Origin of the sequence: Corynebacterium sp. KPL1824, assembly GCF_000478095.1 — a bacterium.
Lineage (GTDB): Bacteria > Actinomycetota > Actinomycetes > Mycobacteriales > Mycobacteriaceae > Corynebacterium > Corynebacterium accolens.
The window spans coordinates 1,076,970-1,132,655 of sequence record NZ_KI515750.1; the positions used below are offsets into that span (position 1 = coordinate 1,076,970).

The 55,686-nt window shown below is 58.8% G+C and carries 56 protein-coding genes and 1 tRNA gene (1 of these 57 cut by a window edge); 16 read left to right on the plus strand and 41 right to left on the minus strand.

Annotated elements, in window-relative coordinates:
* Positions 1-1,388: the 3' portion of an ABC transporter ATP-binding protein gene (locus tag HMPREF1267_RS11240; RefSeq protein WP_023029327.1), read on the plus strand. Its footprint begins 355 nt before the window's first position; only the last 1,388 of its 1,743 coding nucleotides appear in the window; its start codon lies off the left edge, out of view; it ends in the stop codon at positions 1,386-1,388.
* Positions 1,388-3,352 (plus strand): ABC transporter ATP-binding protein, encoded by a 1,965-nt coding sequence (locus HMPREF1267_RS11245; RefSeq protein WP_023029328.1) that lies wholly within the window; start codon positions 1,388-1,390, stop codon positions 3,350-3,352. Before HMPREF1267_RS11240 ends, HMPREF1267_RS11245 begins: the two co-directional genes overlap by 1 nt.
* A gap of 18 nt (positions 3,353-3,370) precedes the next feature.
* On the opposite strand, the gene HMPREF1267_RS11250 is transcribed toward HMPREF1267_RS11245, so the two are convergent.
* Genes HMPREF1267_RS11250 through HMPREF1267_RS11260 form a run of 3 tightly spaced genes read right to left on the minus strand, consistent with a single transcriptional unit; the run spans position 3,371 to position 5,209 of the window.
* Positions 3,371-4,000 carry a hypothetical protein gene (locus HMPREF1267_RS11250; RefSeq protein ID WP_023029329.1) on the minus strand — a complete coding sequence of 210 codons (630 nt, stop codon included), beginning with the start codon at positions 3,998-4,000 and terminating at the stop codon, positions 3,371-3,373.
* Entirely contained in the window at positions 3,997-4,641 is a 645-nt protein-coding gene (locus HMPREF1267_RS11255; RefSeq protein ID WP_023029330.1) for a DUF6114 domain-containing protein, read from the minus strand. The genes HMPREF1267_RS11250 and HMPREF1267_RS11255 overlap by 4 nt, the downstream gene beginning before the upstream one ends.
* Positions 4,631-5,209, minus strand: a complete 579-nt coding sequence (locus tag HMPREF1267_RS11260) for a DUF6230 family protein (protein ID WP_005279354.1) — start codon at positions 5,207-5,209, stop codon at positions 4,631-4,633. Before HMPREF1267_RS11260 ends, HMPREF1267_RS11255 begins: the two co-directional genes overlap by 11 nt.
* 400 nt (positions 5,210-5,609) lie before the next feature.
* Between HMPREF1267_RS11260 and HMPREF1267_RS11265 the strand changes: the two genes are divergently transcribed.
* From HMPREF1267_RS11265 to HMPREF1267_RS11305, 9 genes are all read left to right on the plus strand, one after another.
* On the plus strand, positions 5,610-6,665 hold the full coding sequence (locus HMPREF1267_RS11265) for an oxygenase MpaB family protein (protein ID WP_023018073.1): 1,056 nt from the start codon (positions 5,610-5,612) through the stop codon (positions 6,663-6,665).
* A 77-nt stretch (positions 6,666-6,742) separates the two neighbouring features.
* Positions 6,743-8,329: a succinic semialdehyde dehydrogenase gene (locus tag HMPREF1267_RS11270; RefSeq protein ID WP_023029331.1), complete on the plus strand. Its 1,587-nt coding sequence runs from the start codon at positions 6,743-6,745 to the stop codon at positions 8,327-8,329.
* Positions 8,330-8,497: 168 nt separating this feature from the next.
* Positions 8,498-9,304, plus strand: coding sequence for an FAD-dependent oxidoreductase (locus HMPREF1267_RS11275; protein ID WP_023029332.1), 807 nt, complete (start codon positions 8,498-8,500; stop codon positions 9,302-9,304).
* Positions 9,301-10,203: an oxygenase MpaB family protein gene (locus HMPREF1267_RS11280; RefSeq protein ID WP_034654502.1), complete on the plus strand. Its 903-nt coding sequence runs from the start codon at positions 9,301-9,303 to the stop codon at positions 10,201-10,203. The genes HMPREF1267_RS11275 and HMPREF1267_RS11280 overlap by 4 nt, the downstream gene beginning before the upstream one ends.
* Positions 10,204-10,308: 105 nt before the next feature.
* Positions 10,309-13,263, plus strand: coding sequence for a (Fe-S)-binding protein (locus HMPREF1267_RS11285; protein WP_023029333.1), 2,955 nt, complete (start codon positions 10,309-10,311; stop codon positions 13,261-13,263).
* A 34-nt stretch (positions 13,264-13,297) separates the two neighbouring features.
* Positions 13,298-14,605 carry a cation:proton antiporter gene (locus HMPREF1267_RS11290; RefSeq protein WP_023029334.1) on the plus strand — a complete coding sequence of 436 codons (1,308 nt, stop codon included), beginning with the start codon at positions 13,298-13,300 and terminating at the stop codon, positions 14,603-14,605.
* Between the two features lie 75 nt (positions 14,606-14,680).
* Positions 14,681-15,331 (plus strand): DUF1707 domain-containing protein, encoded by a 651-nt coding sequence (locus tag HMPREF1267_RS11295; RefSeq protein WP_023029335.1) that lies wholly within the window; start codon positions 14,681-14,683, stop codon positions 15,329-15,331.
* Positions 15,332-15,380: 49 nt separating this feature from the next.
* The gene (locus HMPREF1267_RS11300) at positions 15,381-16,616 is read left to right on the plus strand and encodes a pyridoxal phosphate-dependent aminotransferase (protein WP_023018080.1); all 1,236 of its coding nucleotides are present in this window, start codon (positions 15,381-15,383) and stop codon (positions 16,614-16,616) included.
* Positions 16,617-16,872: 256 nt separating this feature from the next.
* The gene (locus HMPREF1267_RS11305) at positions 16,873-18,000 is read left to right on the plus strand and encodes a YibE/F family protein (RefSeq protein WP_232215158.1); all 1,128 of its coding nucleotides are present in this window, start codon (positions 16,873-16,875) and stop codon (positions 17,998-18,000) included.
* Here the strand turns inward: HMPREF1267_RS11305 and HMPREF1267_RS11310 are convergent.
* A complete protein-coding gene (locus tag HMPREF1267_RS11310; protein ID WP_023029337.1) occupies positions 17,997-19,319 on the minus strand; it encodes a UDP-glucose/GDP-mannose dehydrogenase family protein in 1,323 nt (440 codons plus the stop codon). The genes HMPREF1267_RS11305 and HMPREF1267_RS11310 overlap by 4 nt on opposite strands.
* A 36-nt stretch (positions 19,320-19,355) precedes the next feature.
* Positions 19,356-19,925 carry a dCTP deaminase gene (dcd, locus tag HMPREF1267_RS11315; protein WP_023029338.1) on the minus strand — a complete coding sequence of 190 codons (570 nt, stop codon included), beginning with the start codon at positions 19,923-19,925 and terminating at the stop codon, positions 19,356-19,358.
* Positions 19,926-19,988: 63 nt separating this feature from the next.
* Between dcd and HMPREF1267_RS11320 the strand changes: the two genes are divergently transcribed.
* A tRNA-Gly gene (locus HMPREF1267_RS11320) sits at positions 19,989-20,062 on the plus strand.
* Positions 20,063-20,162: 100 nt separating this feature from the next.
* Here the strand turns inward: HMPREF1267_RS11320 and HMPREF1267_RS11325 are convergent.
* Positions 20,163-20,510, minus strand: a complete 348-nt coding sequence (locus HMPREF1267_RS11325) for a hypothetical protein (protein ID WP_034667276.1) — start codon at positions 20,508-20,510, stop codon at positions 20,163-20,165.
* Between the two features lie 146 nt (positions 20,511-20,656).
* Between HMPREF1267_RS11325 and HMPREF1267_RS11330 the strand changes: the two genes are divergently transcribed.
* The 3 genes from HMPREF1267_RS11330 to HMPREF1267_RS11340 all read left to right on the plus strand — a co-directional run bounded on the left by HMPREF1267_RS11330 (position 20,657) and on the right by HMPREF1267_RS11340 (position 22,248).
* Positions 20,657-20,851: a hypothetical protein gene (locus tag HMPREF1267_RS11330; RefSeq protein ID WP_023029340.1), complete on the plus strand. Its 195-nt coding sequence runs from the start codon at positions 20,657-20,659 to the stop codon at positions 20,849-20,851.
* A gap of 138 nt (positions 20,852-20,989) precedes the next feature.
* A complete protein-coding gene (locus tag HMPREF1267_RS11335; RefSeq protein ID WP_023029341.1) occupies positions 20,990-21,655 on the plus strand; it encodes a hypothetical protein in 666 nt (221 codons plus the stop codon).
* Entirely contained in the window at positions 21,655-22,248 is a 594-nt protein-coding gene (locus HMPREF1267_RS11340; protein WP_023029342.1) for a MucR family transcriptional regulator, read from the plus strand. The genes HMPREF1267_RS11335 and HMPREF1267_RS11340 overlap by 1 nt, the downstream gene beginning before the upstream one ends.
* Before the next feature lie 36 nt (positions 22,249-22,284).
* Here HMPREF1267_RS11340 and HMPREF1267_RS11345 read toward each other — a convergent pair whose 3' ends face one another.
* From HMPREF1267_RS11345 to HMPREF1267_RS11460, 23 genes are all read right to left on the minus strand, one after another.
* Positions 22,285-22,659 (minus strand): hypothetical protein, encoded by a 375-nt coding sequence (locus tag HMPREF1267_RS11345; protein WP_023029343.1) that lies wholly within the window; start codon positions 22,657-22,659, stop codon positions 22,285-22,287.
* Positions 22,656-23,069 (minus strand): hypothetical protein, encoded by a 414-nt coding sequence (locus tag HMPREF1267_RS12380; protein ID WP_023029344.1) that lies wholly within the window; start codon positions 23,067-23,069, stop codon positions 22,656-22,658. Before HMPREF1267_RS12380 ends, HMPREF1267_RS11345 begins: the two co-directional genes overlap by 4 nt.
* A gap of 5 nt (positions 23,070-23,074) precedes the next feature.
* Entirely contained in the window at positions 23,075-23,440 is a 366-nt protein-coding gene (locus HMPREF1267_RS11355; RefSeq protein WP_023029345.1) for a hypothetical protein, read from the minus strand.
* Positions 23,440-24,837 (minus strand): GH25 family lysozyme, encoded by a 1,398-nt coding sequence (locus tag HMPREF1267_RS11360; protein WP_023029346.1) that lies wholly within the window; start codon positions 24,835-24,837, stop codon positions 23,440-23,442. Before HMPREF1267_RS11360 ends, HMPREF1267_RS11355 begins: the two co-directional genes overlap by 1 nt.
* Positions 24,838-24,902: 65 nt before the next feature.
* A complete protein-coding gene (locus HMPREF1267_RS11365) occupies positions 24,903-25,487 on the minus strand; it encodes a hypothetical protein (RefSeq protein ID WP_023029347.1) in 585 nt (194 codons plus the stop codon).
* A gap of 9 nt (positions 25,488-25,496) precedes the next feature.
* Positions 25,497-25,730, minus strand: a complete 234-nt coding sequence (locus HMPREF1267_RS11370) for a hypothetical protein (RefSeq protein ID WP_023029348.1) — start codon at positions 25,728-25,730, stop codon at positions 25,497-25,499.
* Position 25,731: 1 nt separating this feature from the next.
* Entirely contained in the window at positions 25,732-26,424 is a 693-nt protein-coding gene (locus tag HMPREF1267_RS11375) for a glycine-rich domain-containing protein (protein WP_023029349.1), read from the minus strand.
* Between the two features lie 4 nt (positions 26,425-26,428).
* Positions 26,429-27,946, minus strand: a complete 1,518-nt coding sequence (locus HMPREF1267_RS11380) for a hypothetical protein (RefSeq protein WP_034667279.1) — start codon at positions 27,944-27,946, stop codon at positions 26,429-26,431.
* Positions 27,947-28,003: 57 nt separating this feature from the next.
* Positions 28,004-30,607 (minus strand): hypothetical protein, encoded by a 2,604-nt coding sequence (locus HMPREF1267_RS11385; protein ID WP_023029351.1) that lies wholly within the window; start codon positions 30,605-30,607, stop codon positions 28,004-28,006.
* Positions 30,601-31,419: a hypothetical protein gene (locus HMPREF1267_RS12385; protein WP_023029352.1), complete on the minus strand. Its 819-nt coding sequence runs from the start codon at positions 31,417-31,419 to the stop codon at positions 30,601-30,603. The genes HMPREF1267_RS11385 and HMPREF1267_RS12385 overlap by 7 nt, the downstream gene beginning before the upstream one ends.
* A gap of 15 nt (positions 31,420-31,434) precedes the next feature.
* Positions 31,435-38,202 (minus strand): tape measure protein, encoded by a 6,768-nt coding sequence (locus HMPREF1267_RS11400; RefSeq protein WP_023029353.1) that lies wholly within the window; start codon positions 38,200-38,202, stop codon positions 31,435-31,437.
* A 441-nt stretch (positions 38,203-38,643) separates the two neighbouring features.
* On the minus strand, positions 38,644-39,165 hold the full coding sequence (locus HMPREF1267_RS11405) for a hypothetical protein (protein WP_232215146.1): 522 nt from the start codon (positions 39,163-39,165) through the stop codon (positions 38,644-38,646).
* A gap of 51 nt (positions 39,166-39,216) precedes the next feature.
* Positions 39,217-39,897 (minus strand): phage tail tube protein, encoded by a 681-nt coding sequence (locus HMPREF1267_RS11410; RefSeq protein WP_023029355.1) that lies wholly within the window; start codon positions 39,895-39,897, stop codon positions 39,217-39,219.
* Positions 39,898-39,909: 12 nt separating this feature from the next.
* On the minus strand, positions 39,910-40,383 hold the full coding sequence (locus tag HMPREF1267_RS11415) for a minor capsid protein (protein WP_023029356.1): 474 nt from the start codon (positions 40,381-40,383) through the stop codon (positions 39,910-39,912).
* Positions 40,384-40,388: 5 nt separating this feature from the next.
* Positions 40,389-40,712, minus strand: coding sequence for a hypothetical protein (locus tag HMPREF1267_RS11420; protein WP_232215147.1), 324 nt, complete (start codon positions 40,710-40,712; stop codon positions 40,389-40,391).
* Positions 40,713-40,735: 23 nt separating this feature from the next.
* On the minus strand, positions 40,736-41,089 hold the full coding sequence (locus HMPREF1267_RS11425; RefSeq protein ID WP_034667286.1) for a hypothetical protein: 354 nt from the start codon (positions 41,087-41,089) through the stop codon (positions 40,736-40,738).
* Positions 41,090-41,095: 6 nt separating this feature from the next.
* Entirely contained in the window at positions 41,096-41,533 is a 438-nt protein-coding gene (locus HMPREF1267_RS11430; protein ID WP_232215148.1) for a hypothetical protein, read from the minus strand.
* A gap of 241 nt (positions 41,534-41,774) precedes the next feature.
* A complete protein-coding gene (locus HMPREF1267_RS11435; protein WP_023029360.1) occupies positions 41,775-42,692 on the minus strand; it encodes a phage capsid protein in 918 nt (305 codons plus the stop codon).
* Positions 42,693-42,702: 10 nt separating this feature from the next.
* Complete coding sequence (locus HMPREF1267_RS11440; protein WP_023029361.1) at positions 42,703-43,434, minus strand: hypothetical protein; 732 nt, start codon at positions 43,432-43,434, stop codon at positions 42,703-42,705.
* A 94-nt stretch (positions 43,435-43,528) separates the two neighbouring features.
* The gene (locus HMPREF1267_RS11445; RefSeq protein WP_034667425.1) at positions 43,529-44,614 is read right to left on the minus strand and encodes a phage minor capsid protein; all 1,086 of its coding nucleotides are present in this window, start codon (positions 44,612-44,614) and stop codon (positions 43,529-43,531) included.
* On the minus strand, positions 44,607-46,196 hold the full coding sequence (locus HMPREF1267_RS11450) for a phage portal protein (RefSeq protein ID WP_023029363.1): 1,590 nt from the start codon (positions 46,194-46,196) through the stop codon (positions 44,607-44,609). Before HMPREF1267_RS11450 ends, HMPREF1267_RS11445 begins: the two co-directional genes overlap by 8 nt.
* Positions 46,197-46,675: 479 nt before the next feature.
* Positions 46,676-47,959: a PBSX family phage terminase large subunit gene (locus HMPREF1267_RS11455; protein WP_023029364.1), complete on the minus strand. Its 1,284-nt coding sequence runs from the start codon at positions 47,957-47,959 to the stop codon at positions 46,676-46,678.
* Entirely contained in the window at positions 47,937-48,377 is a 441-nt protein-coding gene (locus HMPREF1267_RS11460) for a hypothetical protein (protein WP_023029365.1), read from the minus strand. The genes HMPREF1267_RS11455 and HMPREF1267_RS11460 overlap by 23 nt, the downstream gene beginning before the upstream one ends.
* Positions 48,378-48,755: 378 nt before the next feature.
* Between HMPREF1267_RS11460 and HMPREF1267_RS11470 the strand changes: the two genes are divergently transcribed.
* Complete coding sequence (locus tag HMPREF1267_RS11470; protein WP_156906128.1) at positions 48,756-49,019, plus strand: hypothetical protein; 264 nt, start codon at positions 48,756-48,758, stop codon at positions 49,017-49,019.
* A gap of 5 nt (positions 49,020-49,024) precedes the next feature.
* Here HMPREF1267_RS11470 and thyX read toward each other — a convergent pair whose 3' ends face one another.
* From thyX to HMPREF1267_RS11535, 12 genes are all read right to left on the minus strand, one after another.
* Complete coding sequence (thyX, locus tag HMPREF1267_RS11475; RefSeq protein WP_023029368.1) at positions 49,025-49,699, minus strand: FAD-dependent thymidylate synthase; 675 nt, start codon at positions 49,697-49,699, stop codon at positions 49,025-49,027.
* On the minus strand, positions 49,692-50,063 hold the full coding sequence (locus HMPREF1267_RS11480) for a hypothetical protein (RefSeq protein WP_023029369.1): 372 nt from the start codon (positions 50,061-50,063) through the stop codon (positions 49,692-49,694). The genes thyX and HMPREF1267_RS11480 overlap by 8 nt, the downstream gene beginning before the upstream one ends.
* Entirely contained in the window at positions 50,060-50,266 is a 207-nt protein-coding gene (locus HMPREF1267_RS11485) for a DUF3310 domain-containing protein (RefSeq protein WP_023029370.1), read from the minus strand. Before HMPREF1267_RS11485 ends, HMPREF1267_RS11480 begins: the two co-directional genes overlap by 4 nt.
* 2 nt (positions 50,267-50,268) lie before the next feature.
* Complete coding sequence (gene nrdF, locus HMPREF1267_RS11490; RefSeq protein WP_023029371.1) at positions 50,269-51,255, minus strand: class 1b ribonucleoside-diphosphate reductase subunit beta; 987 nt, start codon at positions 51,253-51,255, stop codon at positions 50,269-50,271.
* 28 nt (positions 51,256-51,283) lie between these two features.
* Positions 51,284-51,913 carry a ParB N-terminal domain-containing protein gene (locus HMPREF1267_RS11495; protein WP_023029372.1) on the minus strand — a complete coding sequence of 210 codons (630 nt, stop codon included), beginning with the start codon at positions 51,911-51,913 and terminating at the stop codon, positions 51,284-51,286.
* Between the two features lie 42 nt (positions 51,914-51,955).
* Positions 51,956-53,473, minus strand: coding sequence for a ParB N-terminal domain-containing protein (locus HMPREF1267_RS13430; protein WP_023029373.1), 1,518 nt, complete (start codon positions 53,471-53,473; stop codon positions 51,956-51,958).
* Positions 53,474-53,505: 32 nt separating this feature from the next.
* Positions 53,506-54,012 carry a hypothetical protein gene (locus HMPREF1267_RS11510; RefSeq protein WP_023029374.1) on the minus strand — a complete coding sequence of 169 codons (507 nt, stop codon included), beginning with the start codon at positions 54,010-54,012 and terminating at the stop codon, positions 53,506-53,508.
* 38 nt (positions 54,013-54,050) lie between these two features.
* Complete coding sequence (locus tag HMPREF1267_RS11515) at positions 54,051-54,482, minus strand: hypothetical protein (protein WP_023029375.1); 432 nt, start codon at positions 54,480-54,482, stop codon at positions 54,051-54,053.
* Complete coding sequence (locus HMPREF1267_RS11520) at positions 54,475-54,864, minus strand: hypothetical protein (RefSeq protein WP_023029376.1); 390 nt, start codon at positions 54,862-54,864, stop codon at positions 54,475-54,477. The genes HMPREF1267_RS11515 and HMPREF1267_RS11520 overlap by 8 nt, the downstream gene beginning before the upstream one ends.
* The gene (locus tag HMPREF1267_RS11525; protein WP_023029377.1) at positions 54,861-55,124 is read right to left on the minus strand and encodes a hypothetical protein; all 264 of its coding nucleotides are present in this window, start codon (positions 55,122-55,124) and stop codon (positions 54,861-54,863) included. The genes HMPREF1267_RS11520 and HMPREF1267_RS11525 overlap by 4 nt, the downstream gene beginning before the upstream one ends.
* A gap of 95 nt (positions 55,125-55,219) precedes the next feature.
* Complete coding sequence (locus HMPREF1267_RS11530; RefSeq protein ID WP_023029378.1) at positions 55,220-55,474, minus strand: hypothetical protein; 255 nt, start codon at positions 55,472-55,474, stop codon at positions 55,220-55,222.
* 25 nt (positions 55,475-55,499) lie between these two features.
* Positions 55,500-55,679 (minus strand): hypothetical protein, encoded by a 180-nt coding sequence (locus HMPREF1267_RS11535; protein ID WP_023029379.1) that lies wholly within the window; start codon positions 55,677-55,679, stop codon positions 55,500-55,502.
* Positions 55,680-55,686: the final 7 nt, after the last annotated feature.

The following is a 55,686-nucleotide window of genomic DNA, read 5'->3' on the forward strand; positions in this document are numbered from 1 at the left end:
GCACGAATGACGTGCAGCAGGTGCAGATGGTCTACATGATGATGCTGAACTTCATGGTCACAGCACCCATTATGTCCATCGGCGGCATCATCATGGCCATCCGGGAGGACGCCGGACTGTCCTGGTTGGTGTGGGTTTCTGTCGCGGTATTGCTGGGCACCATCTCCGTCCTCAGCGCGCGGCTTATGCCGCTTTTTCGTGCCATGCAGGACAAGCTGGATACCATCAACGGCACCCTGCGCGAGCAGATCACCGGCATCCGCGTCGTGCGAGCCTTTGTGCGCGAGGCCTATGAAACTGAACGCTTTACCAAGGCCAATAAGGACATTACCCAGCTTTCGCTGAAAATCGGCCAGCTTTTTGTGCTCATGTTCCCGCTTATCACCGTCATCTTGAACGTGGCCACGGGCGCCGTGCTGTGGTTTGGCGGCCAGCGCGTGGATGCCGGGCTTGTCGATGTCGGCGGGCTCACCGCCTTCCTGCAATACCTGTTGCAAATCCTCGCCGCCGTCATGATGGGCACGTTTATGGCGATGATGCTCCCGCGCGCCCTCGTGTGCGCCCGCCGCATCACCGGGGTCTTAAGCCACGAGCCGTCCATTACCCCGCCGAAGGATACCGTCACCCCGGCGACCAATTCCGGCACCGTGGAGTTTCGCAATGTCAGCTTCTCCTATGCCGGCGCGGATGCCCCGGTGCTAGAGGATATTTCCTTTACCGCCACTCCCGGCACCACCACCGCGATCATCGGTTCTACCGGCGCGGGCAAAACCACGCTGCTTTCCCTCATCCCGCGCCTGTACGTTCCGAGCGAGGGCGAGGTGCTTATCGATGCCACCCCCACAACCTCCCTCTCCCGCCCCGACATCGTCAGCCGCGTCTCGCTGGTGCCACAAAAGGCCTACCTGTTTAGCGGCACGGTGGCCTCCAACCTGCGGTTGGGCCGCCCCGAGGCCACCGACGATGAGCTATGGGAGGCGCTGCGCGTGGCGCAGGCGGACTTCGTCGATGACTTAGACATGCCCATCGCACAGGGCGGTACCAATGTATCGGGCGGGCAGCGCCAGCGCCTCTCCATTGCCCGCATGCTCGTAGCCCAGCCGCGCATCTATCTCTTCGATGATTCCTTTTCCGCGCTGGATGTGGTCACAGATGCCAATGTGCGCGCCGCCATGCACCAGTCCTTTGCCCAGCGCGGCGAGGACGTTACTACCATCATCGTGGCCCAGCGCGTGGCCTCCATCCAGGATGCCGATCAGATTTTGGTCATCGATAAAGGACGGATTGTCGCCTGCGGCACCCACGCCGAGCTACTGAAATCCTCGGGCGTGTACCAAGAAATCGTTGCATCCCAAGAAACCGCTGGAGTAACTGGAGGAGAGCACTAATGGCCAAGGACACCACACGAGACTCCTCCGCTGAGGACGCCGAGCTCCAGGAGCTTGAGGCAAAGCTCGCCGCCGATGAATGGTCCGGTTCCGCACCGCGTCAGGCCAAGAATTTCTGGCCTTCTGCCAAGCGCTTGCTGCTCCTACTCATGCCCTATAAGCGCATGCTGGCGGTAGTGGCGGCGATGAACATAGTCTGCGTCTTCCTTGCGGTCTTTGCCCCTAAGATCTTGGGCGATGCCATGGACGTCATCTTCTCCGGTGTTGTCTCCCGCGAGCTGCCATCTGGCATTTCGGCGCAACAGGCCATCGACGGCATGCGCGCCCAAGGCCAAGATCAGGTGGCCGATATGGCCTCTGGCATGGACTTCACTCCCGGCGAGGGCATCGACTTTACCCGCTTGGGCACGCTTATCATCGCGGTGATCGCGATGTACATCGTCTCTGCCGCCTTCGAGCTCTGGCAAGGGCTCATCTTAAACCGCTTGACTGTCGACACGGTCTACGAGCTGCGCCAGCGCGTGGAAGCCAAGGTGCATGCCCTGCCGTTAAATTACTTCGATTCCCGCCAGCGCGGCGATATCCTCTCGCGCACCACCAATGACATCGACAATGTGCAACAAGCCCTCCAACAGGCGCTGTCCCAGCTGTTCTATAACATCCTGATGATCCTCGGCATCACCGTGATGATGTTAAGCATCTCTTGGCAGCTCGCCCTAGTGGCGCTCTTGGCGCTGCCGCTGACCGCACTCATCATCGGAGTCATCGGCGGACGCTCGCAGCGCCAATTCAAAACCCAGTGGCGCGCTACGGGCCAGCTCAATGGCCAAGTGGAAGAGTCCTTCTCCGGCCACGATCTGGGCATCGTCTTTGGACGCACGGAGGATATGACGCGCCAATTTGATGAGCGCAATGACGAGCTCTTCCGCTCCTCCGCGCTGGCGCAATTCCTCTCCGGCATCATGATGCCCATCATGCAGTTCGTGTCCTACCTGTCTTATGTGGCCATCGCCGTGCTTGGCGGCCTGCGCGTGGCCAACGGGCAGATGACCCTGGGCCAGGCCACCGCCTTTATCCAGTACTCCCGCGAATTTAACCAGCCACTGGGCCAATTGGGCGGCATGATGCAACAGGTGCAATCCGGTGTGGCCTCTGCCGAGCGCGTCTTCGAATTCCTCGATGCGGAAGAACAATCGCTGGAGGTAACCAGCGATGAGCTGGCCGGCCGTGCCCGCGGCCGCGTGGAGTTCCAGGACGTTGCCTTTTCCTATTCGCCGGAGAAGGAGCTTATTACCGGGCTCAACCTGCGCGTAGAGCCGGGGCAAACCGCGGCGATCGTCGGCCCCACCGGCGCCGGAAAGACCACCATGGTCAATCTGCTCATGCGCTTTTATGACATCGATTCAGGCCGCATTCTTATCGATGGCCACGATACCGCCCACATGCCTCGCACCGCCCTGCGCTCCCAAGTGGGCATGGTGCTACAAGATGCCGTCCTCTTTGAAGGCACCATCATGGACAATATCCGCTACGGCCGGCTTGATGCCACGGACGATGAGGTCATCGCCGCGGCCAAGGCCACCTACGTGGATCGCTTCGTGCACTCCCTACCGGAGGGCTATGACACCGTCATCGACCAAGATGGCGGCGCCATCTCCGCCGGCGAGCGCCAGCTGATTACCATCGCACGCGCCTTTTTGGCCCAGCCCGCACTACTCATCTTGGATGAGGCGACCTCGTCCGTGGATACCCGCACCGAGGTGCTCGTCCAAGAGGCTATGAATGCCCTGCGCGCCGAGCGCACTTCCTTCGTCATCGCCCACCGCTTGTCCACCATCCGGGACGCTGATTTGATCTTGGTGATGGAAAACGGGGGCATCGTCGAGCAAGGCTCCCACGAAGAGCTGCTGCGCGCCCAAGGCGCTTATTGGCGCCTGCACCAATCGCAGTTCAACGATTCTTAAGGGAGCGCCGCTGCATGATTACCTCACTGTGAGTTGGACTTGCGGGGCGTGCAGATTCGCGCCTTGCAGGTTAACCAGCTCCATGGTGACGTCTTGTAGCGAAATGCGCTCCATCAGGGGATTGGGAATAGGAGCATCGGGGACTGCGTGCGGAGCAGGAACGCCCAACTGATCAAGTACGGCATTGATATCCTCGTTGTCCAAATCCACGTTCACCGGAATGGTGGGATGGTCTACCACCGCGGGGGTTGTCTGCAGCCCGGTCGCCAGCACGGTTACCGGCCCATCAGTAACGGTGGTTTCCACATCCCCGGTAGTCAGTTTTCCCTGTCCCACAACACTAGGAAGGGTAAGGGCGAGATTTCGCGCAGCAAGTTTATCACCCACCAGCTTGAGCGCTCGCTGCTCGCCCTGTGCCGTTTGCACCGTAACAAGCGAGGCTGTCACGTTTCCGGTCAGCGTGACATTATCAGCGGTGACAGTACTAAGTTCAGACTGTGCCAAGGCCAAATCTTCCTGCGCGCGGGTTTTCTCAGGATGGTTGACCACGCACACTGCCATAAAAACGCAGAGCACCGCGAGCGCACTTGCTTTTAACGCGCGAGGGGAAGGGCCTTGCGATAGCGAGACTAGTCTGAATAGCCTCATGCGGAAACCGCCACCTCTTTCGCCTCGGACTTTTCCTTATTCGACACCTTCTGCCGATCCTGCGGCTGCCAAGCAAAGGCGAGTGCACCGCCGATAATGCCCAACAGGCTACCGATGAGAAAGCCGCCAAGGTTTGAGGTGGGCAGCGCAATAATGGCTACAAGTATGCTCAAAACACCCAAGTAAGTCGAGGTCTCTTGCCTAAACCAGGAGCCTAAACCAAACATGATAAGTGCCGCGCCAATGAGCAACGTCGAAACACCAGAAACCGTAGAAACCATCACCAAAAGATCAGAAATACGCACAGTAATATAGGCGGGCGCGGCGATGGCGATTCCAGACAGGATAAGTAGCAGTCCACCGGCAAAGGGGCGGCGCTTGCGCCAGTGCTTAAACCGCTTCCACCGGCTCTGCTTGGTTGCTACTTGGGCAATAGCTTCGTCGTTCGCCATAGAAGCATGAGCCTCATTGGCACTTTTGACTGCGTCCGCCACCGACTGCGAAGGCTCTTTTGCCGCGTTGCCCGCCGCACTTGCAATCCCAGCAGTTCCTTCCATAGATTCAGCGGTTTCGGCACCATTATCGGGGTCAGTCACCGCAGGCATGCGCAAAGTCTCATCATCAGAGGACTTAGCAGGCATTGTTATTGCTTCCCCTCTTCACTGTCACGGTCACTCCGGAAGCAGCGAGCTTTTCCGCTCCGACCGAGGTCGTTCGAATATCATCTGCGCTCAAGGTCACCTTCTGCGCATACAGGCCCCATGAGCCTGGATCTGCTTTGTCATTAACCTGACTTGCATCGACTCCCACGTTGGCGTTGGTCAGATCCAGCTCTCCCTTAATGTCGGTCGCACCGACCAATAGGTTTCTGACCTCCACGCTGTCATCTCCGTTCGCACGGAGAGCAAAGGTGGTCTCGCCCACACCAGGAACATCCGGAAGATTGGCGGATAAGCATAGGTTAGAAGCCACGGCATGTTCGAACTTCAAGCGTGCGGCCGGAATGGTTTCCTCTCCCATTTGATCTCTATCAACAAAGATCGACAGGCCTTCACCTTCAAGGTGGCTCATATTTACCTTAAAAAAGGTTCCCGATAGGGCAATATTGGCAGTCAAACCACCCTGGGCTACCGCAAAACCTGTAACGCCGAATGCCGCGAGACCTGCAGCCAGAGCGGCCGCAAACTTTGGAATGCTTATTCTGCCCATGAAGGCACCTTTCTTTGAAAGATTACAAAGCGAAGAAACACGCCTAAAGACATCGTTTCTTCCCTGTCACCGGTGACCCATTTAAATAGGTCCCCAGTTTCCGTCTCATCCAATGCGAAAGCATCTCCGAAGGAAACATAAATCCTTGTGAGTTCTTCCAAACGACAGCACTAAATGAGATACAGAACACAAAGACTAAGGGGTTATTGCCAAGATCGCAATCCTCGACCCTAGGTTTGCCGTACAAAATCTTGGAACTCTAAGCGGTTCAAGCCAGTACACTGGCCATATTTAACCCACCTCACTACACCCCCAAATTTGTGGTTTAGGCAACAGTCCAAATGTGGCGTGTGTTACGCTACACAGCATTCAATATCAATCGAAACCAGGGAGGGCTAAAATGTCCAACTCGCTTAATGCCAGTGCATACCAAGCTCCGGAGGACAACGACCAGAACAACTCCGCTGCCCCGAGTAAGGAAAAGGAGTCGAAGCGCGAACTCCGGCGCGCCCCCTTAGGTCCAGATTCCCTGCTGTGGAAGTGGGGATCGGATAACCGCCTGCAGCTGCTGCGCGGATATACCGGCATTTTGCAGAATATGCACCCGGCCATCGGGCAATCCCTCCTGGATCACTCGAAGTTCTTCGACGAGCCATTCGCCCGCCTGCAGCGCTCCACGCCGCAGATTATTCAGTCCATCTATGACGACGGGGACATCGGCGAGCGCATCCGCGATTATCACGTCACCATTAAGGGCACGCTGAAAAATGGCGAGCGCTACCACTCTCTAAATCCAGAGACCTACTACTGGGCACATGCGACCTTTGTCTACCGTGTCATCTACGCACAAGACCTTTTCGGCACCCCGTTCACCAAGGAAGAGCGCGACCAAATCGTCCGCGAAGGCGTGACGTGGTGGGATAAGTACGGCATGTCTGAGCGTCCGGTCATCGATAACTACGATGACTTAATCAAATACATGGACGAGATGGCAGATACCGTCCTCGAACGCAATGAGACCGTTGACTTCGCACTACGTACTGCACGCGTAGAACCAGTCAAGGCTCCGGAAGGTGTTCCAGAGGCCGTGTGGAAAGTTATCTGGAAGCCGATTATGCGCAGCGCCATCTGGTTGACGGTGGCCACCTTGCCCCAGAAGTACCGCGATATCTTGGATCTCAAGTGGTCCAAGCGCGATCAAAAGCGCTTCGACCGCATTGCCAAGTCCGTCCGCTTCATCATGGATCACCTGCCAGAGGACAAGCGCTACATGGAGCCGGGTCGCTCCCTGATGATCAAAAACGGCATGATCGAGGGCAAGTACAAGGAGCCGAAGAAGATTCAAGGCTACAACGCCGCCCAGGCTAAGGACTCTGCGGCCACCGCAGAATCTACCGACAAGCCGGATTCCGATGATGCAGTAGCCGCACGCCGTGCAGCCGGCTGTCCATTCTAAAACACACCGGCTTCTTCATTGTTCGTGGGCTTTAAGCTCACGAACCTTTTCATTAATCTCCCTGGAGCGTGCATTACATGTCTTTACCCCGCCGACTACAAGAACGGCCTTTGCCACAGCATTTACTGACCGAACTGCAACATCTCACCACCAACTACTCCACCGGTTCGCTGGATAAAGGCGAACACCAAGCGGTCCATTCCCCTCTCTTCGAAGAAGAATTGGGGTGGGTTGGAGTAGGTTCCGAAGAAGACGTAGATGAAGCTTTCCGTCGTTCACGCCAAGCCCAAATGCTCTGGGCTGACACTGACGTTAAGCAACGCGTAAAGGTAATTAAGCGCTTCCATCACCTCGTGGCCAAGAACCGCGAGCTGCTGGCGGATTTCATCCAGCTGGAGACCGGTAAGGACCGCACGGCCGCCTTTGATGAGGTACTCGATGTACTGAACAACGCGCGTTATTATTCAAATAATGCGCCAAAGCTACTTGCTACACAGAAACAGCCAGGTGCATTTCCATTCATTACTAAGACTCGCCTACAGCGGGTTCCTAAGGGTGTTGTAGGGCAAATCAGCCCGTGGAACTATCCATTAGCGCTGGGCATTTCCGATGCCGTTGCGGCACTGCTTGCAGGCAACGGCATCGTGGCCAAGCCCGACGGCTCCACGCCGTTTTCTAACCTGATTTCCCTCTATCTCTTAAAGGAAGCAGGACTGCCGAAGGATCTGCTACAGATCGTCACCGGTTCCGGCCGAGTCGTCGGTTCCGCCATCGCTGAACGCTGCGATTACCTGATGTTTACCGGCTCTACCAAGACCGGCAAGATTTTGGGTACCACCGTAGGCGAGCGCCTTGTTGGATACTCCGCAGAGCTGGGCGGAAAGAACCCGATGATCATCGCGCCGGATGCAGACATCGATAAGCATATTGACACCATCGCTACCGCCTGTTTCTCAAATTCGGGCCAGCTGTGCGTTTCGATCGAACGCATCTACGTTCCCGAAGCCATCTTCGATCAATTCATTACCGCATTCCGCCGAGCAACCGAATCCATCAAACTTGGCTCTGGTTTGAACTGGGACTACACGATGGGTTCGCTCATCGGCCAAGATCAATTGGATGTAGTGCAGCACTTTGTCGATGACGCAGTAAACAAGGGTGCAACCGTTATTACCGGAGGCAAGCCCCGCCCGGATATCGGCCCCTATCACTTTGAACCCACGGTACTCACTGATTTGGGCGATGGCACCGAGCTTGCAGAGCAAGAGGTCTTTGGTCCAGTGGTATATATGCAACGCGTGCGCGATGTCGAAGAGGCAATCGAACAGGCAAATAAATTGCCCTATGGTCTAAACTCCTCCGTATTTGGCCAGCCAGAGACCGCTCAGGCCATCGCTGAGAAAATCGATGCAGGAAGTGTGACTATCAATGATGGCTACGCTTCAACGTGGGCCTCGATTTCTACCCCACTGGGTGGCGTCAAGGAATCTGGCGTTGGTCGCCGCCACGGCCACGAGGGCCTGACTAAGTACACGGAAGCAAAAAATATCTCTTCCCAAAGGATCATGCCGATGCGCGGGCCAAGCTGGCTACCCAATAAGTACTACGACACCCTGCTGAGCTCCGCATTGCGTTTAGGAAAAGCCCTGCACTTCCTACCTTAAGCGCTCGCCATAGCACCTAGGAACCACTCAATTCCCAGTAACACACTTCACATTCCATAGCTTTGTGTGTACTATCACAACTTATTCACGAAATGTGACCTACTGACTACATAAAATTCACACCATACAGCGGCCAGTAAGCGCCCTGCGAAACTCGAAAGGAACAGCATGTTCAAGCCATACCGTCGGCCGACTGTCGCAGTGGTTGGCGCCGGAGTAGCTGGATGCGCCGCGGCTTCTGAATGCGCATTCTCAGGATTCGACACCGTTCTTTTTGAACAAGAACCACATATCGGTGGTCATTTCAATTCTGCTCTAGCCACTGAGGTATCCCGGAAATACCACTTCCGTACGCCGTACCTCCGCCTCACTAGGACTGACGGCTCACCGGCTTCTGTCATTCGCCACCTTGAAAAGGCTGTCGAGGCCAGTGGCGCCGAGTTCCGTGATTCCACCGAAGTTACCGGAGCTGAATTCGACCGCGCAGAAGGACAATGGGAAATTTCCTACCTCAGTGATTCCGGCCAGGAAACCCAAGCATTCGATGTCCTGATCCGCGCCACCGGTGAGGCGTCTCCGTGGATTTCCGTTCCGGGACGTTCGAAGGCAAATGTCGACGATATGTACCTCCACCACGGTGTCGAGGTCTTTGGACTTCCTAATGCCCTCTTCGTCGACGGCCCTACCCCGCGTGATTCCTACCTCAAACGCCGCCCATTGGCTGTTATCGAGGCCCGTGCGGATCACTGCCGCCGTTACGTTCGCCAACTCGAAATTCGTGGACCCGGAGAACTAACGGTCAAGCATGATAAGTGGTTGGTCCAACCCGGAACTGTACGCGGAATCCGCGAAGTGCTCGCGGGGTTCGATGCACCGGCCCATGATTTCAAGAGAGCATCCAACTACGCCTCTGAATCCGCCTCATCAGAACGCCAGACTCAACAAAAGTCCGCTACTGCCCTTAAGGAGGCATGATGACCACTCTGAGCAATCCTGAAAGCACTGTAAACGATCAGATGACCCAAGCGTCCGATACCAATACGGAAAACCTGCCTGAGTTGGGTCCAGATTCCATCCTGTGGCAGCGCTTTGGTGACTGGCGCTCGGCATTCGTTGCCCTGTCCGCTGGTCTATTACAGATTACCCAGCGCGACGTCAGCCGTTCCTTGGTGCAGCACTCCAACGTCTTCGATAACGAGGTTGCACGCCTTGTTCGGTCCGCTTTCCCGATCATTCGCACGATTTATGAAGGCCCCGAAGTCGGCATAATGATTCGTGATTTCCATAAGGACATCAAGGGAACCCATCCAGATGGAAGCCGCTACCACCCGCTGAATCCGGATGTTTACTACTGGGCCCATGCCACCTTCGCAGCCATGCCTTACCAGTTGGCCGGCAACTTCATGGTTCCCTTAAGCCCAGAGGAACGCGAACAGCTCTTCCAAGAAACCCGTACTTGGTATACGTTCTACGGAGTTGCAGAGCCGGATGATGCACCAAAGACGTACGCAGAATTTGAAGAGTACTTGGACCTCATGATCGATACCCTCGATATCAGCGAGACCATCGAGCGCTCCCGCATTATCAACGGCCTTACCCTTGACCCCCCAGACCCTAAGGTGCCCAACTGGCTGTGGAAACCCATCGCACCCTACGCATCCCGACTGCTGCTGTGGGTTGCTATCGGTATGATTCCAGACAAGTTGCGCAATAAACTTGGCTGGGAGTGGACTAAAAAGGACGAGCGCAAGCTGAAGATTTTCTCCCGTACTGTACGTGGTATCTTCTCTGTCCTCCCACGCAAAGCACGCATGGTTCCTATTGCTACGCGCGCATTTGAAAAGGCTGAAGCCGAAGGCGGCTTCCACTACTAAAACCATTCCCCTTCACTCATTGGTATTGAATACTGACTCCCAGATTCGCGGCTTTAGGCCTTAAGGTAGATAACAACGTGGAGTATCAGTAGTGAAGGAGCACGAATGACCACCGTGTTCGGTTGGATTGCTATAGCCGCATCGATTCCGGTGTGGCTATACTTTTTCGCCCGCGCCGGGGCGCTCATTAAGTTCATCCGCTCGGGCGGGCCCACCCAACTAGAGCGCACCAATAGCCCCGTAAAACGCCTTTGGCGCGTGCTGGTTGAGGTCTTCGGCCACACCCACTTCAAGGGCAAACCACTGGTCAACGCTGCCCACTGGTTAGTCATGGTGGGCTTCTTATTCGGCATCCTGGTCTGGTTTGAGGCCTATATCCAAACCTTCGCCCCGGATCAAGGATGGCCGGGCTTAAGCACCTGGACGGTCTATCACTTCGTGGAAGAAGTGCTCGGCATCGGCACGGTGCTAGGCATCTGCTTCCTGATAAGCGTGCGCCTGAAACTAGGCGATACCGAGCGCGGCAGCCGCTTTTTCAACTCTCAAACGGCAGCGGCCCGCTGGGTGGAGGCCATCGTCTTCATCGAGGGCCTCAGCATGCTCCTGGTCAAGGCCTCCAAGATCGCGGCCTTTGGTCACGGTTCCGCAGTCGCGGATTTCTTGACTATTCACCTGGCTAAGGCGCTACCCGAATCCCCGGCACTGGTCAGCTTCTTCGCCCTGGTCAAGCTGCTATCCGGGCTCCTCTTCATCTTCTTTATCGCCCGCAACTTCCAGTGGGGTGTCATGTGGCACCGCTTCATGGCGTTTTTCAATATCTTTTTCCAGCGCAATACCTCTGGGGAAAAGGCGCTCAAATCCCTGCCCACCCCGGACCTGGAAGAAGACATCACCCCTGGCAGCTGGAAGATGCTGCTGGATTCGACCGCATGCACCGAGTGCGGCCGCTGCCAGGAGCTGTGCCCCGCCTGGAATACCGATAAGCCGCTCAGCCCCAAAAAGGTCATGATGGACCTGCGCCAAGGCGCGCTGGATAATTACAACCCACACGAGGGCCTCGATGTGCTCTCGATGGCTGGTGTCATCGACGATGACGTCCTGTGGTCCTGCACCAATTGCGGGGCCTGCGTGGATCAGTGCCCCACCGATATCGAGCACATCGACCATATTGCAGACCTGCGCCGCTTCAAGGTCTTGGCGGAATCCGATTTCCCATCGGAGCTCACCGGCCTATTTAAAAACATGGAGACCAAGGGCAACCCTTGGGGCCGCAATAATTCCGAGCGACGCGCCTGGATTGATGAGGCGCGTGCCGATGGCATCGAGGTACCCATCATTGGCGAGGACGCCACCGATTTCTCCGATATGGAATACCTCCTCTGGGTAGGCTGCGCCGGCGCTTATGACGACAATGGCCGCCGCACCACCCGCGCCGTCGTGGATCTGCTGCACACCGCTGGCGTGAAGTTCGGCGTGCTTTCTACCGGCGAGACCTGCACCGGCGACCCCGCCCGCCGCGCCGGCAACGAGTTCTTGTTCCAGATGATGGCGCAACAAAACGTCGAAACCCTCAACAACGCTTTCGAGGGCGTACCCAAAGGCCAGCGGAAAATCATCACGACCTGCCCGCACTGCTTTAATACCATCCGCAATGAGTACCCGGACTTTGACGGGCATTTCGATGTCTTCCACCACACGCAGCTGCTCAACCGCCTGGTGCGCGAAAAGCTCCTACAGCCGGTTCCGCGCACCCCGGAAAACCGGAAGCCCATCACCTATCACGATCCATGCTTCCTGGGCCGGCACAATAAGGTCTTCGATCCCCCGCGTGAGCTTCTCCAGGCCACCGGCGTGGAGTTGCGCGAAATGGACAAGTCCCGCGATGAGGCCTTCTGCTGCGGTGCCGGCGGCGCCCGCATGTTCATGGAAGAAAAGCTGGGCTCTCGCATCAATGAGTTCCGCACGGAGCAGGCGCTCGAGACCGGCGCCGAGGAAATCGCCACTGGCTGCCCGTTCTGCAATGTCATGATGACCGGCGGCGTGAAGTCTTTGGCCACCGAATCCACCCCCACCACCCAGGTCAACGACGTGGCCACCATGCTGCGCAATTCCATTTCCCTGGATGACAAGGGCACTCTTCCCAAGCCCCGCCCCAAGGCCTTTTTGGGCACCCCAGTGCGCCACCGCGCGGCTTCAACCACTACCCCCGATGCCCCCAAGGCGCCCGCGCCTGCCGATGCCCCCTCCTCTACCAACACCCCCACTGCCGCGACGCCACCTGCTGCGCCCGCCGCTCCAGCAGCCCCCTCTGCTCCGGCGGCACCTCCAGCCCCCGGTGCTGCGACGCCATCGGCACCATCGGCGCCAAAGGATCCTTCTACCCCGGCTGCTCCCAAGGCCCCTTCGGCTCCCAACGCACCCAGTGCACCAACCGCACCGAGCGCGCCGCAGCCCACTAATGCCCCGGCGGCGCCTACTCCACCTGCCGCACCGAGCGCCCCCTCTGCCCCCAGCGTGCCAACCCCACCGAGCGCTCCCACGCCGCCTGCGGTTCCTAAGGACCCTACTGCTCCTGCAGCTCCGAGCGCTCCAGCAGCACCCAGCGCCCCTGCAGCTCCGAGCGCTCCAGCAGCGCCAAGTGCTCCAACGGCTCCGAGTGCCCCAACTCCGCCGGCTGCTCCAAGTGCGAAGGCACCCGCGGCACCCCAGCCGCCTCGTGCCCCGCAGCCACCGGCTGAACCGCAAGAACCAGCTGCGCCGAAACCACCTGCAGCTCCACAGCCGCCGAAGGCTCCGCAAGATGCCAAGGCACCACAGGCTCCGGCAGCGCCAAAGCCACCGCGCGCTGACAAGAAACCCGAGGCAGCTGCGCCACCCGCATCCCCTGCCCCGCCAGCCCCGTCGGGTCCACCGGCTCCACCGGCAGCGGCCACACCACCTGCGCCACCGACACCACCGGCACCACCGGCGCCATCGGCAAGCGCAGAGCCTCCCAAGGCCCCCAAGCCACCTAAACCGCCGGAGCCACCCACACCACCGAAAGACGCGAATACCGAGTAGGCATGTGCAGGGGTGAGTGCGTACGCTGTGATCCATGCATTTAGATGTGGGATGGGCTGCGGATACTGTTGTTCTCGCAGCAGGTGCGACGGAAAACACCACTAGCCTCGTTTCCTTTGCCTGGATCATGCTTGCGGCGCTACTGGCGCCGATAGTGTCGTTCATGTTGGGCAACCGGCTGCCGGCCGTTGCCCTTTTGATCATCTTTGGCATGGTCATCGGCCCATCGCTTTTGGATGTCGCCCATGAGGATGCCGGCATCAGCATGCTGAAAGAGCTGGGTGTTGGTGCGCTCTTCTTGCTCGCAGGTTTTGAGATCGAGATTTCTACGCTCAAGACCAAAGAGGCGGGAACTGCGCTATCCACCTGGCTTATCTGCCTAGTGGCCTGTGGCGTTGGTGCATACTTCTTGGTCGATAATGTCCCTGGCGCCATCGTGGTAGCACTCGCGCTGACGTCCACAGCACTGGGAACGCTGCAACCAATGTTGAAACAGGACCGCGTGCTCGAGACCAAAGTGGGCAAATCGGTCATGATTCACGGCGCTATTGGTGAGGTCGCCCCCATTACCGCGATGGCGCTTTTGCTCAGCACGCGCTCCACGTGGACCACGCTGCTGATTATGCTCGCGTTCATCGGCATCGCCGTGGCTGTTGCCATCATGCCGGCGGCCATTGCCACGACGATTCCGTGGGTTAAAGCGGCGTTTATCTCCGGTGCGGGGTCTACCAACCAGACCATTTTGCGCCTTATCATCCTGATCCTTGCCACCCTCATGGCCGTCACGGCGGTCTTTGAGCTCGACATCGTGCTGGGCGCCTTCGCCGCCGGCATCATCTTGAACCGCATCATTCCGGATGAATTCCATCGCCGGCTGGAGCACCGCCTCGATGTGGTCTTCCACTCCATGCTCATCCCGGTATTCTTCGTGGTCTCTGGCATGACGATTAACTGGGATACCATCGCCAATAATCCGGGGAAGGTGCTGGGCATCCCGGCGCTTATTCTCGTTACCCGCGGCCTGCCGGTATTCCTGCGCGAGAATGTGGGCCACACCGGCTCCGAAATCGAAACGGTGCGCGAGCGCCTCCAGGTCAGTTTGTACACGGCGACCGGCCTGCCGATCATCGTCGCGGTGACGTCGCTGGCGGTTAATTCGGAATTGATGAAGCAAGAAACCGCCTCGATCTTCGTCGCCGGTGGCGCATTAACCGTCGCCATCTTCCCGTTCCTGGCCAACCTGGTGGGAAGGAAGAACTCCAAGACGGTTGATGAATCCGATCCACAGAAGAAATCCGATTCTGACGAGGACGATAAGGAAGAAGAGTCGCAAGAGCTCTAATCTGTGTACTCCACGCTAAAGGCCATGCCCTGCCACCGCGGCAGGGCATATTCTTTTTGAATCAGCTTGTCTATTATGGTGGCTGTGACTAATAGCTACGGACCCTCCCCCTATGACCGGACACTGCGTCTATCCGATTCAGAGCGCAACGATGCCCTGACCGATCTAGCCCGCGCAGTGGGCGAAGGCCGCTTATCCATGGACGAGTTTGAGGAGCGCTCCGATAGCGTCATGCAGGCCGTGACCCAAAAGGACCTGGCACCGATCTTTAGCGATATCCCTGCGACCGGCTCGCAAGAGGTAAAGATCTACTCCCAAGGCGATGTGGACCGCGCCTATAATGCCGCAAAGAAGCCGCGCATCGCTACGGCGCTGACCAGCTCGGTGGCCCTACTGGTGGCATCGCCTACTCTTGTCTTGCTCAGCGCCACCATGAATAGCCCTTGGTTGCTAGCGGGCGGTGCCGTGGCCGCAGCGCTCATCCCCATCGTGTGGATCCTGTTGTATGTGGCCAAGGTGGGCCCGGAATCCTGGCACGCCCCGTCGGTGCGGCAAATTGAGCGCCAACAGCAGCGCGAAATCCGTGCGCTGACGGCACACGAGCGAGCGCATCAAAAAGAATTAGAGAAGAAAATGTGGGCCCAACGCCGCCAGCAGGCCGGAGAAATTACCGGTCAGGCTATGGAAATGGCGAAGAAACAAATCAGCAAGTGGAATAATAAATAGCGCTGAGGTGCGCTGCAATATTTCTTAGCGCTGTGAAAGATGGCACAATATGGCCATGACTTCTCCCAAACCCCGCATCTTTGACCAGTCCGAAAAATTAAAGGGCATCGCTTACGATATTCGCGGTGAGGTCTCAGCGGAAGCGGAGAGAATGGAACTGGACGGCCACACCATCCTCAAGCTCAATACCGGCAACCCCGCCGTCTTTGGCTTCGATGCACCCGATGTCATCATGCGCGATATGATCGGCGCGCTGCCCACCTCCCAGGGCTACTCCACCTCTAAAGGCATTACCTCGGCCCGGCGGTCCATCGTCACGCGCTATGAGCTCGAAGACTTCCCTCATTTTGATATCAACGATGTCTTCTTGGGCAATGGCGTATCAGAACTAATCACCATGACCACCCAGGCGCTGCTCAATAACGGCGATGAGATCCTCATCCCGGCACCCGATTACCCGCTGTGGACGGCGGCAACCTCGCTGGCCGGCGGCACCCCAGTGCACTACCTGTGCGATGAGGAAGACGACTGGAACCCATCCATCGAGGACATTAGGTCCAAGGTCACCGAAAAGACCAAGGCCATCGTGGTTATCAACCCGAATAACCCAACCGGCGCGGTGTATTCGCGCGAGGTCCTGCAGCAGATCGTGGACATCGCCAGGGAGCACAACCTGCTGATTTTGGCCGATGAGATTTATGACCGCATCCTTTATGACGATGCGAAGCATATCTCCATCGCCTCGCTGGCCCCCGATCTCTTGACCTTTACCTTTAATGGCCTATCCAAGGCCTACCGCGTCTGTGGTTACCGCGCGGGCTGGATGGTCATTACGGGCCCGAAGCACCATGCGCACGGGCTTATCGAGGGCCTCGAATTGCTGGCCGGTACCCGCCTGTGCCCGAATGTTCCTGCCCAACATGCCATCCAGGTGGCGCTGGGCGGGCGCCAATCCATCTACGAGCTCACCGGAGCGGGGGGACGACTGCTGCGCCAGCGCGATATCGCCTACGACAAGATCAATGAGATCCCCGGTGTGTCCGCGGTAAAGCCCAAGGGCGCGCTGTACCTCTTCCCGCGCCTGGATCCCAATGTCTATGAGATTCACGATGATTCCAAGCTCATGTTGGACATCCTCAAGGCCGAAAAGATCCTCATGGTCCAAGGCACCGGCTTCAACTGGCCGCACCCGGATCACTTCCGCGTGGTCACGCTGCCCTGGGCTTCCCAGCTGGAAAACGCCATCGAGCGCTTGGGCAATTTCTTGGTAAGCTACCGCCAATAGCACCCCAGCAGGCGATTGGTAATTGCAGTAATAATCGTTCACAATACACCGTATGGGACGGCATTCCTCGGTTTCTAATTCCGCATCGGACTCGGCTTCGCGGCATCGGCAAGCGCAGCGTCGATCTGGGTCCAGCGGGCACGCGCCAGGCCAGTCGGCGTTGGAACGCCTAAATCCACGTCAGCTGGCGCAGGAGGTATCCGGCCACCCGTGGCGCGTTGGCCTGGTCACTGCCATCGGTACGGCCCTTGTCGCCATGCTGATTGGCCTCGTCCTGCTGTGGCCCTCTAGTGCTGCCTCAGAGCACACTTCGGAGGAGTTCGAGTCCACCTACGCGCTGAACCACCCGCAGGTTGAGGCAACAGTGGAAAAGACCGACCATTCCGCGTGCCAATCGGAGCAGACCGGCCTGGCCTTCGATACCCCGCCGCTGATTCCGGAAAAGGAAGAGGTGGACTGTGACCGGGCGCTGGTGAAGATCACCTCCGGCGAGGACGAGGGAAAGATGACCCAATTGGTCACCTACGGCAACGCGGGCGACCCGGAGCTAAAACCGGGCGATAATATCGTGCTGTCCAAGGCCACCGATCCCACCGGATCCGTATCGTATGCCTTTGCCGATTATCAGCGCAGCAATAGCCTCCTGCTGTGGGGAGTGGTCATCGCTATTGTCATCATCGCTTTCGCGGCCTGGCATGGGGTGCGCGCGATCATCGGCTTGGGGCTGAGCCTTGGCATCGTCTTCAGCTTCCTCATCCCAGCGCTCATCGCGGGCACCAATCCCCTGTGGGTGGCGCTCGCCGCCTGTACCGCCATCATTCTCCTTGCCGTGCCGCTGGTCCACGGCGTGAATTGGAAATCCGCCTCCGCGGTGGGCGGTTCCCTGACTGCGCTTGCCATCGCCGCGTTCCTTGCGTGGGCAGCCATCGATAGTTCGCAACTACAAGGCTATAGCTCCGAAGACAACCTCAAGCTGCTGCTGTATATGCCCAATGTGTCCATCCTGGGCGTACTGCTGTGCGGTTTCGTCGTCGGCGCATTGGGCAGCCTTGCCGATGTCGCCATCGCCCAAGCCTCCACCATCACCGAGCTGCACGAATCCGATTCCGCGGCCTCACCGCTCGAGCTTTTCCTATCCGCCATGAGGGTCGGCCGCGACCACATCGCCTCGATGGTCTATACCCTCATTTTGACCTATACCGGCGCCGCATTGCCCCTACTCCTGCTCATCACCGCCGCCGAACGCCCCGCGGGGCAAATTCTCAGCAGCGATCTCGTCGCCACCGAGCTCCTGCGCTCCGGCGTCGGCGCCATGGCGCTGACCCTCGCGGTACCGATTACCACGCTGATTGCCGCGTTTACCGTCCCGTCACGCCGCCGTTAGAACGTGCGGCCCAGCGCCTGAATCTTCCAACCGGCGTTGGACCAAGCCGCAACGTCGAGCACATTGCGGCCATCGATAATGTGCCTATTATCCACGAGCTCGCCAGCCTCGTTCGGGTCCAGCTCCTTAAATTGCTGCCATTCGGTGGCCAGGATGACCAACTCCGCCTCCCGCAAGGCGGATTCCGTATCGGCGGCATAGTCCAAGGTGGGAAAAACCTTCTTGGCGTTGTCCATGCCCTCGGGGTCATAGACGGTTACCGCGGCACCCGCCAAGGACAAGGACCCAGCGACCGAAAGCGCCGGGGAATCCCGCACATCGTCCGAGTTCGGCTTAAAGGCACAGCCCAGCACGGTAACGCGGTGGCCCAAGAGCGATCCATTGAAGGCTTCTTTAGACAGATCCACCATGCGGTCGCGCCGGCGCATATTAATCGCGTCCACCTCGCGCAGGAAGGTCAGCGCTTGATCGGCGCCGAGCTCACCGGCGCGCGCCATAAAGGCGCGAATATCCTTAGGCAGGCAACCACCGCCAAAGCCCAGGCCCGCGCCGAGGAACTTGCGTCCAATGCGCTTGTCTATGCCAATGGCATCCGCCAGCGCTACCACGTCCGCCCCCGCGATCTCACAAATCTCAGAGACCGCATTGATGAAGGAAATCTTGGTGGCCAAAAAGGCGTTGGCGGAGACTTTTACTAACTCTGCGGTCTGCAGATCGGTCGCGATGAAGGGTGTGTCCTGCGCTAGCGGCTGCGCGTAAATCTCGCGGGCAAGCTCTTCCGCGCGGGATTCTGATTCGCGGGTGCCAATGACAATGCGGTCCGGGGTAATGGTGTCGTGCACCGCATAACCTTCGCGCAAAAATTCCGGGTTCCACGCGATTTCCACGCGGGTTCCCTCGGGCGCCAAACCATCCGCAAGTTCTTGTAGTTCCGCCGCCGTACCTACCGGAACAGTGGATTTGCCGAAGATAACGTGTTCCCCGCGCAGCTTGGGTACCAAGTCCGTGATGACAGCCTTGACATAGGTCATGTCTGCCGCATAGGAACCGCGGCGCTGCGGGGTTCCCACGCCCAGAAAGTGCACGTTGGCGAACTGCGCGGCCGCGTTATAATCCGTGCTAAACCCTAAGAGCCCAGCATCAATATTGCGCTCGAGCACCTCCGGCAACCCCGGCTCAAAAAACGGAACCTTGCCCGATTGCAAGACGGAAATCTTATCCTCGTCTACATCGACGCCTAAAACTTCATGCCCCAATTCCGCCATGCAGGCGGCGTGGGTGGCACCCAGGTAACCGGTGCCAATAACAGTCATCCGCATAAAACCTCATCCTAGAGATTTTATGTAAATACCAGATTAATCCCTGCGGAAGTTCAAGTAAGACTTTGATGGCGTTGGCCCGCGCTGGCCCTGGTATTTCGATCCCAAAGCACCCGTGCCATAGGGGCTTTCTGCCGGCGAGGTCATCTTAAAGATGGCCAGCTGGCCCACTTTCATCCCCGGCCACAACGCAATGGGCAGGTTCGCGGTATTAGAAAGCTCCAGGGTGATGTGCCCGGAAAAACCGGGATCGATAAAGCCCGCGGTGGAGTGGGTTAAAAGGCCCAGCCGTCCCAGCGAGGACTTGCCCTCCAGCCGTCCAGCCAGGTCAGCCGGGAGGGTGAATTTCTCCAGCGTGGCACCAAGGACAAACTCGCCGGGGTGGAGAATAAAAGATTGCTCCTCTTCTACCTCCACCAAGGTGGTAAGCTCCGGCATCTCCTCTTTGGGGTCAATGTGCGTATAGCGGGAGTTATTGAATACGCGGAAGTACTTATCCAAGCGCACGTCAACGGAAGAAGGCTGGATAAGCTCACTATCAAAGGGCTCGATGCCCAGCTCTCCGGAATCAATGGCGGAACGAATATCACGATCTGAAAGAAGCACGGCCCCGATTCTACTCAATCGCCTGCCCTAGGTGTATAGTAGGGAAAGCGCATTTAGCGCAGTGCCGACGTAGTTTAATGGTAGAACTGCAGCTTCCCAAGCTGCTGGCGCGGGTTCGATTCCCGTCGTCGGCTCCACTCAAAAAATCGCCACTAGCTGCACAAATACATTTTAAAGGCGGGCCTGTACTGACCCTGTACTCAAGCTTGTGTAGCTGAATGTGTAGCTAAAAAGAATCTAGCGCCCCTGCTTCACGTTGATGTGAACCAGCGGGGCATCATCGACCCGTGGCCTCACGGTGCAATACCAGCTCGACCGGAGCGATGCACCGAACTTGTTATCCGAGTCCACGTAGCCACGGATTTGCCAGTATTCGCCGTCGTTTTCCTTTTTCTGGATATCTAGCTCATTTTTGTCTGCGAAGTCCGCGGAGGCGGGGGAGGTGAGTTTTTTAGTGATGCGGTTCTGGCAGTCGTCGATAGCTTCGTCGATGGTCATGCCGTTGATTTGATCTGCCTCGGTCATGCAGGCAGTGACCGTGAGGGTGAGGGCGGTGAGGGAGAGTGCGAGGGTTGTCTTTTTCATGGGGTTCACCATATATGGGCTTGAGCGTGTTTTACAATGTGTAACAGTGTGATATACACCACAAGTAAACCGACTTTACAACGTAGCCCGGTTGCTATACACTTAGAGATGTAAGCAAGAGAGCAACACCAGAAAAGGAAACAGCAATGACCGCCTACACCACCCGCAATGAAGCAATCGACCAGGAAATCATCGCCCCACTCGGAGAGTACGCAGACCAGCACGATATCGACGCCATTGCAGACGCAGTGCTCACCACCACCGGCGAGGGCATCGACTACCGCTACACCCTGCGCGACGATGTGGATTTCTGGGACATTGTCGCCCAGCACGCCCTATAAAATTCACAAAAATTCAAAGCAGCCTAGATGGTCACCCGCGGGGGTTCGACTCCCCCGCTAGGCACAAAGCGCCCGCCCCGGCGCTACCACCCCCTACATTTCGGAAATTCCGAACAACCCCCTAGAAAGGATATTTTTATGTACAGTCTCACCACTCCGAATAAAGATTTCACGCTCACCGGCGACACGCTGGAGGAATTGCGCGAAAAGCTCATTGATTTTCATGAGGAGAATCGGCGCGACCCCCAGTACGGCTACTACCTAGACCAATTCGAGGCGGTCTACCCCCGCGATGAATCGGAGCTAGATGACGATGAGGAGCCGGTAGTGCCCCGCGCCCTGACCTCTGAGATTCTAGAGGGTATGGCCTGCATGGTCTGGGATGTGCCCACTGTCTCCCTCCGCGAGGAGGATGGCACCGACATTCACCGCCTCGGGGATACTCTGCACTACATGCTCGACATGGACGCGGATGCGGCGGTCGATATCCTGCGCGAATACATCAGCCAGGTAGAGGATATAGACGGCCGCGAAATCGATGAGGATGCGATTTGTGAGCAGGATGCCGATTTCCTCATCGGGGCGGTGAAAAGCGCCCGCGCCGCTGGTGACCTAGGGCAAAAAGAGCTCTTCGCGCTGGAAGACGCCGCGAGCGAGTACCAGTACGCGGTCGATATAGCCGAGGGCCTACGGCAGGAGCGAGACCGCGCTATCCGCGCCGCGCTAGCTGCTGGCGCTACGCAATCCCAGGTAGCCCGCGCCGCTGGGGTCAGTCGGCAGGCCATTTCAAAAATGAGCCGCTAATGCAGGTAGGAGACCCGGACGGGTATGGCCGCTACGGCCTCATAGATGAGGATGATGGCGGCCTACTCTGCCATGAATGCGGCAAGCGATATCGGCACCTATCCACCCATATCGCGATGGGGCACAAAATGCGGGTGGCGGACTATAGGCGGGCGCATGGCTTGCACGCTAAACGGCCTTTGGCGGCCCGCTCTGTGCGGGATAATATGCGCCGCTCTTGGGATGAGCACCGCGACCAGCATTTAGCCGATCTGGATAAATATCGCGACCCGGCTAAAGCGATCGAGGCATCACGGGAGGCGACCCGGAATAAGTCGGCCGGGGCCACGGCGGGCCAAAAGGCATCGCTACAGCGCCGCCGGGGCCGCCCCCTCACCGAGGATGAGGTTACTGCCCTACAGTCCACCGCCACCATCGGCGAGTGGTGCCAGGTGGCATACCGCATACTGGATGACCCGGCGGTATCAATCAGTTCCCTCGCCCATTCTGTCGGGATGAAGCCCGTTACGGCGCATCATCGATTGGCGAAGCGGCGCCCGCCGGGGTGGGAGTCACCGGGTGCTGGTAATCGGGTGCGGCCGAAAGACCCCTAAAACGACGAAAAGACCCCACCCGGGGCGGGGTGGGGTTTATCCGTTAATAACATCATCGTGCACATCGGGCGGGAGCTGCGCGGAATCTAGCTCCACATCATGCTTTTGAGTGATACGGCGCAGCCCATTAACAGCAGCCCAATACTTCCGGCGGGTAGTCTCCACAATCTCCTGTAGGGACTCCACCCGGTCACGAAGAGCGTCAATCTGGTCAGACTGGGACTTCAACTCCTCCTGCTGCGCGTCAATGCGCCGCATGATGGAGTCGGTAAACGCTTTCCACTCGGGCTTATCGGCCTCTATGCGTTTAGCGTCCCGTGTAGCAGCGGCTGTGACTTTCGTGCCGAGGTAGGTGAGGATGGCGGCACCTATGACGCCGATGAGCGTTGCGGCCTCACCGCTAATATTCATGATGCCCCCTTGTACTCGGGTACCTCCAGCTTGTCGGGGGCGCGGCCCCTACCAAACGCCCACAATGCCAAAAGCGTGATGGTGGCGTAGCCGATAGCGGTGACCCACCCGCGACCGCCAGAGATAATGAAAGACACTGCCCACATGAAATGAATTCCGATGCCCAGGCCGACGGCCAGGGGGCGGGCGTGCCGCAATGGGATGGCAGCGAGACAAAAAATACCCACAGCGAGCCATACCCACGACCACGTGGACGGTTCCGCAAGCGTCTCCAAAAAATGAGCTGGCTTGCGGCGTTGATCCACAATCATCGGCAGGTAGGAAGAACCGCGCACGATGACGGAGATACCAATTATCGCGAGGCCAGCGGCATCACTCGTGAGCCACGCACGCATCTTGCAGGAATCCATACGCATCACTCCCCCGCGGTGGTGGGGCCACTATAGACCGGCAGTCCCGCGGGTTGGGCTTCGAGGTGGGCGCGGTCTGCCTGCCCCGCTAGGCGCGGCCCCATGCTTGGGGTGACACCATCAATCGTGAGTCGGTTTACCAGCGTGGTGATGAAGAACCCGATGCCGCCGATGAGGGCGATTGTCCACTCTGGGGCGTCCGCATAGTAGACGGGTAGCACACCGGCCACCCACGCTACGGCCTGCAAGATCAGCATGATGGTGCCCTTGTAGCGCAGCCACCACGGCTGCTCACGAAGTTCTTTCGCTACCGCGTCGGCCACCTGCTCCGACACACCAGCCACCAGATTCTGCTTATAATGCTTCCCCATTAGGACTGTCCTTTCTTGAGATTAGCGATGTCATGCCGGGCGGCAGCCACACCATCCACCAGTGTCAGGTTGCGGCCCTGCTCGTCCTGCCCCAGCTGCTCCCAGCCTGGGTATTCACCGTAGTTTCGCCCGCCGGTGAGCTGCTGGCGGATATCCTTCACATCCGACCCGATCGGATTAGTGATGCGGATATCCACGTAATCTTTGATTTCCTGCGAGCGGCGGTCGATGTGCTCGAGGATGCGGTCAATTTCAGCCATGGTTAATTCCTCCGTCTTGTGGCCTGTGAATAAGGCAGATAATTCTGCCCTGGTGCCTCTGAAAGCGTTGATATCTACGGTGTAGCCCGCGACCTGCGCGTTCGAACCGTACTGCCAAATAGCGGGCTTCTGATTACCGAGCGGATAATCCCACTGGCGGTGATTGTCGCCGGGGTAAATCTCCGCTGGTGTGCCGCGCCGATTCTGCCCATACGCGGCTACCCAGAATGCGCCGTATTGGTGAGAATCCGGCTCGCTAGGTGCTACGCGGCCCTCCCAGTAGGGGACGTAAGAATACGTGCCGATGACCCGCACGCCGTGACGTTCAAACTCGCGTTTACATTCCGAAATGTGGTCACGGTGAAGCCCGGCTGGGGTCTCCACATCAATCCACACGGGACGCTTCTTATCCCCCATGACCTGCACGGAGGCCCGCACTTGCTGCGCCACGGTCGTACCCTCGCTGGGGTTGCGGAGGTAGTGGTAGGCGGCGGTGATGAGGCCTGCGGATTCCGCATCATCAAGGTGGGAGCGGTACGTGCGGTCTTTGTAGGTGCCGTCGGTGGTGCGGATGATGGCGAAGCTGATGCCCTCGTCGGCGGCGCGACGGAGACTCATTCCGTCTTGATGCTCACTAACATCAACCCCGAAGAGGGTGCCCCGGTGGCCTGTGGGGCGTGGGGCGGGCGCTGCTTCACCGGGCCATCGTGCCCCACGTAGCACCTGCTGCGGGTCAAGAATCGTCTGCCCTACCACGCGCTGCGCGGGGCTAACCCACGTGTGCCGATACACCTCAAGATGGAGATGAGGCGCGACACCGCCGTTAGTGTTCGAGTCGGGATTAATCCTGCCGATGCGCTGCCCCTCACGCACCTGCTGCCCAACACGCACCTCGGGGATTATATGGCCGTATACGGACTCATTGCCCCCGACGCTTGCGGGGTGATCGAGGCGAATCCACTGGCCGAAACCGCTAGCGGCACCGGCCTGGACGACCGTGCCGTCCTTGATTGCGTAGATTGGTTTGCCGCCGGAGCCTCCAGCGACACCGTAATCTACACCCCAATGTGTGGCTCCCCACCGTGGGCCTAGCGGACTGGTGACCACGAAGCCTTTATCAACTGGCATAGTAACCATGAGCGCCCTCCTTTCGGGTATAAGTGTGCCCCCGTGACCTGGGCGGTCAGCGGGGGGCTGTGGGGTTATTCGCTGGTTTCTTCCCAGCTGTCGTCGGTGCCGGGTTCGGCGCGGTTGCCGTCTGTGGTGGAGCGCCATTGCTTGCCCTGGTGGGTGACTTCCGCGCCCGCGGGGTAGAGCTCGTCCTTGTTGGCGGGTTCTTTCCACGCTGGCACGCCCGGTGCCTCCTCTGGCACCTCCGGCACCGTGTCCCCTGGCTCCGGCACCGTGTCCTCCTTGGGAGGGTTGTAGACTTCCCAACCCGAATCAGGGGCGGACGGGCGGGCGTAATTCAGCCCGTCAGCGCGGTTGATGTAGATACGGCCCTCGTCCAGTACCGCATCACCCCGCATGTAGGCGCGGGACTTCCTCCCCTGTGGGTTATGCCACGCGGGCACGATACCGTCGCCGTTAATCGCGGCTTCCTCAGTCGCCACCTCCGGGCGAGTAATCTCACCCTGCGCGGCAAGGTCTTTCACCAATTCCACCTCGGCCTCCTGCACGGCTGGTAGGGCCTGGCGGCGCTGTACCTCATCGTCGAAAATCCAGCGTCGTAGCTCCGCAAAATCAGCGCCATTTAGGGCCTGAATCTGCTGCTTAATAGTCTCCATTAATACTCCTTAAATACGTTCCCAGTAGGTCTCCCATGCGCCTGGGCCGGTATCTCTACCTGGGAAATTCTCTGATTTACCGGTGTGTGCCACGCGGGCCTTATACCTCTTAAAGGTCGAATGCTTCTGCGAATACGCGGTGACGGTATCCCCGGCGACGTACTCGGTGCCCTCTGACCAATTGCCCCTGTCTTGCCCGCCTTGTGTTGGCGGCTCCGGCTCCGGTTCGGGTTGCGGGGTCACGCTACCCCCCTACGGGGTCAATGCCGAAAAAGTGAATGATGGCAAAACCGTCACCGCCTGCGCCAGAAGAACGTCCCCCAAGGTTATTTATGAGTTTGCCACCGCCCCCACCCATCTCACCGGACGATGGGTTCATAATGTGAGCACGACCTGCCGTTTGCGGCCTGTACCGTGACCCAGGAGCACGATTCAGATAGAGGGCTTCACGCTCCGGTAGCCAATTCCAGCCATCTTCCGTGCCATCAAACTCACCCTCGCCAGTACGTGGGGCACCACCGTTTGCAGTCCACGTTGATTGAGCATTCCACCCATTGAATCGTGTAGCGCCACCACTATTGCCGTAGTTACTGACACTTGTGACGGGGCGGCCTCCTGCACCGACGTTGACGCTTGCGCGCCTACCGGGGTTTTCTGTCAGGTCGATGGTCAGTAGGCGAATTTGCCCACCGCCTCCACCACCGCCCTTTTGCTCCCTGAGCTCGGAATTACGGTAGCCGCCGCTAGCGCCACCACCGGAAATGAAAATGCTCATAAAACTCGCCCACTCCGGCACGTCCACGGCGAGGGTTCCGGGTGTGGTTTTTCGCCATTCCTCCACCCGATTCCAAATGAGGTTGTCGCCTGCGAGGAGTGCACCTGCCTCAATGAGGCCCATGCGTACGTCCGTGATGTCGGCCTGATTAATCATCGGCATGGGTCTACCCCCTCACGATGTAGAGAGTATTAGCGTCTTTACGGCTAATGCGGTCATACTCCGCTTTAGTGCCCGTCCAGAACGCACCGCCCGCGCCGCCGGATTCCAGTGCTCCTACACGGTCACGCACGCTACCGACCTGCTTATCTACGTATTTCTTATTGACTACGTGCTCCGTTTTTTGTGGCTCACCGTAGGCCTTTACCCAGCCATCATCGTCCGTGACAACGACATGCTTGCTATGGGGGAACGCTCCAGGGTCACCTATCGTCGAGGTAACACCTTTAGAGCCGAAAAAGTCAGAATCGCCCACGTACTCCGCTAGGCGGTCAAGTACCGCAGCCTTGTTCTGCTTACCATCCACCGCGCTGTCCACGTAGTGCTTGGTGGCCGCGTGACTATCACCCGATGGGGTTGGCAGGCCGCGCAGTTGATTATCCCGCATGTGCACGGCGGTTTGGTGCTCGAAAGTATTCCGGTCAGCCTGGAAAAGACCCGTGAAATTCGTCTTATCCCACGCACCGAATTTCCCGGCCGCATTCGTGAAAAACTCGTACTCATGCTGGCCGTTCTTCAAGAACAAGGATGTGGAAAAATTGCCCGACCCATCATGCACCAGCGAGAAATGCTTCCCCATCTCCACGCCGTCCTGACCCCGGCGCACCACATCAGATAGCTGCTCCACCTTGGCGTACTGGGAGAAGTCGATACCTTCCACGGTGCCGGGTGGGCCCTGCGGGCCACGCTGGCCTTGCGGGCCGGTCAGGTGTGGGGATTGCTTGCCGTTGACCGTGACCTGGTCACCATCCCATGAGGTAGATTCTGCGATTTCACGTATCTGCTGTGCGGATTCATCGGCTCGCCCGGCGGCACCCTCCGCGTCACCAGCAGACGATGCAGCCTTAGTGGCGTGCCCCTCAGCCGTGGACGCGTGCCCCTGCGCGGCATCACGGGCCTCCTTAGCCCCATCCCACGCCGTGCGGGCCTCACTCCGTGCCCCCTCGGCACGGTCAGCAGACCTAGAGGATTCCTCCGCCGACTGCTGCGCCCGAGACGCATGCCCCTCAGCAGTAGTGGCATGGCCCTTAGCCTCCTCAGCCGACGACGCGGCAGCCTCAGCCTGACCCCGCGCCAACGACACCTGCTCCTGCGCCGCATTGGCGTGCCCCTCGGCCGTGGAAGCGTGGCCCTGAGCGGCAGACTCCGATTCCGCTGCCGCCGACTCACTCCCCGACGCACGACCAGCCGAAGCCTCCGCCGCAGAAGCCGACCCCCGAGCCTCCTCAGCAAAACCAGACGCATCACTAGCCGACGAAGCCGCCGCCTCCGCATCCTCACGCGACTTCACCAAACGCGAATCCATCGCCGACTCAAACGACTTCAACTTCCCCGATAAGCCAACCGGGATAGGGACATGCAAAAAGTCCCACCCGTCAACCTCAATCATCGCCCGACCAGTGCGGACAATATCATCATCATCAACGAATCGGCCTTTAACGCTGCCGCTAATTTCCTCCATCATCGCCTCCCTTATAGACGCTGCGATATGGAAGAAATTATGAGCCAAGCGCGTTTGCGGTTAGTTATTGGAGGAGCCGCCGCCGTATCCTCCGCCGGTGTGAATCTGGTACATCACCATCGCGTTATTCACCGAGCCTAGCGGCAATTTGACCTCCAGAACTCGGCCGTTAAGCATCGTCAGCTCCTCACGGTAAAGCGCGCCATTATCGTATTGCACGGATGCGATAACCGATCCAGACCAAGTTCCCTTGCCCTCAATCTTGAGCGTGCGACTGAACCGGGGCATGTCGATACGGATATGAGAATCCCACACCGCCTGCTCTTTCGCCGCATACAGCATACGAGTCATATCCCGAGACATGGACTCCTGCGCATACTGCAGGGCCTCATCGGCCCGCCTATTGGCCTGCGAGGTGCGCTGGTTCGCCTCCGCAAGCTTCCGGTTTAAGGCGATGTTTTCCGCGAGGACTTCCTGAATCTTGACGTTCGCCTCATTAATCTGCTCCTGCTTCAATCGGAACTCATTCGTGATGGAGTTGAACTCACCCTGCCGCCCCCATAGGCGGGCTTGGAGCTGCGCATCATACTCCGAGAAGTCCGCCTGCTTTACGGTCTTAGCAATCTCCGCCGATAGGTCACCCATCGACTCCTGCAGCGGCTTCGCGGAATCATCAACGATCGCTTTCACCGCACCCTTAGGCACCTTGCGGGAGGGGGCGAGGAGTGCCTTACGGCCTGCTTTCTCCTGCGCCTGCATCTTCCGTTCCAGCGAGGCCATGACGCCGTTCTCTTCACGACCGAGAATGGGTTCTACCTCAAGCACCGATGTAGAAGAGGATTTAAGAGTGTAGCCCATAATGACCTCGGACACGCGAGTATCTTTATCCACGAAGCTCACCCGGTCGCCCGGCTTCCAGCCCGGCACTACTCGCCCATCCGGCAGGGTCACATCATCACCAAATACGACGGTTTGATGATGGCCGGGGGCGAGACTCATCGCGGTGGCCCCTTGGGATCGTGCCCACTCGCGGGCTATCTCCGCCGTCGGATTCGTACCACCGGTCGAGGATAAATTCATGTACTTTTCGCGGAGGAAGAACGGGCCTGCCTGAGCGATGTTTACACGCCCGCCCGCCTTACTGAATGAAACTTCGGTTCCGTCAATCGTGGCGTGAGGCTGCACATCAATATCCAGTTTTTCCACCTCACTGGGGAAGCCGGAGGAGGTGGGTAGGTAGGCGGAGGCGGAGTCCGCATCCATCCTCCCCACGGTGCCCTTAGGCTGCAGCACGCCGGACTCTAGGGCGGCGATGGTCTGCGCATCCAGCTGCCCACCACCGATGAGCATCGCACCATCCGGCCCCGTCTCCGTCGTCGACCACTTCCTTAGCCCGCCGCCGGGGGCGGATGAGAATACGACACCCCGCCGGTCTCGGCCTTGGTGCTGCCATACGAGCGTGCCAGGCACCTGCCGCTGTGCATCTCCCTCGGCCCGGTAGTGGGTATTATCGGCCTCGAAAGCCGTTGGGGTGGCTAGTACCCACTCCACGCCCTCTTTCCATGCGTAGGCCTCACCCCCATCGATGTAAGCGTATGCGGCTGCGGTGGTTTGGAGCTTCTCCCCCTCCGGGGTGCGTAGCAAACCAGCACCTGCACACGCCTCCAGCTTGCCCACACGGCCATCCTCAAATGTTCCCCGCCCCCAGTGGGTTACAAAGTGCGGACGGTGCGCACGAGCACCCGGCCCGCCACGTACCTCCTCACGACTTGTGACGAACACCTCCGCCGGATCGAGCTTGTCGTAATACCCGATAGGGCGCTCCACCAACGTTTCAAATGGCAGCCAGCAAATACCCGATTTCGGCTCCCCCAATACGGTGCCATCCTGTAGTTGTCCCTCGCCATGCCAGGAATTATCCGGCATCGACGGGGATTCCATCTCTAGCTCCGCGCCGACGATACGCGGCCCCGCCGTAGCGTTAGGCCACATCCCCCGCGTCAATTGCTGCTGCGCCCACCGGCGCTCCATCACGCCCGTGTAGAATTTCGCCACCCCGCGGCCTGGCACTTTCTGCCCTGGTAGGAGCTTCCGCACCTCCACAAACGAGTCCGACCCCGATAGTGGATTATCCAGCACGTCGGCTACGTAATCCTCGGTGCGTACCTCCACCTCAACCGGGTCGCCCTCCGACTCCACCAGCACGTAGGTTGGGAGGCCGGTACGAACCGCCCCGTTCGACACCAGCCGATGCGTGAGGTCACCAATATGCGTGCTCACCGTATCCGCCGAGGAGTCCGCCGCCGACGTTACCGTCGAGCGCGCCAGCATGCGGTGGAAGTGTTTGTGCTCCGACCAGAGGTTCACCTGCGCGTACTGCGTACCATCCTCATTCTGCCCAGTCTCCACCGACTCCACATACCCATCCCAATGCACACCATTGATGGTGAATGTGACCGGCACGGGAATGTGCCGACAGCGGCGGAGTAAACCAAGCTGCGGGTGATCTGCCCCGAGCGTCACCCGCCCCGTATCCACAGTCCAGTCCGCCCGCGCCTGCAGGCTCAGCTCCCGCCACGGGGCAAGCGGCCACCACCTCGACATAAACGGATCCCACACGCGGGCATCAATCTGCTCATGACGAGGGGTGTGCTTCACTACCATGCTCGACTAAACTCCGGTATCCACTCGATGGTCAGCTTGAAATCATCACCGGGGCGGGTCGCCTGCACCTCCACCTCCCCCACGTGATTCCGGTTCTCTACCGGCATCGGCCAGAATGGCACGACCATACTAAAGTCTGGCCTGCCAGCCCGGTCGGTGACGTGACGGCGTTGGGGGTGCGAGTCAATGGCCCAGCCCTCGGCGGTATGAGGTAATTCTTGCCATTCATCGGCAGCGGTCAGGCGGAGCTTCACACCCTCATGCTGGCCGGTGATGGTGAATTTCGGCCACACGTCCTGGTCGCCGTCGATGCGGAATGAGACCTTGCCGAACTCGCTATTGGAGTCGAGTTCTACCCGGTCGGTGAACCGGCGGCTGGTATTCCCTACTAGCTCCAGCTGCACCGCGACCTTAGCGAACCGCGCACCGCCTGGGGACTGAAACCACTTCACCGTCGATACATCCGCCGGGCGCACCCGCAGCCACCGGTAGCCATGCTCCGCCGAGGTAACCGATAATCCGAGGGGCTTCGACCCATCCCCCAGCTTCGTGAGGAAGCGGTCAAGCTCACCGCGTACATCACGGGACTTAACCAACACATCCAGCTTGAGGCTGTTCGTATCCGTCCGCATACCCCGCCACACACCTGCGGCATCATCCCAAATATGGTTCTTACCGAACCCAGACAGACCATCCGGTACATCCTCTAGGAAGATGCCCTCACGCCTCCGCCCCGGGCGGGATAGGGCCACCGGCTCACCATCCACACCCCACAAGGTGAGGCGAAACTTCTTATCCCATACGCGACTCATAAACAAACTCCTTATTTAACGTTGTTTAACCATGCTCGACAGCCCGGCCATAACCTTGTCCTCCAGCTGGGCGTTAACCGTCACCGCACCCGTGAACTGCGTGTCGATATTGGTGGTGTCACCACTGCCCATGCTCTCGAATACGCGGTTGGCCGCATCACGATAGGCGGCCTGTCGGCGGGCTTCCTCGCTTGCCATGCTGGAACGCTGCGCAGCATTCAGTGCACCCGGTACTACATCCGACCCGCCGAGCTGCTTAGCGTACAGACCATCCACGACCGTCTCCGGCAGGCCCTCAATAATGTCTCGGCCAGCTGCTGCTGCATCCGCCGCCGTATCGGCCACGCTATCCACAATCGGGCGCATCAGGGCGTTAGCATTCCACCCGTTCTCAACATTGAGTGAAGACCACGCCCCCACATCCTCGCGGCTAATCTCACCGAAGCCGCGCTCACGCTGCGAAAGCATCATGCCCTCCGAGGAATCCGCACCCCAACCGGAACCACCGATGGACATGAGCACCGACTTGTTACCACGGTCCAGTTTGTCATTCACCCCGGCAAGCTGCTTATTCTCCTGCTGCAACTCATCCAACTGGCGCTGGAGAGTATCGCGCATCTTCGCGAGCATATCGGCCTGCGGGTTGGTTTCCTGCTTGAGGTCGAACTGCTTCCGCGCCCGCTCAATCTCGGCCTTCCGCTGCTGCCTATCCAACTCGGCTTTCTTCTTCGAAGTCAACAACTCGGCGGCCTCGGCCCCGTATTTCTGCTCCATCTGCTTCTTGTACAGCGGGAGATTGAACGCACCGGAGGTGGCGTCGAACATGTTGCCGACGTCCTCCATTGTGCCGCCAGCCATGCCCACGGCACCGCCAGCCAGAGCACCAGCCACGAGACCACCGCGGGCGGCATCCACGCGTCGTTTATCATCCGGGGAGAGCTTGTTGTACTCCTCACGGGCCTGTTCCTTGTAGGCCTTTTCCTGCGCACGGCCCTCGGCCACACTGGTACTACCCTCAACCAGCGCCTTGAAGCCAGCAACGCCTAAGCCCATCGCGGCCGGTAGGGCGGCACCGCCCGTCGCGGCGGCCATAGCACCAGCACCAGCAAGTTGCGCCAAGCCGCCAATAATCCCAGCCGCACCTTTAGCCTGCTTCTGCTTACCCTGCTGCTCACGAGCCAGAGCGGATGCGGAACTGCCCAGCATGTTTGCGGCTTCGGCGGCGGCGTTCGCCATCTCCTCCGTCGCGACCTTAAGCCGCTCATTCTGGATACGGGCCATCTCCTGCTGATAATTCAGCTCAAAGGTGGCCTCCTCCATACGGATACGCCGGTTAAACTCATTCTGCGCCGCCTCCGCACGCGTCAACTCCAGCTGCTTCTCCGCCACAGCTACGGACGAGGCGGATAGCATCGCCAGCCGGTCAGTATCCAAGGCACGCTGGGACACGTCGAGGATGCCCTTAGTGCGGATATCGGCCAGGTTGACCTCTAGGTCAGCGTGCTGGGAATTGTGGTCATGCCGGGCCATGGCAAGGTCAAACTCGGCCTGCTGCTGCGCCAACACCTCCGCATGGCGAGCATTAGCACCTTCACGTTCCAGCTCACGTAACGCTTGAGCCGCATCCATCGCGGACTTCTGCGCGTTGATATTATCCAGCTCGGACTGCTGCCGCGCATCTGCAACCGCGTTCGCCCGATCCATATTCTCGGCCATGAGACCAAGGGTGTCCGCGACGGTACCCAACCCATCAGCAATGTGGTCGGTGAGGGAAGCGACGGCCTTAATCGGTGCCATCACCAGCGCAGTATTGTATTTAATCTGCGCCTGCTCCAGCTCGCGGATAGCCTTCTCCTCCGCCTCACGGGCGTCGGTTAGCTCCTGCTCGGCCTCCGCAATCTGCTGCGCTGCCTTAACCTCATTATCAGAACTTTTTTCCTTGAGTTCACGGATCTTCTTCTCCGCTTTCTCAATATCTTCCGCCTTACGCTCCTGCGTATAGGAGCGGGAGATGTCCTTGTTTTTGGCCTTGTCTAGGTTCTTGTAGGCCTCCGCAAGTTTCTCCGTAGACTCCTCATCCGACTCCGTGGCGCGCTTACGCAAGTCGGCAAGTTTCTCTTCCGCTTCGGTGATGTCCATCGACGCGTTTTTCCGGTCGGCTTGCGCCTCACCCAACGCGTTAAACGCATCAATGGTTTCATCATTGACACGCAACCACACATCCCAGTTTGGGGTCTTCATGTCCAGAGCGGCAGCAACCTGCGCCTCAATACCACCCTGCCCGATAGCATCCTCTAGCTGCTTCGCGACGGAGAGGATCTGCTTCGCGGCGGGCTCGCCCATCGTGTCACGGAACGAGTTTTGCCCCACAAACGGGTTCGCGAAATTCAGGACATTATCCACCTGCCACTTAGGGATACCTGCCTGCTCCGCGAGGGCGTACGCCTGATTCTTCTGCGCCGCCGGTACACCGCCACCGATGGTTGCGCCAGGCCGGTTCGAGGCCAGGCCGGGCGCATCAAACATACTCCCCGCCGTTGGGGCGGAGATGCTGGCGTGGGAGGCGCGCTTAGCCCCACCACCACCGCCGGATGCACCACCACCAAAATCAGCGATGTCTAGGTCGGTGCCATTGCCGTTAATCGTGACGCCACCATCACCAGTGGGGCCTGCTTCCTCATCACCCGAGTTAGGCAGGTACATGAAGTTAGTGAAGCCGCGCCCGTCGAGTGGGCCTGCGGCCCCACCAATGGTGAAACCTTGGCCGGTGTTACCTCCGGATTCAATGTAGGTGCCGTCAGGCAGCATGAGGGCCGTGTGGCCATTCGCGCCTCCGCCGTAGTCATACCAACCAACCACAAGCTCATTACCATTACCGCGCCCGTTCTCGAAGCCCTTGGCGGCAAGCCACGACCCCTCCGTAACGGTGGACATGCGGGAATCGAATGGGTTCAAGCCCAGCCAGGTGTTCACAACGGCAGATACCGCGCCGGAGCAATCCATAGACGATGGGGAGAAACCGCCCATCACGTACGGCCCATTATTGTAGGGCTGGAGCTGGTCAATGACGTCAGCAGACTTGGTTTTACCACCATCAGCGAGCGCCGGAAGATCATGCGCCAGCCCGGCAAGAATCATGCGAGGGTTACCCGCATTAATCCCCATCAGCGTACGGTCGTACCGCGTCGAGGAATTATTATTGATGACCCATTCGCCAGCGTTGACGCGGGCCACGGCCCGGCCCATATTGTCCACGCCGAGGAATCCGTCTACCTGCTCCGTGCCCGGCCCGCTCGTTGGGAGCTTGTAGCCAGAATCACGGCCAACATTACGGGCCGCGTTCGGGAAACCACCACCTGCGAGGGCTGGTATCTCCCCACCCTCAGCAAACACAGGCACGCCGATACGGCCGCCATGCTGGTGGCCAAACCAGTCGCCAATCTTTTCAGCAACGATCTTGACCGTCTTAACACCGGGAATGGCGTTGAGCGCAGCGCGTGCGAGATTTGCCTTATTTACTACGTCACTATTGTCGCCCTTCATCTTTGAGTTGGTGCTGTGATTATCCACATCATCCAACTGGCTATGTGCCTGCGCAACACCAGCATCCAGCAGGAGCTTATTCAGGTCAGCCTGCGGCGTTGGGGACTGCTGGTTCAGGTACTCCAAATCACCCCGAGCTATCTCGCCATTAGCGAGGAGCTGGTCAATGAGGAGCTGAGCCGTCGGCGACGCCTCTTGGATATCCAGCTGGTCAATAATCGACCGTGCTTCATCGGCCCCAAACTGTAACGGGGTGGTATCCATGATGGTCTTAATCTCGACTGATTCATCATCAATCTCGGCCATCTTCGCGGTGATGGACTCCAAATCGCCCATAACCTTGTCATTAGGGGCGGTGATATCGTACTGGATTACTTCACCGGCATCATTCTTAATCTCTTCGTATTTAATGCCGAGTTCGTCCATCGCCTTGAGAACATCACCGTCCGGCGGGTCAACCCGAACCTTAGTGCCCTCCTCCAGCGGGTACAGCGCCGTCCAAATATTGCCCAGCGACTGCACCGCCTCACTAGCACCATCCAGCTCCACTAGCGTGCGGATAACGTCCGGTGCCAGGCCATAAGATTCAAGGACGTGGCTCCACTGCTCATCGAACTCGGCACCAGTCAGCCCCATCTGCTCACGCAGATTATCCAGCTGGGGTGACATCTGCTCCCAAATGCCACTAATATCACCGCCGCTAGTGGCCACATTCATCAGCTGGCTCGACATATCGCCCAGCGTGTCGGAGAGAGCACGAGCATTCTGGTTCGTGTAATCCAGCTTCTCCCCATTGAATAAGGACTCACCCAGGCCATACTCGGCCTTGGCGATGCCCTCCATCTTCTGCCCCAGCTCCTCAATGTGCTGGGCTGCCTCCATGTTGGCTTGGTCGGCGGTCTGCGCCATGAGGCCCATAGCCTGCATGGTCGATTTCAGGGCGGAGAGTTTATCCTCTGCGGAGGCGGAGGAGTCCGCTAGGGTGCTGATACCAGCAGCGGCTTGCGCAGCAGCCGGGTCAAGCTCACGGGCGGCCTCCGCCGCCTCTAAGGCCTTTTCGCGGGCCTCCCGTAGTCGTTCCGCAGCGACCCGGCCTGCTTCTTCATTGTTGTTCCAGAAACTCCCGCCGGTATTCTCCAGCTCATTAAGCATCTGCTGGTATTCGCTGCCACCCTCAGCGACGATGCGGCCCAAATCATCCCACGCATGGCCATTATCCTCCAGCTTCCCCTTGATCATGTCGAAGGAGTCGCCCATCACCTGCAGTTCGTGATTGATCTGCATGGTGTTCATGCCATCTAATTCGTCAGGGGAAAGGCCTAACTGGTTCTTATCCAGCTTGGCGAAGAACCCATCTAGGGATTCTCCGACGCGCTCAATATCAGCCACCGCGCCTTGGGCGACCTTCCCCAGATCCTCCATCTGTAGGTCATTCAAAGCGCCCTTGGTGCCAGCCAAGCTAGCGTTGAGACGTAGGAGCGCCGCATCCGCTTCGCCAGTAGTCTCAGTGAACTTCGCCTGCGCATCACTAGCGCGTTTCGACGCGCCGACAATTTCAGTGACGGCAAAGGCGGCTGCGCCCATAGCAATCATCCACGGGCCGCCTAAAGCGTCTACCACACCACCGGCGGCGCTCTTAATGCCGGACATACCGGCCTTAACCACGCCGGTAGACCGAGCAAATTTCTTACCGCTATTAGCCGCATTATTATAGGCGACACCCATGCCCGCCAAGGCGGAGTTCTGGCTAGTCGCTGCGAGCTGAGTAGCGGCAGTGAACGTGGAGATTTCCCGGCCCGTGGCACGGTAGTAGGTCTTGAGGTCTCGAACGCCCTTGCCAGTGTCCACAACGGCGGTTTTGAACGCCGTCATCTTCCCGGCGGCATTCTGCCCCATCGTGGTGTTAAGCGCGGCCTGCGCAACCTTGAGCGCCACAATGGCCTTGGTCGCATCCTTAATCGGATCCGGCAGATTCATCACAGCCTCACCCATCGACACGATGGGCGACACGTCAATATCCTTAATCCACCGGGTCATGCCCTGGGCGGACACGCGGACTTTCTCTGCACCGGCCTTAATCGCAGGGGATAGCTTTTCGAACACGGCGGCGGCTGTGTTGTTCAGCTCCGCACCCATATTTTTCAGGGTGCCTGAGGTGGTCTCCGCCATCTCGCCCATAACGCCGGAGAGGGACTGCACGGAACCCGCAGCGCCCTCCGAACCGTTAATGATGCCGTCCGTGAGGGCCTTAATTCCCTCCTCTGCTGGCACCGCGCCGGAGGAGACCATCTTCTGCATTTCCTCGGTGGTGACACCGAAGTGGTTTGCGAGGATAGCGAGGCCCTGCACACCACCATCGGCGAGGCGGTTTAGGGTCTCCATCGAGATTTTGCCGGAGGCGGCGGCCTGACCGAACGCATCCGACATGTTGAGGAGGGCTTCCTCACCCTTGCCGGTGGCGGCGGCGGCCTCACCCAAGGCGGTGACGGTCTGGTTTGCCTGCTCCGCTTCAATACCAAAGGCGACGAGGGTCTTACCTGCGTTAGCCCACGCGTCGAACGAGTAGGTGGAGCGCATGTTCGACTCGACGAGCTTATCCATGTAGGCGGAGGCCTCATCCGCCGACCCCATCATCACACCAAGGGCCTTGGTCGTGTCCTCAATGGAGGTGACCTTAGAGAAGCCGTTCTGCATGACCTGTGCGGCACCCGCCACACCAGCAATACCGGCGGCGAAACCACCGAGCTTGCCGACATTATTCCGTAGCTTGGAGGAGAACGTATCCGTGGATGCCCCGGCGGAATCGAACTCACCGCCCACGCGGGACACGGAGGCGGCAGTCTGGTCAAGGCTGGAGGAGGCCTCCTTAGCCGCCCCGGCGGCCCGCTCCAGAGGCGCGGAGTCCGCACGAGGCGACACGCGCTTATTTGCTACCTTATCCAGCTCGGAGGAAGCGGCGGCGGTGGAGGATTGAATCTTATCCACGCCCGACGTATCTGCCTGTGGGGCGACCTTCTTCTTCGAGGTCTTATCTAGCGCACTATCTGCCTTACGGGTGGAGCGCTCCAGTTTCTCCACCCCGCCCGTATCGGACTTCGGGGAGATAGTCTTTCGGGATAGGCGTTGGAATGATTGGTCAGCCTGACGGGCTTTCTGCTCAACCTGACTAATCTGGCGGTCGAAGTCGCCAGTGTCTACGGTGATTGTGAATCCGAGATCTCCGAGGTCAAGCGCAGCCATGCTAATGCTCCTTTTTTAGCGTTGGTGTTTTCCGCAGCCCCAACCCGCGAGCAAGCGCGGTATCTTCGCTTAGGAGGCGTACTAGCCGTATTCTGAACCAGCGCCACCTGCGGTCGGATAGAACACCTGATCCAAAATCGATGCTAAAAAAGTGCTGAAAGTCCGTCTCTATATCATCCCACCGTGAGAGGATCGACGACCAGGTGAGGACGGATTCATCCACATCTGGCTTCGCCTGGACTTGCTCCGCCCACCATTCACGGACGTACTCCCCGAACGTTTCGAGGATATAAAGGTCGGGCGGGCCACCGCCGGGGTCGTTCTCCGAGTATGCCCCCGCGTAGGGGTTGTACCAGAGGTCACTATCCTCGGCGTATGCCCACCCGTCGGGGTCGCGGCGGAGCCTATCCCACTGGTCACGCCAGCACCCCTCGGGGTCATCTAGTCTTGCTGGGAGGCGTTGTTCTTCTGCTTGAGAATATCCACTGCTTTTCCCAGCTCGCCAGTCTCAAAATAGGCCTTGGCTAGGTCATCGCCCTGCACGTACTTGAAGTGCACAGCAGATACAAGGCGCTCCAATTGGCTATAGGTGGCACCGGCCTCCATGACTTGTTCGAGGATACCGCCGCTAATCTTCGCGGTCTTGGGATTAAACTTGGAGCCGAGGAGCGGCGCAACACGCTTCCACACACCCATACCAGAGTCCTCATCGGACTTGCGGGCGTTGTAGTAGTCACGGTGGAACTCTAAGACTTGTTCTGCGGAGGGAGTGACCTTGTAGTCCTCTCCCTTGAAGGTGAATGAGATGTCGTACTCGTCGAGCTGCTCGTCGAGTTGTCCGAAGTCGGTCATGCGGGTTGCCTCCCAGTTGGTTGGTTGTTGTGTACGGGGATTAAGTGTGCCGCCTGACGGGGTGCGGTCAGGGGTATGAGTAAAGGCCCGCACAAGGATGGTGTTCCTCATACGGGCCTTTGCCCTGTGACTACGAACCCCCTAAGGGGCTTATCCCCTGGTTTATGCGGCCAGGGATTCGGAGTCGGTATCCCCCTCGGAACCGGCCTCTTCCTCACCGCGAGAATCATCAACGGAACCTGCGGATTCCTCTTCCTCTTCACCGGTGGAGACGTTCGGCACGCCCTGCGGGTGAATAATCTTCAGGAGTTCCTCCACATCCACCGGCTCGGATTCCTGACGCTCCGCACCCTTCTTCACAGAGTGAATACGGGTCGGCTCACACGAGGACTTCAAATCAGAGGTGAACGTGCGGAGGTCGTTAGCGCCGCCGGAGCCGGAGGTAAAGCTGTTAGTAGCAGTACCTTCCCAGCCCTCATCAATGTCGGTGCGCCATACACGGAAGTCAACCTTGCCGTCCGCGCCGAGTTCCTCGCCGGTGGCCTTGAGGAGCTGCTGATCCTCGGTGAGGAGGTCGAGGTCACCCTTGCGGGCGAACTGGCCTTCAACCGAGACGGTCAGGGAGCGGGAGGTCTTTTCCTCGGACGTCCAGCCGTTGGAGTCAATGTCGGATGCATCGACGGTCTGGGTTTCGATGTTTGGGGAGAGGGAGGTGACGCCGCGAACAAACTTGTATTCTGCCGCGTCGGCACCTACGGGCTTGACTTGTAGTGCCCAGCCTCGGTTGAGCTGTTTGTTCAGCTCGCACGAGTTGGGAGCAGTCGCGAACTTGGTGTTAGCCATTGCTGTGCGCTCCTAAGAGTCGGTCGGATTGGGTGCTGCCAGCGTGGCCGAGTAGGTGTCTACGGCGTGCCAGCGGTCGTTGCTGTCCAGTAGTGGTGGATCATTGATGATCCTCCTGCAGGATAGGAGCCGCGTGTGCGCGGTCAGCTCAATGTCTGTGAGGTCGTGGAGGTGCTTGTAAGCCTCGGCGGCATCATCGAGCGGGGTGTTGTGGTCGCGGGGTGCGCCACGGAATGCGAGACTAAAGCGGAGGCTTGGATTAGAGTCGGACACGCTCTCATCGATGATGATGTTGAAGATGGTGAGGGCGCGGTCTGGGTTATCCTCCAGCCGGTACGCAAACACCGCCGGGATACCATTCACCTCACGCTGGTTTACGCCGGGGCGGGCGCATACCCCACAGTTGGCGAGGTATTCGGCTATGTCGTAGACCACGGTCTGCCGGTACGAGGCCCGCCGCGTGTTATCTTGATGAAACTCGGCCATTGGGGTTAGATTCCTCCCTTGATGTGGTTCCGGATTACCTGCGCAACCCTGTCCGCGTTCTCATTCTTCGCTGTCTCCAAGTATTTGGCTTGCCCGGCCCTCGGGTGGTTCCAGCCGGTTTCCTCATGCTGGCGGCGGATGTACGGCAGTCCCCCATATCGGACACCACCTGCCACCTCACTACCCGATGCTTGTGCGGGTATTGTGCTGGCGGATTGGCGGAGGTTACCCGTTTCGCCCAGCGGGGTGAGTGGTACGGCTGCGGCCTCCACTACCTGCGCCGCCGAGGTGACACCGCGCTGCGCCCCGGCTTGAATCTGTTTCTTCACCGCGTCGCCTTTCCAGTGGAGGGTCATACGATCGTCACCTCCACATGGTCGGGGGTCAGGCCTGTGCCGGAGTAGGCTCGGCGTGCGCTCACTACCTTGCGTTGGGGTTTCGCCCCGAAATCATCCGGCAGGGTGAGCACATCACCCGGCTCGGGTAGCGGCCCGTCCACATCCCAGTTGATGGTACCGGCGGCTAACACTTCTTCCCCGTGCTGATTAAGGGCGCGGTGCGACTCCATATTGATGGATGCTTTCACCGTCTCCCCCGGCGTGAATGTAGTGCCACGCATGGTGCGGATTTCCTCCCCCTGTAACTGAACGTCATGCCGGAACCAGAGGTCACGGAGCGTATCGCTGGTTTTACTGCGCTTGCTCATACCCTGTTACACCGCCAGCCATGGTTTGCCGGAGAGGAGGCCCGCATCATCCAGAATCAACTGCGCCCCCAACGCCAGGCCACCATTGAGGAGTAGCGACCTAGCCTTGGTGGCCTCTGAATAGTCCAGCGTGATGGAGGAACCGTTATTAGTCGAGGAGGATACGATAGCCTCCGCCGTAGCTCCCCCGGTCTCTAATTCGTCGAGGATGCCAGCATCCACCCACGCTTGAATCTGCGCGCTCGTCGCATATTTGAACGCATCCACCACGAACTGGTTGGTGGGCATCCCGGCCTCGTCCACCTCATAGATAGCGCCGCGTGTTGCCCGCCGCATGAGGATGGAAGCATAGTTAATGAGCCGGTCGAGGCGGGCATCCTCCAACTCCTCATAGAGGTCAGTGTCGGCATCGTTGAGGAGTTCAGTCCGGTCAATGTAATTCATCTGTAGCCGCATAAGCGGGCCTCCCTAAAAGAATGATTATGGGGTTTAGATACAAGAAAGCGGGGAGGAGAAAATAACCACCCTGCGCGCCACGTCACCAAACAGCAACGTCACCTAACAGCACGCGAATAATTATCTTCGCCCTCCCCGCCAAGCTCACAGAGGAAGACAGTGCACCGGCCCTACTGGACTCCAGCCAGCACACCCCTCACCCCTGCGGCGATAGCAGGCTCAAACAGCCTTACATCTCGGCGTCGACGGCAGTACCACCGCCACCACCAAGGGTGCCTTCCTTCACGTCCGCATCGAGGGTGACGACGCCCTTCGGGCGAACCACGGCAGCGCCGGAGACCATGAGGCCGCGAACAATATCGCCGAAGCGATCCGGGTCGCGGAAAGCCTCCAAGGTGCGGAGCTGGGAAGCGTACGCCAGGGCGCCCTGGACACCAGCAATGATGGTTTCCTTACCGCCGGTGGTCGGTGCGTTGACGGACTGGTAAATATTCAATCCGAGCTGCGGCAGGGTGGAAATAAGGCCGTTGCGGGCCACGATGTCGGTACCGGCGGCGTGAGCCTGGGTTACACGACGGTCAGCCAGCAGCGCGGAGCCGAAGTTCGGGCCGACAACAACCCAGCGTGGGGAGGTCGGTGCGGACACCTTGTTCAGCTCCAACGCCATGCGGCGGAGCGCATCCCACGCGGTGATCTGCTTATCGTTCGGGCGGTAGAAGTCAGCGCCGTCGAAGATGGGGACGGTGTTCAGCTTCTTGCCCGCGCCGTCCTTGAGCTTCTTCGCAATGTCGGTGTCCACCTCGTTAGCCATTGCGGAGCCGTGCTCGTTGGTGGCGGCGGAACGGAAGTCACCTGCGGCCTGGATGGCATCAACATCGTTGACGCGGAAGCCGTAGTAACGCTCCGTATCCATCACCAACTTCACATCGGTGGTTTCAACATCGTCGTACTCAAGGTCTTGGGTACGGTCGTGCGTCTTGATGTTGGCGGCGCCGATGGTGTTGATGTGGACGGTATCGCCGGAGTTCTGCAGCATCGCCTGGAAGCGAGTGTCCGCGATTTCCGGCTGCGCGTAGATGAGAGACTTCTGGTAGGGGACTTCCAGGCTTGGTGCCCAGAGCTTAGGGATGAAATTCTCAACGGACATGTAGTGTCTCCTAGTTCTTGTAGAGGTGTTCCAGCTTGCCCTGCTTCGTCAACTCGAAGATTTCCTCGGCGCTCATATCGTCGAGGTCGTCAACGGTGTACTTTTTCGGGCCGCTGTTATCGGTCGGATTAGACGTGTTACCGGAGGATACGGGCGCCGCCTGGGCGCGTAGCTTCGGATTGGCGTCTACCGTCTCCTGAACGAGTTCCTCCACCTGGGAGGTGTAGTTTTCGGCGGACGGGTCGAGGTTCGCAAGCGCGTTGGAACCTCGCAGGTACGGGACGATGAGGGCAGGGTCACCCTTAGCCTTGGAGACCGCCGCATTCAGCGCGGTGGTTTCACGGAGCTGCCGGTTCTCCTGCTCTTGGGCTTCCAACTTCTCCTTGTAGGAGTTGATGACCTCCTCCGGCGTTGCTTCCTCCTCAACGCCGGAGAGCTTAGCCAGGAAGCCGCGCATTTCCTCAAACTTGGAATTGAGTTCAGAATACTTGCTGGATAGTTCCGCGTTCTTCTTCTCCTCATCACGGAGGCTGGTACGACGCGCCGCCGACTCTTTGCGCAGCTTTTTCAGCTCCTTTTCCACGTCGAAGTTGTCCTGCTCAGTCTCATTGGCCTGGGCAGTTTCTTCCTCGTGGTGGGTGGTGGCGTTCTGCTGGGCCTCCTGGGTCTCAGCATTCTGCTGTTCACCCTGCGGGGTGTTCTGCTGGTCGGTGGTCGTGTTGGTTGCCTGTTCATCGGCCATTGTGATGAGTCCTCCCGTAACTGTGCTTGTGAGTTCGTCGTGGACGGCTCCTGTCCGCTCCACAAGTAGGAGTATGCCCCAGGCGTGTGTGCGGTCAGTTCGTACGGAGTTGCTCTCGGTGGTAGAAGCGGGAGAGGAACGAGTGCGCGCCGACGTGCTCACGCTGTACCGCCTGCCAGTCTTTTACCTTCCGCTTAGCGAGGGCCGCTTCACTAGGGGTGAGGGCAACAGCTTCACGCTTCCGCCACCGGCGGATGGTGCGCTCAATCTGCCGTTGTCGTTGCGTAGCCTCGTACTGGCGTTTATTCTCCTCCGGCGTGGTTTCTGGCGCTTCGGGGGTCTTATCGCCCGGAGTGTACGCCACATCACGATGTTTACAGTTAACGTGGTGATATCCGGCGGCGATAGCGTCACGGAGAGTTGCTTTAACCGTCACAGTGACGTTACGGCCCGTGGCCGGGTCTACCATCACACGAGGCCCCGCCGGGCCGGTAATCGCCAGCAGCTCATTCTGAAACGGGAAACACTGCGGCGCCGACGCCGGGTGCCACGAAGCCCGCACCAACTCCACCCCCGTCTCCTCATACCCCCGCAGGTGCCCCTCCTGCCGGGCATTGTTCCGCATCGTGCGTACCGCCATATCGGCATACACGTCGATACTCCACCGGCGGCCTCCCTTATCCACAAACCCGGTTATACCTTTATCGGCAAACCGGTTGAGTGCTACCTGTAGGGCGCGGGGATGATTCATGCCCTCCACAGTGGCGGTCCTGACGGTGGTCATCGTGACTTGCCGGTACACGTCCCTAATCTCCCGGGCCACCATCACGTGCTGTGAGCGGAGCGCCGCCGCCGTCTCCGACGAGATACCGCGCCACGCATCAGGCTGAACGCCCCCCGCCTGCAATTCCGCCCCGACTTCCTCATACACGGCACGTATCGCCGCATCATACTCATCGGCGGCAACCCGACCGGCCTGTGATTCCACCAAACCACCGACACGGTTCAGCTGCTTCGCGACCGTATCCAAAAGGATATTCAGCTGGCGTTGCCGCGCCTGCGGGGTATCCGCCTCCAACGCTTTACTAATCGCATCACGCAAAGCGAGAAGTAGCACCAGCTCAACATCCTCATACATGCCGACGAGGCGACGCGCCCCAGCATCCCCATCATTAGGCATCGTCACCAGCATCACCCGTGCTAAATGGTGCGTCGCCCGGCTCCAACGTTAGGGGGTCGAATGCGTTCCGCGCTCGTTCGTCAGCCCGGATAGCTGCCACTTCATCTTCCACCTGGTCGGGCGTCCACTCCGGGTGCTGCTTCCGCACCGCCGTGGAGAGGGACATAATGCCCGCCGAGTAGGAGGAGGCGGCGGCGGTAATCAGCTCATTATCATTCACCTCAACCTGGTCAGGTAAGGCCACCAACACGGGCTGGGTTGGCGGGGTGTAGCCGTTGAGGTCGGCATCCAGCTGGAGGTATGCGGTGAGCATAGCGGAGAGATGCGCCCGCTCCATCCGCGACTTGGTAGCGGCGGTGGCCCGCGTCCGCTTCGTGCGTGCTTTCGTCTCCGTCGCCGTCATATCCCCCGATGCTTGCGGATCCATATCCACCGTAAATGGAGATAGTCCCAGGGCGGATACGGCCTTGCGGATATCCGAGTCAATCAGGGTGAGGTACTGCTCCACACGCATATCGAACTGGACTTGCTCAAAGGTAGGCTTATCCTCCGCGGTGACATTGGGCCTGGTCTTGAATACGTCGCGCATGAAGTCAAAGAACTCGCCCCGGCCCGGCCCCTCGGTATCGAGGAGGTTCTCATCCACGAAGAGACGCCCGCGTGCGGCCTCCACCTCATGCTGCAATTGCGACCAGTTGTGGTCAATATCCTCAAAGATTTGTGCGCCGCGTGACACGTCCGATGCGGAGTAGTAGCGGAGAAGCGGGTGGTTCCTCCACCGGCGTTGCGGATGGTAGTTCGGCATCATGTGCGCCGTTGGGGCATCCGCCCCCGTCTTGAGGATGGTGCCGTCCGTGAGGCCAATATCCATGAGGTGCTTGGTGGCCTCATGCGCCTCGAAGTCTACGGGGCGCCCAACGTTATCCTCCGTGCCCTCGTAGAGTTGGTACTCAATCTGGCCTGGGGTGTGCTCTTGAAAGAGACGGAACACCTTATCGTCCTTGCCCTCCGTAAAGGTATCCCAGAAGAGGATGGAGGATTGGCGGCCGTTCTCGAACTGGCATATCGCATTGTCCGCATCAATCCATTCAATCCACGGGTGCGGCTGCACGTTCTGGTTCCACACGACACGGCCGAACACCCACCCGAGGGAGCCTGCACTGTACACCGCATTCCACCATTGGGCGGCGAACTCGTCGGAGGTCACGAGCCGGTCGAGCGCTTCCTTAGCCCTCGTATTACCTTCATCCTCCGCCGCGAGTTCCGCCTGCGGCGGCTTGCCTGCCATGTAGTCAGCGAGGGCGGTGGTTAGCTCCTCCGCCACCGGGAGGTGGTGCGTGATGAGGTGCGACTTGCCTTTATCACTGGTGGGTCTACCGAGGAAAGCGCGGGAGGTTTTACCGACGATTCCGCCATTGAATTGACTACGGTGCTGGTATGGCTGCGGCCCGTACTGGCGGGAACGACGCTGGTTAATCACCTCGAGTTGGCCGTTGAGGATGGCATCATCGCGGCGGATGGAATCTAGGGCGGGTTCGTAATCTTTTGGCGGCCAGGGGCTCTTCGGTTCGGGCATACTCATGCGGGTTTTGCCTCCCAAAATAGGTTGAATTCAGGGCTTGCGCTGGGGCTTCTTTTGGGCATTATCCGCCGATGAGGGTTGCGGTCGGAACCCCCCGGGTTAGGCGCGGGCCAACCAATATCACCTACCGCAGCTGCCATCCTCCGCCCCAGATGCAGGAACCAGCGGAATACCCTTTTGTGTGCGCCACGGGGCCTCACCGGACCGGGCGTACAGCACTCACACCACTGAATAATGACCCCAAGGCCGGGGTGAGGTAGTGGGCTTCTTCGGGGCATCTCAATCAGGCGACAACCCACTCCCCTACTCACCCAAGTCTCACCCCACACTAACGGGGCCACTATGGGGATAGTGTGAACACCGCATTTACTCCGGCCGGTAGCCAGGGATAATCCCCCGGGGCGCGGGTATAGGCAGCTTGCGGCCACAACACAACCACGTTAAAAGACCAACGGCAGGTTCTATTGGTGGCCCGCGATTCACATCATCGCACCCGCGGGGTTGCGGTCATCCCGCATGCTTTCCACGTGGCGGAGCCAGAAATGTCGGGAAGAGAACACGGCATAGCGGGCGGCATCCACATGGTCATCATTCTCTTTAACGGGCGCATCCTTACCGCCCTCCGTCGCTCGCGGATCCCACCGGTATGCCGGTATCTCCTCAATCAGGCGGGGGCAATCCTCCGCCACTGTAAGCACCCCGTTAGTGAGCAATGAGTCCACGGTGCGGATACCATCCACAACCTTATTTTTCGCGGCGGCGACCGTATGGCGACGGCGCTGGAGTTCCTCTTTAAATGAGGCGGCGGCGGGGTCAAGGTAAATGGCCCTCGGCTGATTCGGAAGGTGGCTCAACCACTCTTCCAGGCTGTCGGCCAGTTCCATGTCGGTGAGGCGTGTACGCCCGCCAAGCCCGTTGGTTTGGGGTGACCATTCATGCGAGAGCTGTAGCCCCTCGTCGGTCATGGTGAGGGCATAGCCCGCGGTGGGGTGGTTCGTGCCGTAGTCCACTCCCACGGCTAGGACTGTGCCTTGTTGGCGTGGGGTGACCATCGTGTCGGGATTCCACGCCTCGAATACGGCGCCCTCGGCGGAGACCCACTCGCCTTGAATCATGCGGCGGTAGAAGAGTCCACTGTAGGAGGCGCGCATACGCTGCCGGTATTCCTGCGTCAGGCCCGGGTTATCCTCCATCGTGAAGAGCTGTGCGTAAGTATCCGTCTCCCCGGGCTTATCAATGAAGTCGCGCTTGAGGTAGTGCGCCGGGGTGGCCGGGTTGGTAGTGGCGAACACGCGTGGAGGTTTCGGGTTACCGGTGGCGCGCATACGCGACCAGATCATCTCCCACACGTTCTGCGGGCATAAGGTGAGCTCGTCGTAGAAGAGAAGCTGGAACGTGCCACCACGGATGCGGCCCTCCGCACCCTTATCGTTCACGCCGATAACGAGGACTTCCCGCCCGAATATCTTCGCGGTCGGGTTACGCCGCGTGTAGTGGATGTACGGCGCTGCGGTAGCAAACACCGGCTCCGTCATTAGGGGGAGGAAGATGTTCTGGTACACCGTGTCGAGGGTTTTCCCGGCGATGACGATAGCGCCGGAGGTACCTGCTTCTTTAATCTCTCCCAGCATGAGCATGAGCCAGGCGAGGGTCTTGCCGGAGGAGACACTGCCGTACCAAATGTTGAGGGAGTGGGTGGACTTCCCGATGGCTTCAATCTGCTTTCGGGAGAGTCGGAAGTTACGCGAGGGAGTCGTCGTCACCGTCTGCGACCTCCGCTTCCGCTGCAATGGTCTGCCTAATGTTTGTGATCATGGAGGAGAATTCTTCACCTCCGGTGACTTCCACGTCGAGTTTGATGGCGCCCTCCACACCCCATAGGGCGGCGAGTTTGGTGTTCACGTCGATGATGAGGCGGGCGGCCTTAATGTCCCCGTCGAGGGCTTTCTTCCAGTATGCGGCGTGGAGGCGGTTGTACCGGCGGTCGAGTTTGGCGAATACGGTTCGGGCCGCGTCGGGTTTTGCTTCCTCCATTGCCTTGTCGTAGTCGAGGCGGGCTTGGGTTTTGCTGATGCCGAGTTGTTTACCGATGACTTCGAAGGTGGCTCCGCCGTCGTGGAGGGTGACGACTTTGGCGGCGCGTTCTGCGCGTTCTTTTGTCATTCCTCTGCGTGGTGGCATGTGCGGGAGTCTCCTTTTTTGTGCGGGTTGGGCAGTGGTATTGGGGGAAGCTGTTTAGCTTGTATTTTTGGTGCCTTGCCAGATGCGTTGTAGTCCGCCGTGGCGGGGTTTGTGTGCGGCTTGGTGGTATCCGACGGGTTGTATCACTCCTCGTTTCCGCCAGGCGATTAGGAGGCCTCCCCAGGCGTTGTTGTGCTTGGGTGTGAGGCCGTCGGGGATGTGTTGTCGGATGGTGTCGGTAGTGAAGGGTTTGCCGGTGGCTGCGAGGTGCTTGATGGCTTTGTCGGCGTGGTGTGCCCAGTCTCCTCGTATGTAGGCTTCTTTCATGTAGGGGCTTGGATTAGCTCTAATTCTTCGGGGTTGTGTTGTTGCAGCGTCATGGTGGTGATTCTGCCGGTTGGGGTAGTGCGGTCAGGTGCTGCTGCTTTCCCATTGGGGGCCGCCGGTTACGGCGCCGTTCCGGTCTTGGTGGGCGCCGTGGCTGCCGACGTCGTGTGCTTTTTGTTCCTCTATCCATGCTGTGCCACGGAGGAAGTAGGCGGTTCCGCCGTTCTCATCCTCGTCGGTGAGGACTTCGATGTGGATGGTGTATCCGCATTCTGTGCAGGTGAGGTGTTTGTATCCGTGGTGGCGGAGCATTAGGCCTCCTAGGGGAAGATAACGGGCGATACGGTGTGCAGTTGTCGGGCTGCAAGGCGCATGACTTCTTGGATTTCTGCGTCCGCATCGGGTTGTGTGCGGCGCTGGATGACTTCGTGCCAGGCGCGGAGGTTGCCGGTGACTACCATGCGGGTTTCGATGCAGTTGGGGAGGAGGCCGCGTGCCGCTTCGTTACGCTGCTTCTTTGGGAGGTTGCGGAGGGCGATCTGTGTGTCCTCGTATGCCGCGATGCTTTGATTGGCGCTCCAGATGAAGCGGTCTTGGGTTTCTTCGTCTCTGTCGCGTATGGCTGGAGGTAGCACGATGTTGGCATCGCCTGCGTTGATGAAGCGTTGTGATTCCACGCTGAAGCTTAGGTGCCGGTGGCGGGTGAGTTCGGTGAGGAATGCGCGGGATACGCCGGTGAAGTAGAGGGTTGCGGTGGCGTGCTCGCTGATACTCCAGTGGCCTTGGCCGCTTAGGGTGCGCTGTAGGTAGTCCGCGTCATTGCGGGTTGCTTCATTCGGGCGGTGGAAGCTGCGGTAACAGTTCCTCCCCGCCATCGTGAGTAGGGTTTCCGCATCGGTGGAGAAGTCCTGGATGTCCATCCACTCGCTGATGGCCGCGTCGTTAATCTTCGTGTGGGCCAAGAGGGTGACCCGGGGTTCGACAATGTTAGTCATGGTAAAAATCTTCCTCTTCGTCTAGGTACTTATCGGCGGGCGCTTCAATGAAATACGCGGATGGGTGGCCGGTTATGGTGATGCTGCCGTATTCCTCTACCGCGTCGGCGATGTCTTTCCCCAGCTCGCGTTCCGTCTCTGTGTTGTGGAGGTAGGTGCGGCATTCATCCAGTCGGAGGCCGAGCAACGCGCCGGTGTAGATGAGGATGAGGATGCTTGCGTAGAGGAGGGTGTTTAGGGCTGCGTTCACACTGGGATTGGCGATGGTGAAGCCGATGTTCAGGATGAGGACGAGGCTGATTACTGTGAGGGCGGTTTTGTCGCCCCGGCTGGATCTGGCCCAGTTTTGCTTGAAGGTGCTCATTTCTTGGTCTCTTCCCGTGCGATTTCGCGTTGGAGGTAGTAGAGGGCTTTGTGGAGGTCTTGCAGGCGGTCGTCTTTGCGGCCTGCGCGGGCGGTGTACTTTATGACGTTCCCCAAATTGAAGCCCACGTGCTCGGCGATGTCGATGGGTTCCGCTCCCCCGGTGAAGCCTTTGTAATGCTGCGGGTTGATTGCATCGGTCATTGTTAGAACTCCCAGTCCTCGTCAGTGGTTTCCTCTGCCTTACCGATGACGTAGGAGGAGCCGGAGCCGGAGAAGAAATCATGCGTTTCGTTGCCGCTGGGGTCTAGGGAGGTTTTCACCGCTGTGCTGAACTCGCATAATTCTGCGGGGTAGATGGCCTCGTAGCCCAGGTTGTTGAGGGCCTTGTTGGCGTTGTAGCGGAGGAATGCTAGGACGTCTTCTGTCCAGCCGAGGGGGTCGTAGATTTCGCGGGTGTAGTGTTCCTCGTTGTCCATAAGGTCGAGGAGGAGGTCTACTACTTCGCCTTGTAGTTCTGCCTGCTGTTCTTCCGGTAGGCGCTTTACGGTCTGCTGGTATTTGTAGCCGATATAGTACCCATGCACTGCCTCATCACGGATAATCAGGCGGATGATGTCGGCGGTGTTAGTCAGCTTAGAGTGCGCCGCCATGCGTATTGGGAGGTAGAAGCCGCTGTAGAACAAAAAGGATTCCAGCAATGTGGATGCGGCCTTGCGCATGTTCGCGTTACCGCGCTTGTAGAAGTCCAGTACGCGGTGCGCCTTGTACTGTAAGTGCTCATTCTGGCGACCCCAGTTAAACGCCTGGTTGATAGTTGGGGTGTCCGCCAGGGTCATGAAGATATTGGAATACGATTTAGCATGAATCGACTCCATGAAAGCAATATTGGTGTAGACGGCTTCCTCATGCGGGGTGGTGGCGTCTGGCATGAGGCTTAGGGCGCCGACGGTGCCTTGCATCGTGTCGAGGAGGGTGAGGCCGGTGAATACCTGCATGGTGGCCCACTGCTCCGCCTCCGGCATGAGCTTCCACGTGTTGCTGTCGTTTGAGACGGCGATCTTCTCCGGCACCCAGAAATTGTTGACGAGCCTATCCCACACGTCTTTGTCTACCTGGTCGCCGATGCGATTCCAGTTGATGGGGTCGATGATGTCGCCGCTCTGGGCGTGATTCGGGGTGGTTGTGGTCATGGTATTACCTCCCAAGTGGTTGTGCGTTTCACCCTTCGAGTGCCCCGTGGTCTAGTAGGTGTTCTAGGGCTTCCTCCGCGGAGTCGAATGCCATGCTGTGCGCCAACCATTGCTGCGCTAGGTGTGGCGGGAGTTGTAGACGGACGGTGATGAAGTCCGCGTAGGGGTTATCCTGCGCTTCTTCTTCCGGTAGCTCTTCCACCGTGTTGAGACCATCGAGGAGGGCATCTAGGTCTGCTTGCTCATACCCGGTGGCGTCTAGGTCTGGGAGCCAGTCGAGGAGGTCAGCGAGTGCCTCGTTGTTGTAGCCTGCTTCATCACTGGTTTTGTTGTCCACGAGGACGATTTCAGCAGCTTGGGTTTCGTCCACGTCGATGATGTAGCACGGCACCATCGTGTAAGGCTGGTCTTGAGCTGCGTTGGCGGCTTGCTTATTGAGTTCCCGCATAGCGGCGAGGGTGTGGTTGCCTGCGAGGACGGCCCATTCTTCCCCGGTTTGGGAGCCGGTGTTGACGAGGAGGGGTTTGAATAGGCCGTGCTGGTGGAGACTCTTTTTGATTGCGGGAATGTTGCCCTTGCGCGGGTTACGGGCGTAGTTGTGTAGCTGCTCAATCGGGAGGTGTTCGAGGGTGCCTTGGGGTGGTTGTGTGTCGCTCATACGGCTTAGTGTGCAGCGGCAACCCAAGCGGTCAGTTGGCCGCTAGTTCTCGTTATCCATACTATCTAGCTCCGCCACCTTTATGGCATCTAAGCGCTTGGCTGCCGTTTTTCTGTCGCCTTTGACGAATACGAGGATGTCTTGGTGGACACGGGCAAGGGAGCGTCCTCCCTCGAACATTTTCTTAGCCCGAATAGCTCCCGTGCCGACGTTGTTGACTAGCACGGCGTCGTTGGCGAGGTGCCATCCGTCTGGCATCGCGTTCATCATGCACGCCTTCATGTCTCGGAGGTCACCCCTTTTATCACGGGCGGAGCCTACGACGAACGCTGCGAATCGGTTAGGGCGTAGGCACCGGTCTACTTCCTGCAGGGTGACGGCCATAGCGGCGTTGAAGTCCTCTGTGGACAGATTGGAGATGTCGGCTTCGTCGTCGGAATATTGTTCTAGGTCGTAGTAGGGAGGGCATCCGATTATGAAGTCGAATGATTCAGCCTGGTTATCTTGCATTGTTTTGGCGGAGTCTCCATCAATCCAAACTGGTTTGTCTACTCCGTGTGGGAGGTGACCACGCTCTTTTATTCTGTCTGCTTGCTTTCGGTTCTCCACGCACTGCTCTGCGCGTAGCTCGTGCCCCTGATAATGACGGTTTAGCACGGCTCCCACGATTCCTCTTACGCTGCCGCCTGCCCACGGATCGAGGGTGCGGTCTCCAGGGTTACTAAACCAAAGATAAAGGATTTCACATAAGGCGGGGTCGAACACGCTGGTTCCCCTGCCTTCATTATACGGTTTTAATTGATCTTCATATTTTTCGAGTATTTCCTTATTAGTTAATTCACTATTAAGTGCCAATGCTTTGTTTTTAATTTCGTACCAGTTAATGAAATTACCTGACGGCGGAGCGTAAATTAATTGCCCAGCCCGCCCCTCCTGCGCAGCTACGCCTAATTTCAGCCATGACTGCTTGCGCTCTCGCCACTCCCCTCGACGAGTGTCAATAACCGTCGTGGGAACAACCAAAAATCGTTCCGCCAGAGTCAACGCGGCAGCCTCCGCGACTTCATCCAGCGAGTAATCCTCCTCATCACTCGCTAAATCTGCGCCACTACCATCAAGCTGCGTAAGCTCCTCCAAATCGTCGGCATCGTATCCTGTGCCGTCGAGGTCGCCATCCATCATATTCAGGAGTCCCAATAACTCCTCATTATCGTACGAGCCGAGGTCAGCGGTGCGGTTATCAGCCAAGACGATGCGGGCGGCGCGCTCCGCATCCACATCAACCATCCATACCTCAACCTCCTGCCAGCGTGGATCGTCGGGGTGTTCCTCCGCGAGTTCACGGATAGCTTTCACAGTGTGGTTACCGGCAAGAATCTCGTTTGGCTTATCCGTGTAGGTGCCCTTGTTGACAATTACGGGGCGGAAGATGCCGTTAGCGACGATGCTGCCTTTAATGGCTTGTACGTCGCCCCGGCGTGGATTTTTGGCGTAGTGGTTGAGCTGAAGGAGTGGGACAGTTTGGTGCTCACCAATGTTGGCTGTGTTTTTGGCTGTCATGGCTCAGAAAGCTAGCCACCCCCGCCAGGCGGTCAGTTCTCTTTAAGTGGCTCCCGCTTTGCCCTTGGGTTTCTCACCCCGTGGGTTTGATACTGCCGCTCATCCCTGCGATCCCATGTCTTGTATGGGTTTCGCATAGCTGAGGTCGCAACCTGGGACGCTTCCCGGTTCACGCGACGTTCTTCACGAGCTATTTCGCGTAGTTCCCGCTCGTACTGCTTCCGCTCACGAGCGAGGATCGCCTGCCACTTCTTTGCAGCTTCCTCATTACGGGCTGCGCGCCGGAGGTTAGCTTCAAGTTCAGCCTGAGAGCGGCGAGTACGGATACGGTTAAACCATTCATTCAGCTCATGAAGGCGGTCTACCGCTTCATCCTTATCGGCTCGTGATGTGGCTGTATTTAGTTGCTGTACCCACTTTTGCTGCTCCGAGTAGTACTTGTCCTCCATCTCGGCGTTACGCTCTTCGAGGCGGAGGCGTAGGGCTGCTTCGCGTTGCTCAGGGGAGGCTTTACGAGGGCGGCGGGTTCGGTGTTTCATGTGTCTAATCTTTCCATGCGGATCTCGTGCTGGTGAGGTCAGGCTGTGGTTATGGTGGTGAGCGCTCCGGCCTTGTGGAGGTATTTGGCGAGGATGATGGAGGCCACTTCACTCAACGGCTGGCCCTCCCTCGCGGCGCGCCACTTGAGGTGTCGGAGTAGCGGCACCGGGCAGCGGAGGCCCCTATCCATGCCGCCATCCCGCTTACCGGAGGCGAGGCGTAGCTCCTCATTGCTGGTGGAGGTTCCGGCATACACGCCCCAGGCGAGGGCCTCGATAATGAGGGCGTTGGGGTAGATGCCGCGCCTCTCCGCCAAGGACTGTACGTCTGCGAGGAGGGTGGGGTGGAGCCATAGTGTAGTGGCGGTGACCTCACGGATAGCCGGGTCGGTGCGGAGGCGGTTGTAGGCGTGGTGTTTCTTGTAGAGGTTCTCCAGCTCCGCCCTGGTGGCCTCTGCCGGGTTATGCATGTACCCGCCTTGTGCCCTGTAGGTGTCGGGTGATGATGTCGGTGACGAGTTGGGATTGGGTGATTCCGCGTTCCTTAGCGAGGTCAGTGACGGCGGTGGCAGCGGCGGCTGGGAGGCGCCAGGTGCGTTGGATGGAGACCTTGCTACTGGCGGGCGTTTGCCCTGTAAAGACTGGTGGGGGTGGGGTTACGAGGCCTTGGAGGATGATGTCGGTAAATACGGTGTTGGCGGAGGTTTCGAAAAGTTCGGCTCGTTCGATTATGCGGCGTTCGAGGTGGCGGGGTGTGTGGTAGCAGACGATGCGGGTTTTGAGGTCAGGGTCGGTGCGGAGTTCGAGGAGTGTGCGGTGCTTATCGAGGAGGGTTGACAGGTTGGTGCTCATGCTGCTTCCTCCTCATTGTTTTCGGCGGCGATGTGGAGGAGGGTAGCGACGCATTGGCCGATATCCGCTGGCTCGTTGAGTGCGTAGTAGTACTGGTTGTAGTGGGTATCAGCGCCCCAGGCTTCGCCGGTGGTGGAGTCGAGCTTGAAGTAGGTGTCCGGCCCGGTGTAAATGATTGGGCCGGTGCTTGTGGGGGCGGTGCGGAGGCCGACGGAGGCGGCGAGGTTGGCTATGGATTGGGTGATGAGGGTGTGCCCCATGGCGGTTCCTTTCTGTATTGGGGCCATTGCAGTGGCCGTGGTGCCCGTGGGGAGGCTTGAACTCCCCCGCCTGCCAGTCGGGCTAACTTTGGTGATTAGGCTTCGCCACGTATTGGGTCGATTACCTTGCGGATTACTTCATCGAGTTGGTCGGGGGATTCGCAAAGTGCTTGCTTGATTTCAAAATCGTCATCTTTCTTGAAGATGGTGATTGTTGCGGTGCTGTTCCATTCGGTTAGGGATGCGGTGGCAATTACGGCCCCATCCTCGTTGGTGACGGTACGGGAATCGTCGGCGTGGAGGAGGCCCTTATCGGTGACTTTGTAGCTTGGTTGAATGTTGTAGTTCATGGTTTCCCTTTGGTGTTGTGGTGATTTAGAGGGCTGCGATTGCGGCGTTCATGGCTTCGTTTTGAAGCTCTGCGATTTGGCGGGCTGCGCGGTCTGCGCGTGCTTGGTGGTAGTTATATTCTTCGCGGCTGGTGGCATTGTTGCGCTCGGTGATGATGGTGTTGTATTCATTCTTCTTGTTGGTGATTTCTTGCTTGTAGTTCATGGTGTTT

Bases quoted from the DNA above. Each gene is read 5' to 3' on its own strand.
- HMPREF1267_RS11245 (WP_023029328.1), top strand. From the start codon at position 1,388: ATGGCCAAGGACACCACACGAGACTCCTCCGCTGAGGACGCCGAGCTC.
- HMPREF1267_RS11250 (WP_023029329.1), bottom strand. From the start codon at position 4,000: ATGAGGCTATTCAGACTAGTCTCGCTATCGCAAGGCCCTTCCCCTCGC.
- HMPREF1267_RS11255 (WP_023029330.1), bottom strand. From the start codon at position 4,641: ATGCCTGCTAAGTCCTCTGATGATGAGACTTTGCGCATGCCTGCGGTG.
- HMPREF1267_RS11260 (WP_005279354.1), bottom strand. From the start codon at position 5,209: ATGGGCAGAATAAGCATTCCAAAGTTTGCGGCCGCTCTGGCTGCAGGT.
- HMPREF1267_RS11265 (WP_023018073.1), top strand. From the start codon at position 5,610: ATGTCCAACTCGCTTAATGCCAGTGCATACCAAGCTCCGGAGGACAAC.
- HMPREF1267_RS11270 (WP_023029331.1), top strand. From the start codon at position 6,743: ATGTCTTTACCCCGCCGACTACAAGAACGGCCTTTGCCACAGCATTTA.
- HMPREF1267_RS11275 (WP_023029332.1), top strand. From the start codon at position 8,498: ATGTTCAAGCCATACCGTCGGCCGACTGTCGCAGTGGTTGGCGCCGGA.
- HMPREF1267_RS11280 (WP_034654502.1), top strand. From the start codon at position 9,301: ATGATGACCACTCTGAGCAATCCTGAAAGCACTGTAAACGATCAGATG.
- HMPREF1267_RS11285 (WP_023029333.1), top strand. From the start codon at position 10,309: ATGACCACCGTGTTCGGTTGGATTGCTATAGCCGCATCGATTCCGGTG.
- HMPREF1267_RS11290 (WP_023029334.1), top strand. From the start codon at position 13,298: ATGCATTTAGATGTGGGATGGGCTGCGGATACTGTTGTTCTCGCAGCA.
- HMPREF1267_RS11295 (WP_023029335.1), top strand. From the start codon at position 14,681: ATGGTGGCTGTGACTAATAGCTACGGACCCTCCCCCTATGACCGGACA.
- HMPREF1267_RS11300 (WP_023018080.1), top strand. From the start codon at position 15,381: ATGGCCATGACTTCTCCCAAACCCCGCATCTTTGACCAGTCCGAAAAA.
- HMPREF1267_RS11305 (WP_232215158.1), top strand. From the start codon at position 16,873: ATGCTGATTGGCCTCGTCCTGCTGTGGCCCTCTAGTGCTGCCTCAGAG.
- HMPREF1267_RS11310 (WP_023029337.1), bottom strand. From the start codon at position 19,319: ATGCGGATGACTGTTATTGGCACCGGTTACCTGGGTGCCACCCACGCC.
- HMPREF1267_RS11325 (WP_034667276.1), bottom strand. From the start codon at position 20,510: ATGAAAAAGACAACCCTCGCACTCTCCCTCACCGCCCTCACCCTCACG.
- HMPREF1267_RS11330 (WP_023029340.1), top strand. From the start codon at position 20,657: ATGACCGCCTACACCACCCGCAATGAAGCAATCGACCAGGAAATCATC.
- HMPREF1267_RS11335 (WP_023029341.1), top strand. From the start codon at position 20,990: ATGTACAGTCTCACCACTCCGAATAAAGATTTCACGCTCACCGGCGAC.
- HMPREF1267_RS11340 (WP_023029342.1), top strand. From the start codon at position 21,655: ATGCAGGTAGGAGACCCGGACGGGTATGGCCGCTACGGCCTCATAGAT.
- HMPREF1267_RS11345 (WP_023029343.1), bottom strand. From the start codon at position 22,659: ATGAATATTAGCGGTGAGGCCGCAACGCTCATCGGCGTCATAGGTGCC.
- HMPREF1267_RS12380 (WP_023029344.1), bottom strand. From the start codon at position 23,069: ATGGATTCCTGCAAGATGCGTGCGTGGCTCACGAGTGATGCCGCTGGC.
- HMPREF1267_RS11355 (WP_023029345.1), bottom strand. From the start codon at position 23,440: ATGGGGAAGCATTATAAGCAGAATCTGGTGGCTGGTGTGTCGGAGCAG.
- HMPREF1267_RS11360 (WP_023029346.1), bottom strand. From the start codon at position 24,837: ATGGTTACTATGCCAGTTGATAAAGGCTTCGTGGTCACCAGTCCGCTA.
- HMPREF1267_RS11365 (WP_023029347.1), bottom strand. From the start codon at position 25,487: ATGGAGACTATTAAGCAGCAGATTCAGGCCCTAAATGGCGCTGATTTT.
- HMPREF1267_RS11375 (WP_023029349.1), bottom strand. From the start codon at position 26,424: ATGCCGATGATTAATCAGGCCGACATCACGGACGTACGCATGGGCCTC.
- HMPREF1267_RS11380 (WP_034667279.1), bottom strand. From the start codon at position 27,946: ATGATGGAGGAAATTAGCGGCAGCGTTAAAGGCCGATTCGTTGATGAT.
- HMPREF1267_RS11385 (WP_023029351.1), bottom strand. From the start codon at position 30,607: ATGGTAGTGAAGCACACCCCTCGTCATGAGCAGATTGATGCCCGCGTG.
- HMPREF1267_RS12385 (WP_023029352.1), bottom strand. From the start codon at position 31,419: ATGAGTCGCGTATGGGATAAGAAGTTTCGCCTCACCTTGTGGGGTGTG.
- HMPREF1267_RS11400 (WP_023029353.1), bottom strand. From the start codon at position 38,202: ATGGCTGCGCTTGACCTCGGAGATCTCGGATTCACAATCACCGTAGAC.
- HMPREF1267_RS11405 (WP_232215146.1), bottom strand. From the start codon at position 39,165: ATGAGGAACACCATCCTTGTGCGGGCCTTTACTCATACCCCTGACCGC.
- HMPREF1267_RS11410 (WP_023029355.1), bottom strand. From the start codon at position 39,897: ATGGCTAACACCAAGTTCGCGACTGCTCCCAACTCGTGCGAGCTGAAC.
- HMPREF1267_RS11415 (WP_023029356.1), bottom strand. From the start codon at position 40,383: ATGGCCGAGTTTCATCAAGATAACACGCGGCGGGCCTCGTACCGGCAG.
- HMPREF1267_RS11425 (WP_034667286.1), bottom strand. From the start codon at position 41,089: ATGAGCAAGCGCAGTAAAACCAGCGATACGCTCCGTGACCTCTGGTTC.
- HMPREF1267_RS11430 (WP_232215148.1), bottom strand. From the start codon at position 41,533: ATGAATTACATTGACCGGACTGAACTCCTCAACGATGCCGACACTGAC.
- HMPREF1267_RS11435 (WP_023029360.1), bottom strand. From the start codon at position 42,692: ATGTCCGTTGAGAATTTCATCCCTAAGCTCTGGGCACCAAGCCTGGAA.
- HMPREF1267_RS11440 (WP_023029361.1), bottom strand. From the start codon at position 43,434: ATGGCCGATGAACAGGCAACCAACACGACCACCGACCAGCAGAACACC.
- HMPREF1267_RS11445 (WP_034667425.1), bottom strand. From the start codon at position 44,614: ATGCCTAATGATGGGGATGCTGGGGCGCGTCGCCTCGTCGGCATGTAT.
- HMPREF1267_RS11450 (WP_023029363.1), bottom strand. From the start codon at position 46,196: ATGAGTATGCCCGAACCGAAGAGCCCCTGGCCGCCAAAAGATTACGAA.
- HMPREF1267_RS11460 (WP_023029365.1), bottom strand. From the start codon at position 48,377: ATGCCACCACGCAGAGGAATGACAAAAGAACGCGCAGAACGCGCCGCC.
- HMPREF1267_RS11470 (WP_156906128.1), top strand. From the start codon at position 48,756: ATGGTGGTGATTCTGCCGGTTGGGGTAGTGCGGTCAGGTGCTGCTGCT.
- thyX (WP_023029368.1), bottom strand. From the start codon at position 49,699: ATGACTAACATTGTCGAACCCCGGGTCACCCTCTTGGCCCACACGAAG.
- HMPREF1267_RS11480 (WP_023029369.1), bottom strand. From the start codon at position 50,063: ATGAGCACCTTCAAGCAAAACTGGGCCAGATCCAGCCGGGGCGACAAA.
- HMPREF1267_RS11485 (WP_023029370.1), bottom strand. From the start codon at position 50,266: ATGACCGATGCAATCAACCCGCAGCATTACAAAGGCTTCACCGGGGGA.
- nrdF (WP_023029371.1), bottom strand. From the start codon at position 51,255: ATGACCACAACCACCCCGAATCACGCCCAGAGCGGCGACATCATCGAC.
- HMPREF1267_RS11495 (WP_023029372.1), bottom strand. From the start codon at position 51,913: ATGAGCGACACACAACCACCCCAAGGCACCCTCGAACACCTCCCGATT.
- HMPREF1267_RS13430 (WP_023029373.1), bottom strand. From the start codon at position 53,473: ATGACAGCCAAAAACACAGCCAACATTGGTGAGCACCAAACTGTCCCA.
- HMPREF1267_RS11510 (WP_023029374.1), bottom strand. From the start codon at position 54,012: ATGAAACACCGAACCCGCCGCCCTCGTAAAGCCTCCCCTGAGCAACGC.
- HMPREF1267_RS11515 (WP_023029375.1), bottom strand. From the start codon at position 54,482: ATGCATAACCCGGCAGAGGCCACCAGGGCGGAGCTGGAGAACCTCTAC.
- HMPREF1267_RS11520 (WP_023029376.1), bottom strand. From the start codon at position 54,864: ATGAGCACCAACCTGTCAACCCTCCTCGATAAGCACCGCACACTCCTC.
- HMPREF1267_RS11525 (WP_023029377.1), bottom strand. From the start codon at position 55,124: ATGGGGCACACCCTCATCACCCAATCCATAGCCAACCTCGCCGCCTCC.
- HMPREF1267_RS11530 (WP_023029378.1), bottom strand. From the start codon at position 55,474: ATGAACTACAACATTCAACCAAGCTACAAAGTCACCGATAAGGGCCTC.
- HMPREF1267_RS11535 (WP_023029379.1), bottom strand. From the start codon at position 55,679: ATGAACTACAAGCAAGAAATCACCAACAAGAAGAATGAATACAACACC.